At 74.0% G+C, this 55,844-nt stretch carries 52 protein-coding genes and 3 pseudogenes (1 of these 55 running past the window's edge); 32 read left to right on the top strand and 23 right to left on the bottom strand.

Going from position 1 to position 55,844, the window contains the following annotated elements; genetic code table 11:
- The 3 genes in view from A4V12_RS11925 to A4V12_RS11915 are tightly spaced (each overlapping or abutting the next) and all read left to right on the top strand, a layout consistent with a single transcriptional unit that may run on beyond the window.
- Window positions 1–284 carry the 3' end of a glucose 1-dehydrogenase gene (locus A4V12_RS11925; protein WP_064069304.1) on the top strand. The gene continues 574 nt to the left of window position 1, outside the view, so 284 of the gene's 858 nt are visible here — the last part of the coding sequence; its start codon lies off the left edge, out of view; it ends in the stop codon at window positions 282–284.
- Window positions 281–3,133, top strand: a complete 2,853-nt coding sequence (locus tag A4V12_RS11920; RefSeq protein ID WP_079136990.1) for an amino acid adenylation domain-containing protein — start codon at window positions 281–283, stop codon at window positions 3,131–3,133. The genes A4V12_RS11925 and A4V12_RS11920 overlap by 4 nt, the downstream gene beginning before the upstream one ends.
- A complete protein-coding gene (locus tag A4V12_RS11915; RefSeq protein WP_064069274.1) occupies window positions 3,130–4,347 on the top strand; it encodes an ATP-grasp domain-containing protein in 1,218 nt (405 codons plus the stop codon). Before A4V12_RS11920 ends, A4V12_RS11915 begins: the two co-directional genes overlap by 4 nt.
- Before the next feature lie 76 nt (window positions 4,348–4,423).
- Here A4V12_RS11915 and A4V12_RS39475 read toward each other — a convergent pair whose 3' ends face one another.
- Window positions 4,424–4,969, bottom strand: a complete 546-nt coding sequence (locus A4V12_RS39475; RefSeq protein ID WP_064069273.1) for a hypothetical protein — start codon at window positions 4,967–4,969, stop codon at window positions 4,424–4,426.
- 130 nt (window positions 4,970–5,099) lie between these two features.
- Between A4V12_RS39475 and A4V12_RS36445 the strand changes: the two genes are divergently transcribed.
- Entirely contained in the window at window positions 5,100–5,432 is a 333-nt protein-coding gene (locus tag A4V12_RS36445) for a hypothetical protein (RefSeq protein ID WP_064069272.1), read from the top strand.
- A 129-nt stretch (window positions 5,433–5,561) separates the two neighbouring features.
- On the opposite strand, the gene A4V12_RS11900 is transcribed toward A4V12_RS36445, so the two are convergent.
- Both A4V12_RS11900 and A4V12_RS11895 read right to left on the bottom strand, forming a co-directional pair.
- A complete protein-coding gene (locus A4V12_RS11900) occupies window positions 5,562–6,923 on the bottom strand; it encodes a carbohydrate-binding protein (RefSeq protein WP_064069271.1) in 1,362 nt (453 codons plus the stop codon).
- Between the two features lie 228 nt (window positions 6,924–7,151).
- Entirely contained in the window at window positions 7,152–8,132 is a 981-nt protein-coding gene (locus tag A4V12_RS11895) for a LysR family transcriptional regulator (protein WP_064069270.1), read from the bottom strand.
- Between the two features lie 256 nt (window positions 8,133–8,388).
- Between A4V12_RS11895 and A4V12_RS11890 the strand changes: the two genes are divergently transcribed.
- The 3 genes from A4V12_RS11890 (at window position 8,389) to A4V12_RS11880 (ending at window position 9,951) form a co-directional block, all read left to right on the top strand.
- Window positions 8,389–8,577 carry a hypothetical protein gene (locus A4V12_RS11890; protein ID WP_064069269.1) on the top strand — a complete coding sequence of 63 codons (189 nt, stop codon included), beginning with the start codon at window positions 8,389–8,391 and terminating at the stop codon, window positions 8,575–8,577.
- Window positions 8,578–8,640: 63 nt separating this feature from the next.
- Window positions 8,641–9,522: an MEDS domain-containing protein gene (locus A4V12_RS11885; RefSeq protein ID WP_159028860.1), complete on the top strand. Its 882-nt coding sequence runs from the start codon at window positions 8,641–8,643 to the stop codon at window positions 9,520–9,522.
- Window positions 9,523–9,525: 3 nt separating this feature from the next.
- Window positions 9,526–9,951 carry an ATP-binding protein gene (locus A4V12_RS11880; RefSeq protein WP_064069267.1) on the top strand — a complete coding sequence of 142 codons (426 nt, stop codon included), beginning with the start codon at window positions 9,526–9,528 and terminating at the stop codon, window positions 9,949–9,951.
- A gap of 72 nt (window positions 9,952–10,023) precedes the next feature.
- Here the strand turns inward: A4V12_RS11880 and A4V12_RS11875 are convergent, their stop codons facing one another.
- Window positions 10,024–10,602, bottom strand: coding sequence for a DUF6328 family protein (locus A4V12_RS11875; protein ID WP_064069266.1), 579 nt, complete (start codon window positions 10,600–10,602; stop codon window positions 10,024–10,026).
- A gap of 112 nt (window positions 10,603–10,714) precedes the next feature.
- On the opposite strand from A4V12_RS11875, the gene A4V12_RS11870 reads away from it, so the two are divergent.
- On the top strand, window positions 10,715–11,320 hold the full coding sequence (locus A4V12_RS11870) for a flavodoxin family protein (protein ID WP_064069265.1): 606 nt from the start codon (window positions 10,715–10,717) through the stop codon (window positions 11,318–11,320).
- Between the two features lie 255 nt (window positions 11,321–11,575).
- Window positions 11,576–13,771, top strand: a complete 2,196-nt coding sequence (locus A4V12_RS11865; RefSeq protein WP_234372149.1) for a DUF1996 domain-containing protein — start codon at window positions 11,576–11,578, stop codon at window positions 13,769–13,771.
- A gap of 298 nt (window positions 13,772–14,069) precedes the next feature.
- Here A4V12_RS11865 and A4V12_RS11860 read toward each other — a convergent pair whose 3' ends face one another.
- From A4V12_RS11860 to A4V12_RS11845, 5 genes and pseudogenes are all read right to left on the bottom strand, one after another.
- On the bottom strand, window positions 14,070–14,486 hold the full coding sequence (locus A4V12_RS11860) for a CBS domain-containing protein (protein ID WP_064069264.1): 417 nt from the start codon (window positions 14,484–14,486) through the stop codon (window positions 14,070–14,072).
- 134 nt (window positions 14,487–14,620) lie between these two features.
- Window positions 14,621–15,415, bottom strand: coding sequence for a universal stress protein (locus tag A4V12_RS39470; protein WP_159028859.1), 795 nt, complete (start codon window positions 15,413–15,415; stop codon window positions 14,621–14,623).
- A 20-nt stretch (window positions 15,416–15,435) separates the two neighbouring features.
- Window positions 15,436–15,513, bottom strand: a pseudogene (locus A4V12_RS39465) (hypothetical protein); the annotation flags it as partial.
- The gene (locus A4V12_RS11850; RefSeq protein WP_064069263.1) at window positions 15,510–16,166 is read right to left on the bottom strand and encodes a DUF4389 domain-containing protein; all 657 of its coding nucleotides are present in this window, start codon (window positions 16,164–16,166) and stop codon (window positions 15,510–15,512) included. The pseudogene A4V12_RS39465 and the gene A4V12_RS11850, both read right to left, overlap by 4 nt.
- A gap of 12 nt (window positions 16,167–16,178) precedes the next feature.
- Window positions 16,179–17,528, bottom strand: coding sequence for a nicotinate phosphoribosyltransferase (locus tag A4V12_RS11845; protein ID WP_064069262.1), 1,350 nt, complete (start codon window positions 17,526–17,528; stop codon window positions 16,179–16,181).
- A gap of 281 nt (window positions 17,529–17,809) precedes the next feature.
- Between A4V12_RS11845 and A4V12_RS34775 the strand changes: the two are divergent.
- Window positions 17,810–17,992 (top strand): annotated as a pseudogene (locus A4V12_RS34775) (alcohol dehydrogenase); the annotation flags it as partial.
- 141 nt (window positions 17,993–18,133) lie between these two features.
- Window positions 18,134–18,481 (top strand): hypothetical protein, encoded by a 348-nt coding sequence (locus A4V12_RS11840; protein WP_064069261.1) that lies wholly within the window; start codon window positions 18,134–18,136, stop codon window positions 18,479–18,481.
- Window positions 18,482–18,741: 260 nt separating this feature from the next.
- On the opposite strand, the gene A4V12_RS11835 is transcribed toward A4V12_RS11840, so the two are convergent.
- Window positions 18,742–20,778 carry a SpoIIE family protein phosphatase gene (locus A4V12_RS11835; protein WP_234372148.1) on the bottom strand — a complete coding sequence of 679 codons (2,037 nt, stop codon included), beginning with the start codon at window positions 20,776–20,778 and terminating at the stop codon, window positions 18,742–18,744.
- A gap of 1,157 nt (window positions 20,779–21,935) precedes the next feature.
- Here A4V12_RS11835 and A4V12_RS11830 point away from each other — a divergent pair.
- From A4V12_RS11830 to A4V12_RS11820, 3 genes and pseudogenes are all read left to right on the top strand, one after another.
- The gene (locus A4V12_RS11830) at window positions 21,936–22,784 is read left to right on the top strand and encodes a hypothetical protein (protein WP_079136985.1); all 849 of its coding nucleotides are present in this window, start codon (window positions 21,936–21,938) and stop codon (window positions 22,782–22,784) included.
- Between the two features lie 239 nt (window positions 22,785–23,023).
- Window positions 23,024–23,230: pseudogene (locus A4V12_RS36435) on the top strand (IS1380 family transposase); the annotation flags it as partial.
- Window positions 23,231–23,422: 192 nt separating this feature from the next.
- Window positions 23,423–23,827: a type II toxin-antitoxin system PemK/MazF family toxin gene (locus tag A4V12_RS11820; RefSeq protein ID WP_064069259.1), complete on the top strand. Its 405-nt coding sequence runs from the start codon at window positions 23,423–23,425 to the stop codon at window positions 23,825–23,827.
- 551 nt (window positions 23,828–24,378) lie between these two features.
- Here A4V12_RS11820 and A4V12_RS36420 read toward each other — a convergent pair.
- Window positions 24,379–24,627 carry a hypothetical protein gene (locus tag A4V12_RS36420; RefSeq protein WP_064069258.1) on the bottom strand — a complete coding sequence of 83 codons (249 nt, stop codon included), beginning with the start codon at window positions 24,625–24,627 and terminating at the stop codon, window positions 24,379–24,381.
- Window positions 24,628–25,315: 688 nt separating this feature from the next.
- On the opposite strand from A4V12_RS36420, the gene panD reads away from it, so the two are divergent.
- Both panD and A4V12_RS11805 read left to right on the top strand, forming a co-directional pair.
- Window positions 25,316–25,744: an aspartate 1-decarboxylase gene (gene panD / locus A4V12_RS11810; RefSeq protein WP_064069257.1), complete on the top strand. Its 429-nt coding sequence runs from the start codon at window positions 25,316–25,318 to the stop codon at window positions 25,742–25,744.
- 87 nt (window positions 25,745–25,831) lie between these two features.
- Complete coding sequence (locus A4V12_RS11805) at window positions 25,832–26,680, top strand: YwqG family protein (protein ID WP_064069300.1); 849 nt, start codon at window positions 25,832–25,834, stop codon at window positions 26,678–26,680.
- A gap of 395 nt (window positions 26,681–27,075) precedes the next feature.
- Here A4V12_RS11805 and gndA read toward each other — a convergent pair whose 3' ends face one another.
- Window positions 27,076–28,515, bottom strand: coding sequence for an NADP-dependent phosphogluconate dehydrogenase (gene gndA / locus A4V12_RS11795; RefSeq protein ID WP_064069255.1), 1,440 nt, complete (start codon window positions 28,513–28,515; stop codon window positions 27,076–27,078).
- A 206-nt stretch (window positions 28,516–28,721) separates the two neighbouring features.
- Here gndA and A4V12_RS11790 point away from each other — a divergent pair, with 206 nt between their 5' ends.
- The 3 genes from A4V12_RS11790 (at window position 28,722) to A4V12_RS37990 (ending at window position 32,328) form a co-directional block, all read left to right on the top strand.
- Window positions 28,722–29,978: a transglycosylase family protein gene (locus A4V12_RS11790; RefSeq protein ID WP_064069254.1), complete on the top strand. Its 1,257-nt coding sequence runs from the start codon at window positions 28,722–28,724 to the stop codon at window positions 29,976–29,978.
- A 439-nt stretch (window positions 29,979–30,417) separates the two neighbouring features.
- Window positions 30,418–31,884, top strand: a complete 1,467-nt coding sequence (locus tag A4V12_RS11785) for an SDR family NAD(P)-dependent oxidoreductase (RefSeq protein ID WP_064069253.1) — start codon at window positions 30,418–30,420, stop codon at window positions 31,882–31,884.
- Between the two features lie 273 nt (window positions 31,885–32,157).
- Window positions 32,158–32,328: a hypothetical protein gene (locus A4V12_RS37990; RefSeq protein ID WP_199831266.1), complete on the top strand. Its 171-nt coding sequence runs from the start codon at window positions 32,158–32,160 to the stop codon at window positions 32,326–32,328.
- A 156-nt stretch (window positions 32,329–32,484) separates the two neighbouring features.
- Here A4V12_RS37990 and A4V12_RS11780 read toward each other — a convergent pair whose 3' ends face one another.
- From A4V12_RS11780 to A4V12_RS39930, 3 genes are all read right to left on the bottom strand, one after another.
- Complete coding sequence (locus A4V12_RS11780) at window positions 32,485–33,897, bottom strand: lipase maturation factor family protein (RefSeq protein ID WP_064069252.1); 1,413 nt, start codon at window positions 33,895–33,897, stop codon at window positions 32,485–32,487.
- A gap of 22 nt (window positions 33,898–33,919) precedes the next feature.
- The gene (locus A4V12_RS11775) at window positions 33,920–34,465 is read right to left on the bottom strand and encodes a DUF1990 family protein (RefSeq protein WP_064069251.1); all 546 of its coding nucleotides are present in this window, start codon (window positions 34,463–34,465) and stop codon (window positions 33,920–33,922) included.
- 73 nt (window positions 34,466–34,538) lie between these two features.
- Window positions 34,539–34,862, bottom strand: coding sequence for a YndJ family transporter (locus A4V12_RS39930; RefSeq protein WP_423563876.1), 324 nt, complete (start codon window positions 34,860–34,862; stop codon window positions 34,539–34,541).
- Window positions 34,863–35,009: 147 nt separating this feature from the next.
- Between A4V12_RS39930 and A4V12_RS11765 the strand changes: the two genes are divergently transcribed.
- The 4 genes from A4V12_RS11765 (at window position 35,010) to A4V12_RS11750 (ending at window position 41,080) form a co-directional block, all read left to right on the top strand.
- Complete coding sequence (locus A4V12_RS11765; protein WP_064069249.1) at window positions 35,010–36,428, top strand: DUF6777 domain-containing protein; 1,419 nt, start codon at window positions 35,010–35,012, stop codon at window positions 36,426–36,428.
- Between the two features lie 50 nt (window positions 36,429–36,478).
- Window positions 36,479–38,578, top strand: coding sequence for a SpoIIE family protein phosphatase (locus A4V12_RS11760; RefSeq protein ID WP_064069248.1), 2,100 nt, complete (start codon window positions 36,479–36,481; stop codon window positions 38,576–38,578).
- 86 nt (window positions 38,579–38,664) lie between these two features.
- The gene (locus A4V12_RS11755; RefSeq protein ID WP_064069247.1) at window positions 38,665–40,101 is read left to right on the top strand and encodes a wax ester/triacylglycerol synthase domain-containing protein; all 1,437 of its coding nucleotides are present in this window, start codon (window positions 38,665–38,667) and stop codon (window positions 40,099–40,101) included.
- A 118-nt stretch (window positions 40,102–40,219) separates the two neighbouring features.
- Window positions 40,220–41,080 (top strand): Fpg/Nei family DNA glycosylase, encoded by an 861-nt coding sequence (locus A4V12_RS11750; RefSeq protein WP_064069246.1) that lies wholly within the window; start codon window positions 40,220–40,222, stop codon window positions 41,078–41,080.
- Window positions 41,081–41,089: 9 nt separating this feature from the next.
- Here A4V12_RS11750 and A4V12_RS11745 read toward each other — a convergent pair whose 3' ends face one another.
- The gene (locus A4V12_RS11745) at window positions 41,090–41,752 is read right to left on the bottom strand and encodes a zf-HC2 domain-containing protein (RefSeq protein ID WP_064069245.1); all 663 of its coding nucleotides are present in this window, start codon (window positions 41,750–41,752) and stop codon (window positions 41,090–41,092) included.
- Between the two features lie 119 nt (window positions 41,753–41,871).
- Between A4V12_RS11745 and A4V12_RS11740 the strand changes: the two genes are divergently transcribed.
- From A4V12_RS11740 to A4V12_RS11715, 6 genes are all read left to right on the top strand, one after another.
- Window positions 41,872–42,615 (top strand): LytR/AlgR family response regulator transcription factor, encoded by a 744-nt coding sequence (locus A4V12_RS11740; RefSeq protein ID WP_064069244.1) that lies wholly within the window; start codon window positions 41,872–41,874, stop codon window positions 42,613–42,615.
- Between the two features lie 129 nt (window positions 42,616–42,744).
- Window positions 42,745–43,023 (top strand): hypothetical protein, encoded by a 279-nt coding sequence (locus A4V12_RS11735; protein ID WP_064069243.1) that lies wholly within the window; start codon window positions 42,745–42,747, stop codon window positions 43,021–43,023.
- 213 nt (window positions 43,024–43,236) lie between these two features.
- Window positions 43,237–43,623, top strand: coding sequence for a hypothetical protein (locus A4V12_RS11730; RefSeq protein WP_064069242.1), 387 nt, complete (start codon window positions 43,237–43,239; stop codon window positions 43,621–43,623).
- Between the two features lie 17 nt (window positions 43,624–43,640).
- The gene (locus A4V12_RS11725; RefSeq protein ID WP_064069241.1) at window positions 43,641–45,410 is read left to right on the top strand and encodes a cation acetate symporter; all 1,770 of its coding nucleotides are present in this window, start codon (window positions 43,641–43,643) and stop codon (window positions 45,408–45,410) included.
- Window positions 45,407–46,636: a histidine kinase gene (locus A4V12_RS11720; RefSeq protein WP_064069240.1), complete on the top strand. Its 1,230-nt coding sequence runs from the start codon at window positions 45,407–45,409 to the stop codon at window positions 46,634–46,636. Before A4V12_RS11725 ends, A4V12_RS11720 begins: the two co-directional genes overlap by 4 nt.
- Window positions 46,637–46,692: 56 nt before the next feature.
- Window positions 46,693–46,914 carry a DUF6296 family protein gene (locus tag A4V12_RS11715; protein WP_064069239.1) on the top strand — a complete coding sequence of 74 codons (222 nt, stop codon included), beginning with the start codon at window positions 46,693–46,695 and terminating at the stop codon, window positions 46,912–46,914.
- 75 nt (window positions 46,915–46,989) lie between these two features.
- Here A4V12_RS11715 and A4V12_RS11710 read toward each other — a convergent pair whose 3' ends face one another.
- Together A4V12_RS11710 and A4V12_RS11705 are read right to left on the bottom strand one after the other, a co-directional pair.
- Window positions 46,990–47,496: a hypothetical protein gene (locus A4V12_RS11710; protein ID WP_064069238.1), complete on the bottom strand. Its 507-nt coding sequence runs from the start codon at window positions 47,494–47,496 to the stop codon at window positions 46,990–46,992.
- Between the two features lie 183 nt (window positions 47,497–47,679).
- On the bottom strand, window positions 47,680–48,219 hold the full coding sequence (locus A4V12_RS11705) for a sigma-70 family RNA polymerase sigma factor (protein ID WP_064069237.1): 540 nt from the start codon (window positions 48,217–48,219) through the stop codon (window positions 47,680–47,682).
- Window positions 48,220–48,488: 269 nt separating this feature from the next.
- Here A4V12_RS11705 and A4V12_RS11700 point away from each other — a divergent pair, with 269 nt between their 5' ends.
- Window positions 48,489–49,703 carry a CapA family protein gene (locus A4V12_RS11700; protein WP_064069236.1) on the top strand — a complete coding sequence of 405 codons (1,215 nt, stop codon included), beginning with the start codon at window positions 48,489–48,491 and terminating at the stop codon, window positions 49,701–49,703.
- Window positions 49,704–49,791: 88 nt separating this feature from the next.
- On the opposite strand, the gene A4V12_RS11695 is transcribed toward A4V12_RS11700, so the two are convergent.
- Window positions 49,792–51,237, bottom strand: coding sequence for an amino acid permease (locus tag A4V12_RS11695; RefSeq protein WP_064069235.1), 1,446 nt, complete (start codon window positions 51,235–51,237; stop codon window positions 49,792–49,794).
- 196 nt (window positions 51,238–51,433) lie between these two features.
- Here A4V12_RS11695 and A4V12_RS11690 point away from each other — a divergent pair, with 196 nt between their 5' ends.
- Window positions 51,434–52,306 carry a polysaccharide deacetylase family protein gene (locus A4V12_RS11690; RefSeq protein WP_064069234.1) on the top strand — a complete coding sequence of 291 codons (873 nt, stop codon included), beginning with the start codon at window positions 51,434–51,436 and terminating at the stop codon, window positions 52,304–52,306.
- Window positions 52,307–52,361: 55 nt separating this feature from the next.
- Here the strand turns inward: A4V12_RS11690 and A4V12_RS11685 are convergent, their stop codons facing one another.
- Window positions 52,362–53,024 carry a class F sortase gene (locus tag A4V12_RS11685; protein ID WP_064069233.1) on the bottom strand — a complete coding sequence of 221 codons (663 nt, stop codon included), beginning with the start codon at window positions 53,022–53,024 and terminating at the stop codon, window positions 52,362–52,364.
- A 324-nt stretch (window positions 53,025–53,348) separates the two neighbouring features.
- Between A4V12_RS11685 and A4V12_RS11680 the strand changes: the two genes are divergently transcribed.
- Window positions 53,349–53,834 carry a hypothetical protein gene (locus A4V12_RS11680; RefSeq protein ID WP_064069232.1) on the top strand — a complete coding sequence of 162 codons (486 nt, stop codon included), beginning with the start codon at window positions 53,349–53,351 and terminating at the stop codon, window positions 53,832–53,834.
- Between the two features lie 110 nt (window positions 53,835–53,944).
- Here the strand turns inward: A4V12_RS11680 and A4V12_RS11675 are convergent, their stop codons facing one another.
- The 3 genes from A4V12_RS11675 to A4V12_RS39460 all read right to left on the bottom strand — a co-directional run bounded on the left by A4V12_RS11675 (window position 53,945) and on the right by A4V12_RS39460 (window position 55,658).
- Entirely contained in the window at window positions 53,945–54,502 is a 558-nt protein-coding gene (locus A4V12_RS11675) for a hypothetical protein (RefSeq protein ID WP_064069231.1), read from the bottom strand.
- 168 nt (window positions 54,503–54,670) lie between these two features.
- The gene (locus tag A4V12_RS11670; protein ID WP_064069230.1) at window positions 54,671–55,444 is read right to left on the bottom strand and encodes a DUF4239 domain-containing protein; all 774 of its coding nucleotides are present in this window, start codon (window positions 55,442–55,444) and stop codon (window positions 54,671–54,673) included.
- Window positions 55,445–55,523: 79 nt separating this feature from the next.
- Window positions 55,524–55,658, bottom strand: a complete 135-nt coding sequence (locus tag A4V12_RS39460; RefSeq protein WP_267893188.1) for a hypothetical protein — start codon at window positions 55,656–55,658, stop codon at window positions 55,524–55,526.
- Window positions 55,659–55,844: the final 186 nt, after the last annotated feature.

The following is a 55,844-nucleotide window of genomic DNA, read 5'->3' as shown; positions in this document are numbered from 1 at the left end:
CCGCCGCCCTGGACCTCGCGCCGTTCGGGGTCCGCGTGAACGCCCTGTGCCCCGGCTCGGTGCGCGACGACGAGGCGGCCGAGGGCCGCATGCTCAGCGAGATCGCCCGCTCCCTCGACGTCCCCGTCGAGGAGCACGAGCAGACCTTCGTGGCCGCCCAGCCGATGAACCGGCTCATCGAGCCGGACGACGTGGCGGGAGCCGCGCTCTGGCTCGCGTCCGACGAGTCCCGACAGGTGACCGGTTCGACGGTCACCGTGGACGGAGGGTTCACCAGCCGATGACCGACGACCACCTCCACGACCCCTCCGCCGCCGGGCGGCTGTGCCGCGCCGTCGCCCTGCGCGTCCACACCGGCGCCGACCCCGAACGGCTGGGCCGCGACCTCGCGCTGCTCACCGGCACCGCAGGCGCCCGCCTGTGGGTCGAGGACGTGCCCGACGGGGCGGAGTCCCCCGCCGCGGCCCACGCCCGGGAACGCGAGCTGACCCGCCCCACCGACCCGGCCACGGGACCCGGCCTGCGGGCGGTCCTGCTGCGGTACGCCGACGGGGGCGCCGACCTCGTCGTCGTCGCCCACCGGGCGGTGCCGGCGGACCCGTACGAACTGGCCCGCGCCCTGCTGGACCCGGCCGCCCGGCCCACCGCCCCGGTCACCGCGCCGCACGACGCCGCCGGGCGGCTCGGCGAGCAGGTGGCCCGGCTCGACCGGTCGCCCGCCCCCGACTGGGGCCTCGGCGAACCCGGCACGGCCGGCGCGGGCGGCCGCCCCTTCACCCTCCCGGTCCACGGCGAGGCCCCGGCGGCCGTCACCGCCGCGGCGGCGCTCGGCCTGGTCCTGGCGCGCTGCACCGGCGGCCCCGACGTCGAACTGGGCACCGGCCCCGGCCACAGCCTCACGTTCACCGCCGACGCCACCCTCACGGTGGGGGAGTACCTGGAGCGCGTCCGGCGCGCCGAACCGGTGCCCTCCCGCGCCCCCGCGGCCGGCCTGTACGTCACCGAGCCCGCCGAGGTGCTCACCGGCGAGGGCCTCAAGGCCGAGGTCATCGAGGACCGGCCGTTCCTCGCCCCGCTCCACCCGCTGTCGGTGCACGTGACGGACGACGGCTCCACCGTCCTGTCCGGGGTGTGCCACCACCGGCGCTCCGCCTTCGGCGACTCCGCCGTCGAATGGCTCACCGGCATGCTGGTCACCGCCCACCGGGCGCTGGTCACCGCACGGCCGGACACGCCGCTGGCCGACGTCCCGCTCCTCGACGACGACCAGCGGCGCCGCCTGGCCGTCCTGGGCGGCCTGGGACGCACGCCCGCCGCGCCCGAGGCGGCCGGCGAACGCATCGAACAGACCGTGCGGTCCTGGGCCGAACGGACCCCGGACGCCACGGCCCTCACCTTCGAGGGCACGGAGCTGACGTACCGTCAGCTCGATGAGCGGGCCGAGCGGATCGCCGGCGCGCTGCGGGCGCTCGGCGTCGCACCGGCGGACCGGGTGGGCGTCTGCCTGGACCGCACGGCCGACCTCGTGGTGATCCTGCTCGGGGTGCTCAAGACGGGCGCGGCGTACGTCCCGATGGACCCCGCCTACCCGGCCGACCGGCTGGCGTACATGACCGAGGACGCGGAACTGTCCCTGGTCGTCACCGAGTCCGACGCCTTCCCCGCCGCGGAGGGCGTGCGGACGGTCCACCCCGGCTCCCTCGCCGCGGCGGACCCGGACCGGGAGGCACCGGAGCCCGGACCCCTGTCCGCCGACGCCGCCGCCTACGTGATCTACACCTCCGGCTCCACCGGCCGCCCCAAGGGCGTCGTCGTCCCGCACCGCAACGTGGCGGCCCTCATGGACGCCACCCGCGCGGACTTCGGGCTCGGCGGCCGGGACGTGTGGACGCTCTTCCACTCCAGCGCCTTCGACTTCTCCGTCTGGGAGATCTGGGGCTGCCTGACGACCGGCGGCCGGCTCGTCGTCGTGCCCTACTGGGCGTCCCGGGACCCCGAGCGGTTCGCCCGGCTGCTGGGCGAGGAGCGGGTGACCGTCCTCAGCCAGACCCCGAGCGCGTTCGCCCAGCTGATGGAGGCCGACCGGGCCGAACCGGTGACCGACTCGGTGCGCCTGGTCGTCTTCGGCGGCGAGCCGCTGGACACCCGCCCGCTGCTGTCCTGGCTGGACCGGCACCCGGCGTCGCGGTGCCGGCTGGTCAACATGTTCGGCATCACCGAGACCACCGTGCACGTCACCGCCCAGACCGTCACCCGCAGCGAGGCGCTGACCGGTTCGCGGTCCGTCGGGCACCCGCTGCCCGGCTGGCACCTCTACGTCCTCGACCCCGAGGGCCGCGAGCTGCCCCCGGGCGTCGCCGGCGAGATCCACGTCGGCGGGGCCGGAGTGGCCGGCCAGTACCTGAACCGGCCCGAACTCACCGCGCAGCGCTTCGTCCCCGACCCGCACGCCCCCGGCCCCATGTACCGCAGCGGCGACCGGGGCCGGCTCCTGCCCGACGGCAGGCTGGAACACCTGGGGCGCCTCGACAACCAGGTGAAGCTGCGCGGCTTCCGCATCGAGCTGGACGAGATCCGCGCCCGGCTGCTGGACGCGCCCGGTGTCGCGGCGGCCGCCGTGGTGCTGCGGCAGAAGCCGGGCGACGCGGCCGGCGCGCGGCTGGACGCCTATGTGGTGCTCCGCGGCGGGGACGGGGCCCCAGGCCCCGACGGCACCGCGCCCGCGGCCGGCACCGAGGAGGTGCGGCGCCACGCGGCACGGTTCCTGCCCGAGCACATGGTGCCGTCGACGGTCACCGCGCTGCCCGCCCTCCCGCTCACCCCCAACGGCAAGATCGACACGTCCCGGCTGCCGGAGCCCCTCGCCGGCGTGCGCACCACACCGGCCGCGGCGGACGAGGAGGCCGGCGACCTGGAGACCCGGCTGCGCGGCGTGTGGGAGAAGGTCTTCGGGTTCCGCGTCGGACCGGACGACGACTTCTTCACCCTCGGCGGCAACTCCCTGCTCGCCGTACGGCTGCTGGCCGCGCTCCGCGAGGCCGCGATGCCCGTCTTCCCCCTGCCGCAGCTCTACCTGCACCGCACGGTACGCACCCTGGCCGCCCACCTCGCCGGGGCGGAGGCACGCGCATGAGGAGAACACTCGCCCTCGTCGGCGCCGGCTCGCAGATCTACCGCGAGTACCTGCTGCGCTCGGTGGCCGGGGAGTACGACGTCCACCTGCTCGCCGACCGGGCGCCCACCTGGGAGGCGCCGTACCTCACCGGGCACACCGTCCTCGACACCGCCGACCCGGCCGCGCTGGCGGCCGCCGCCCGCGGCCTGGCCTGCGCCGGGGTCGTCACCTGGGACGACACCCGGGTCGTGCAGACCGCCGGACTGGCCCGGCTGCTCGGCCTGCCGGGCAGCCCGCCCGAGGCCGTGCTGCGGTGCCGCGACAAACGGGCCACCCGCGAGGCGCTCCACGCCGCCGGGGTGCCGCAGGCCGAGTCGGTGCCCGTCACCTCGCTCCCGCAGGCCCGCGCCGCCGCCGCGCGGGTGGGCTACCCGCTGGTGCTCAAACCCCGGGCGCTGAACGCCAGTACGGGCGTGGTGAAGGTGGAGTCCGCCCACCTGCTGGCCGGCCGGTTCCGGCTGGCCCGCGCGGCGACCGCGCCCGGCGCCGTGGAGGTGGCCCCCGGGGACGTCCTGGTGGAGGAGTACCTCGACGGCCCCGAGATCAGCGTCGACGCGGCCTGGCACGAGGGCCGGATGTCGCTGGCCTTCGTGGCCCGCAAGGACTGCGGCTACCCGCCGTACTTCGAGGAGGTCGGCCACCTCGTCGACGGCCGCGACCCGCTGATGGACGACCCGCGCGTCCGGGACGTGGTGACCGGTGCGCACCGGGCCGTCGGCTTCACCACCGGCTGGACCCACACCGAACTGCGGCTCACCGCCGCCGGCCCCAAGGTCGTGGAGATCAACGCCCGGATCGGCGGCGACCGCATCCCGGACATCGGCCGGCTCGCCCTCGGGGTCGACGCCGCGCTCGTCGCCGCCCGCGTGGCCTGCGGCGACGAACCGGACATCCGGCCCGACCGGCACCGCGTGGCGGCCGTCCGCTTCCACTACCCGGAGGCGGACTGCATCGCCCGGCACGTGTCGATCGACCGCGCGGCGCTGCCCGCCGGGGTGGACTCCGCCCTGGCGGTCGCCCTCCCCGGCCAGGAGCTGCGGCTGCCGCCGCACGGCCATGTCGCCGGCCGCTACGCCCTGGTGACGGTCGTCGGCGACACCCGCGAAGGGTGCCTGGCCGACCTCGACAAGGCCGCGCCCGCGATCGGTCTGGAGGTGCTGCGCCCACTGTGACGCGCGGCGGCCGCCCGCGGTGCGCGGGTGGCCGCCCGGGATGTGCGGGTGGCCGCCCGGCCCGCGGGTGGCCGCCTCAGCCGCGCATGGGGCCGAGGAAGAAGTCGGCGCCCAGTTCTTCCACGTACACCCGGTGGGCCGAGCGGTAGGTGATCCGGCAGCCTGCCGCCCGGCCCGCGGCGGACTTCGACCGGGGCTCGGCGCGCACCAGGTACGTGACGGTGCTGAGCTCGCCGGGCCCGATGCGCACCGGCCGCCCGGAGTGGTCCTCCCGCATCACCGGCGTGGTGGCGAAGTCCTCGTCGTACGCCCCCATCCCCACCGACTCGCCCCCCCAGTCGACCGCCCGGACCTCTCCGGTCCGCCACTGGGCCGGCGGGCCCGCCAGCTCGGCCCCGAGCACCTCGACGGGCTCGGAGGAACGGTTGGTCAGCCGTGGGCAGGTGAACCAGTAGCCCTTGCCCGCCGCGAACGTCTCGAACCCCATGGTGTACAGCGGCCCTTCGCCGCCGCCCTCCAGCGCCCTGCCCCCGGCGGCCGCGCCGGACGCCGTGCTGCCCGCCCCCAGCAGTACGGCCGCGGCACCCGCCGCCACCAGCCGGGACCTCACCCGTGCCGTCATCGCACCCCCCGCTCCGTGATCTCTGCCCGCATCGCACCACACCGGCCGGCCCGGGGCGAGAGCACTTGAGCGAATCCAGAGCTTGATACGCGTTACCGGAAGGACGGCCCACCCCGCACACTGGATCACTGTGAGCGAAGGACCGAGCGACCACCCGGACCGGGACCCGTGGCACCAGGACGGTGACGGGCATCCCGAGGACGACGACGCGCAGCCCCGCCGGGGCCGCGTCGTGCTCGTCGCGGTGCTGGTCCCCGTCGTGGGAGCGGCCGGGGGCGCGGCGGGGCCGCTGTTCCGGGGCGCCACGTCCTCCTTCCTGCCACTCCTCCTCCTGTCGGCGGTCGTGGCGTTCTTCCTCTGCTTCGCGCTCTTCTCGCTGAGCGCCGTCTGGCTCCTCGACAAGGCATCGGCGGTCGTCGCGTACATGAGGGCGGTACGCGAGCGCCGCGACCGGGGGCGCTGACACCGCCCGGTGCCGCGCTCCCGGCCGCGGACGCACGGGTACGGCCGCGGGTACGCGCGTGCCGTGACCGTCGCCGGTCACGGCACGCGCCCCCACGGCCCGGCGCCCCGACGGGCGCGGCGCGCACCCTCAGCCGCGCTGCCAGAGCGCCGGGACGTTCGGCGGTTCCCACCCGGCCTGCGCCTGGTGGCCCTGCAGACAGCGGTACGTCGCACCGCCGTACGTGACCTGGTCGCCCGCCCGGTAGACGGTGCCGGCGGCCCACGTGCCGCCCGGCTCACCCGGGTCGCCCGGGTCGTCGGGGTCGGTGGTCGTCCTCAGCGTCAGCCCGTACGCCTGAAGCAGCGGGTTGATCGGCTGGTGGTACGTCGTCCCTCCGCTGCGGCAGTCGCCGGACCCGCCCGAGGTGACGCCCTGCGCCTGGGTGCCGGAGATGTACGAGCCGCCGGAGTCCCCGGGCTCGGCGCACACCGAGGTGCGGGTCACCCCGCTGATGGTGCCCTCCGGGTAGGTCACGCTGGTGTTGTGCTGCTGGATGGTGCCGCAGTGCCAGCCCGTGGTGGAGCCCGAGCGGCAGACCGAGGCGCCGACGGGCTGCTGGACGGAGCCGGTGACCTGGACGTTCGCGCCACCCGCGCCCTTCACGTACGGGGTCGCCGTCCAGTTGGTGCTGGTCGCCACCCAGGCCGTGTCCCGGCCCGGGAACGTCGAGGCCTGGAACGAGCCCTGCGCCACCTGGTTGTAGCCGGTGGTGGTGGTGCCGGCCCGGCCGCAGTGCCCGGCCGTCGCGAAGCCGGCTTGCGTCCCGCGGGTGATCGCGAAGCCGACCGAGCAGCGGCCCGAGCCCCCCATGTAGTACGCGTCACCACCCCTGATGTCGTAGAGCGGGCGCGGTCGTTCCCGCGTCGGGACGACCCGTATCCGCGACCGGTCGGCCTCGCCCACCCGGGCCACCAGCGCGGCGGCGGCCGCCCGGTCGGCGGCGCCCACCACCACGGAGTTGGTGCGGACGTCGACGTACCAGACCGGCACGCCGGTGGTGGCGGTGGTACGGGCCGCCCGGTCCAACGCGGCCTTCGTACGGTCGAGTTGCGCCAGGCCATGCGTGACGACGTCGGCCTCGGCGCCGCTCGCCCTGATCGCCGCCGCGTCGGCGGCACGGGTGGTGGCGACGGTCAGGACGGACGACACGTCCCCCTCGACCCAGGCGCCCGCGAACGAGCCGCCCAGCCGCTGCCGGAGAAGGGCTGCGGTCGCGCCCGCCTCCGCCTCGTTGGCCAGGCGGACGCGCGCCTCGGCCCCGGTCAGCCCCAGGTCCCGCTGCATGGCGCGCAGTACGTCCGGCTGCACGGCGGACACGGCGAGCGTGGTGGCCGCCGAACGCGCCGCCGGGGCGGGCGTCGCGGCCGAGGCCCCTTGCAGGGCGGTCAGGACCAGCGCGCCCACGGTCACGGCGCCCACGCACGCGGCTCTGGCGTGTCGGTGGAACATGGAGTGGCTCCTCGGTCTCGGAGGTGGGGGGTGGGGAGTTGCTCCGAAACGGTAGGGACGGCGACCCGCCCCGGGGGAGATCCCGGCCGGCCCCCTGCACCGCGTTATGGCCCGCACCCGCACCCGCACCCGCACCCGCATCCGCACCCCCAGCCCCGGCGCGCCCCCGCGCCGCTCCGCCCGCCACGCCCCTCCCGCCCCTCCCGCTTCACCCGTCCCCGTCCGGCGTCACCCGCCCGCGTCACCGTCCTCCGATGGCGGGCGGGCCGCCAGCCAGCGGGTGTAGCTCCCGCTGCGGGCCACCGCCGCGCGGTGGGCCGCGCGCAGGTGGCCCGTCATGCGCGGCGCGTCCACCGCGGCGGCCGCGTGCGGGTGCCGGCCGAGCAGGTGCCGCCACACCAGGGGCGTGCCCGCCAGCGGCCGGGTCACCATGCCGGGGGTGTCCGGGAACGTCGCCCGGCACAGGCCCACGGCCCGGCCCACCTGCACCAGGTGGACGCAGGACGCGATGTCCGTCTCGTACACGGAGACCGGCGCGAACCCGGCACGGGCGCACTCGGCGGCGAAGCAGTCCGCGAAGCACCCGTCGCCCGGCACGTCCGTCCACGCCTCCCCGGCCAGCTCGCCCAGCTCGACGCGGGGCCGGGCGGCGAGCGGATGCCCGGCGGCCAGCATCACGAACACCGGGTCGCGCGCCACCTCCGTCCACACCAGCCGGCCGGGTTCGGGCGGCGGGCTCTCCCCGCACGTGCCGATCAACGCGTAGTCCAGCCTGCCCTCCAGGGTCGAGGCGGCGATCTCGCGCTCGGACCACGAGGTGTGGGTGACCACCTCCACACCGGGGTCGCGCGACGCGATCCGGTCGACGAGCCCGCCCAGCAGCGGCCCGTGCGTCCCCCCGATGCGCAGGGAACGCCTCCCCGCACCGGCCGGCGCCCCGGACCGGGCGAACCGTACGGCCTCCTCCTGCAGTTCGAGCACGGCCGGCAGGACGAGCCGGGCACGGTCCAGCACCAGCGCCCCGAGTGCCGTGGCCCGCACCCCCTGCCGTCCGCGCTCGAAGAGTTCACCGCCCAGCGAGCGCTCGATCCGCTTCAGCTGGGCGCTGAGCGCCGGCTGCGCGAGGCCCAGGGCCGTCGCGGCCTTGGTGAGACTGCCGGCGTCCGCGATGGCCCTGATCGTCCTGAGGTGCCGCAACTCCAGTTCCATACCCGCAGCTTGACGCCCGGGCGAACCACGCGGCAATACAAAGGTCCGGACCAATACGGGCGGGCTTCCCGGGCCGCCCGCCGCCGTTCCCGCTCCCCGCCGGGGGCGGCGGGGCCCGGCCCCGCCGCCCCGCCTCCCCGCGCGGTGCCCCGGTCCGCGGGCGGCGGATCCGCCGCATGCGGGCGGCGCGGGTCTGTGTGACGCTGACGGCGGAAGCGGGACGTCCGGATCCCGCCCTGACGAGACGGAGAGGGACGTGAACCAGCTCGGAGACAAGCCCGAAGAGGTCCGCAAGCGGCTCGAGGACGAGAAGCGCAAGTCCCGGCGGCAGCACGAGGACGACCCCGCCGAGCGGGCGGAAGGGCCCGCGCCGGCCGCGCCCAAGGGTCCGATTCCCGGCGACGCCCTGCGCGAGAGGCACCCGGACGCCGAGGAGCGGCAGTGAGAGCCCGCGAAGATTGGTAACGTAGCGCCACACGGCGGTTACACGGGGGTGGGTGAGATGGGCGTGCTCGCCGACGATGAGCACCATCCCGGGACGCTTCCCGTGCAGCGCATGGGCCCCGGACACCACGCCTTCCTGTGCTACGACGACGATGCACCCGGCTGGGACGTGCTGGCCGCGTTCGTCTGGTCCGGCCTGGCCCGCGGCGAGAAGGTCATCGTCTTCGGACCGCCGCGTCTGACCGAGACGCAGGTCCGGTCGCGACTGCAAGGCGCCCACGCGCTGCTGGCCGCGTCCGGGTACGAGAGGGCGCAACTGGAGCTGAGCAGCATGCGGGAACTGATCCTGCCGGACCGGCGGTTCACCGCCGACCGGCAGTGGCAGCGCATCGTCGAGGAGTCCGGGGCCGCCCGTGCCGAGGGGTACACCGGACTGCGGACGTACATCGACATGGGCTGGGTCGCCGACCTGGGCGCCGATCTCGACATGATGATGGACCGCGAGCGCCGGGCCGGGCACCTCTTCGCGGACGGCTTCTACAGCGAGGTCTGCGCCTACGACCGGCGGTCCTTCCCCGAGCCGGTCCTGCGGGCCATGGGCCGGGCGCACCCCGAGAACCTGCTGCCCCGCCTCGGACACCTGCGGTGCCGGCACGGCGCGGGCACGCTCCACGTCATCGGCGAGGCGGACCTGGCGACGCACGGACAGTTCACCCGTGCCCTCGCCGCCCTGCTCCGCGGCCCCGAACCGCCGGCCGGCCCCCGCACGGTCGACCTGCTGCGCACGGGTTTCCTCGGTGCCGAGTCCGCCACGGAGCTCGTCCTCCTGCTCGGCCGGGCACCGGCCCACCGGCCCGTACGGATCCGCTGCTCCGAACGGCACGCACACCTGCTGTGTCGTCTCGGCGCGGACCCCGCCGCCCTCGACGTGACGGTGGCGGGGTAGGGCATGACCGTGGAATCCGCCGGGGGTCCGCCCGGCATCGGCGAGGAACTGCTGCTGCGCCGCCGCTTCGGCGGCGCGGACATCCCGCGACTGCGCGTCCTGGTGGAGAGCTGCGCGGCGCTGTCCGGACTCCCGGAGCCCCGGCGCGGGGAGTTCGTCGTGGCCATGGACGCCGTGGCCGGCAATGTCGTCCAGCACGCGGGCGGTCACGGGCTGCTGGAACTGACCCGGACCGGCAAGGAGTTGGAGTGCCGCATCACGGACCGGGGGCCGGGCTTCTCCGAGGACGTCATCCCCGACCTCGCCCCCGGCCTGGACGGCGCCTCCCGGGGCCGGGGCCTGTGGCTCACGCGCCTGATCACCGACCGGTTCGCCGTGGTCTCGGGGCCGGCGGGGAGCACCGTCACGTTCGCCATGAGCCTGCGCTGAGGGCGCGGCCCGGGGAAGTGGGCCGCGCCCTCGGCACGGGGAGATCCGGGCGCTATCGGCGGCCCGGGCGCGTCAGTCCCGGTCGCCGTCCGGGCGTCCGCCGCCCCGGCGGCGCAGCCACAGCGGCAGCGCGTACCAGCACAGGCCGAACCACAGCATGACGCCGGCGACGAGCACCTCCGCGAGCAGACCCGGCACCACCACGTGGAGGATGAGCAGGAGCGTGCACCCGATGGTCAGCGCCAGCAGCACCATCCCGCACATCATCAGCCGGCTCGCGGCCTCCACCACCTCGTCCTTCATGCGCTGCCCCGACAGGAAGCGGTGGATCGAGACGGGTGCTATCAGCGAACCGGTGGCCGCCGCCCCGAGGACCACCGTCAGTACGTAGACCACCCGGTCGAAGGTGCCGAGGTCGCGGAAGAGCGGGGTGAAGGCCACGCTGAGCAGGAAACCGAAGAGGATCTGCACACCCGTCTGGGCGACCCGGGTCTCCTGAAGGATCTCGTTCCACCGCCGGTTGACCCGTTCCCGCGCCGTCTCCGGCGGCTCCACGGCGGGCCCGTTCGCGGCACCGCCCGCACACGCGCACTGCGCGCAGGGTCTGGCATCCGCCCCCTGCGTCCCGGCCGACTGCTCCGTCATGGTCATGGCACCCTCCACCTCTCAGGGGGACCGGTTGCCCCGTCCGGGCGCTTTCATGCTCACTCGATCGGGGTCCGGGAGCGGTCTCGACCTGCGGGTACGGGGTACGCGGCACGACATGAAAGCACTGGTGATCAACTGCACGCTCAAGCCGTCGCCCGAGCCGTCCAACACCCACGCGCTGGCACACGTCGTGGCCCGCCAACTCGTCGACCAGGGCGTGGAGGTGCGCTTCGTCCGCGCGGTCGACCTGAACATCAAACCCGGAGTGACCGGCGACGAGGGCGAGGGCGACCAGTGGCCGGAGGTGCACCGCATGCTCCTCGACGCGCAGATCCTCATCATGGCCTCGCCGACCTGGCTGGGCCGTCCCTCCTCCGTCGCCCAGCGGGTGCTGGAGCGGATGGACGCCATGCTGTCCGAGACGGACGACGCGGGCCGGCCCGTGGCGTACAATCGCGTCGCCGGCGTCGTCGTCACCGGCAACGAGGACGGCGCCCACCACGTGATCAGCGAGATCGCCGGCGCCCTGGGAGACATCGGCTACACCGTCCCCGGCCAGGCGTGGACCTACTGGCACCTCGGCCCGGGCGCCGGCCCCGACTACCTGGACGACGAGCGCGGCCACGACTGGTCGGACCGTACGGGCCGGGCGATGGCAGCCAACCTGTACGGCGTCGCCAAGGCCTTGGAGCGCAACCCCCTCGGGCCGCCGCCCGGTTGAGCCGCCCGGCCGGGCCGCCCGGCCGGGCCGGGACGCCGCGCCGGGACGCCGCGCCGGGACGCCGCTCCGGGCGCCGCCGGGAAAAACTTTCCGCACTCGTTGAACAGATCATGTGCCCCATCCGTATGGAGGGCGGCGCTTCCCCCACGGACAAGTGCGTGGCGAGGGACGACGCCCCGTATGCGGCTAGGAGTTGTGATGACACGTGCGCAGCGAAGACGTTCGAAACGAGGCAGGAGGAGCGCCGTCCTCTCGATGGCGCTGATGCTGGGAGGGGGTGGACTGATCGCGGTCAACTCCTATGCGTCCGCGGGCGAGAGCTGGCTGGGCGGCGATGCGGAGCGGACCCGCAGCACCGGTCCCACCGCGTCCACCCTCGACTGCCCGGAGGTGGCGAACGGGCTGCCGGAGGTTCCCGAGGCCGCCAGGCCCGAGGTCGACCGCGAGCTGGCCACGCTGGACAGCCAGATCACCGAGGCGTACCAGCGGTTCGTGGATGTGAAGGAGCAGATCGACAAGGATCCCGAGTACGCCCGGAACGCGGTTCTCGACCCGCTGAAGAACCAGCGTGCGGCGGGCCTGGACCGGATCGCCGAGGCCATCGGACGGGTGGCGGGCAAGCAGCCGGACGGGCTCGGGGACATGGCGGCGTGCACCCTGAAGGTGGACAGCGCCGACGGCGCCGGGGCCGGCACCGGCGAACAGCAGGACCAGGGGGAGGGCCAGGACCAGGCCCCGGACCAGGGCCAGGGTCAGGGCCGGGGCGCCACCGGGCAGGCGGGCAACGGGCCCGTGGCCGGCGACTTCGCCGACATCCGCAGCGTCCAGCCCGACACCCGCCGGCCGCAGCAGCAGAGCGGCGCCTCGCGAGGCGTCTTCTCCACCGACTGCGGGGTGAACGAGAGCGGCAAGTTCAACCCGGACAACGTGATCGTCGCGCCCGGTGTGCGCAACGGTGCCCACCACATGCACGACTACGTGGGCAACCAGGCCAACGACGCGTTCGCCAGTGACGACGACCTCGCCAAGGGGCGGACGACCTGCCGCAACCAGGGCGACAAGTCGACGTACTACTGGCCCGTCCTGCGCGTGCAGAACGGCCAGGACGAGAACGACGCCGGCGCGGACGGCGGCGGCAAGGACAAGAACGTCGGCGAGATCAGGACACCCTCCGAGGTCACACTGAACTTCGTCGGCAGTCCGGTCTCCAAGGTCACGGCCATGCCCCGCTTCCTGCGCATCATCACCGGCGACGCCAAGGCCTTCGTCAACGGGAACGCGAACGCCAACGCCTCCTGGAGCTGCACGGGCTTCGAGGACCGTCAGCTGAAGGACAAGTACCCGATCTGCCCCGAGGGCAGCAAGGTCGTCCGGTCGTTCAAGTTCCAGAGCTGCTGGGACGGTCAGAACACCGACAGCGCCAACCACCGCACGCATGTCGCGTTCGCCGACGGGAACGGCAACTGCCCGGAGGGCTTCCGGGCCATTCCGCAGCTCGTCCAGCGGATCGTCTACGACGTGCCGCCGCCGGTGTTCGACGGTGACAGGTCCAGCGTCTTCGCGCTCGACTCCTTCCCGGAGCAGCTGCACAAGCCGGTGACCGACCACGGCGACTTCATCAACGTCTTCGACGACGCGCTGATGAAGGACCTCGTCGACTGCATCAACGAAGGACGCACCTGCGCCAACGGCGCCGCCGGCGACGCGCCGCCGCCCGCGGACGGCGGTCAGGAAGCGCCCGGGCCCGGCGACGGGACCGACCCCGGCGCGGGCGAGCCGAGCCCTCCCGCCGACCCGACCGAGCCGCCTGCCGACCCGACCGAGCCGCCGTCCGAGCCTGCCGAGCCTGCCGAGCCTGCCGAGCCTGCCGAGCCGACCGAGCCGACCGAGCCGACCGAGCCGGCCGAACCGCCCGCTGCCGGTGGCGAGCCGAGCGAACCGCCCGCCGCTCCGGCCGAGCCGACCGAGCCGCCCGCGGCCCCGGCGGAACCGGCGGAACCGGCCGAACCGGCCGCACCGCCCGCTGCCGGGGGTGAGCAGCCGGAGGCGCCGCCCGCCGCTCCGGCGCAGGGGGACCGGCCGACCCGTACGCCCGAGGTGCCGAGGCCCAAGGCCGCGGCGAGCGCGTACCCCGGCGCCGCCGGTGACCGGGACGACGCGACGCCCGCAGCGCCCGCGACGCCCGCGGCCGAGGACGCCCAGGGGCAGCCGCAGAACGCCGGGACGTCCCCGGCCGGCTCTCCCGCCGGGCAGGAGCCGCCGGCGAACGAGCCGGTGGCCAACGGGGCCGGTGCCTCGCAGGCCGCGGAGGGCGGACTGGCGTCCACCGGCGCCGAGTTGTGGCCGTCCGCGGCAGGAGCGCTGCTGCTGCTCGGCGGCGCGGCGCTCATGTGGATGGGCAGGCGCCGTGAGGCCGCCGTCGCCGGCGGGGGCTCACGCCGCCGTCGCTGAGCCCGCCGTACACGGCCGTGCCGGGATCCGCGCCGACGGGTCCCGGCACGGCCGTTCGGTGCCCGAGCCGCCGCGGGGGCTCGGGCGCCGGGAGAGACGGCCGGCACTGCCTCGCCGGACGGGCGACCGGGCCCTCAGCGGTCGCCGTCCCGGAACCCGCCGGCCCCGCCACCGGACGAACCGGTCCTGTTGCACCCCCGTCCGCAAGCCGGCGCGCGGGCGGCGGTCGCACCCGGGCATGCACGGCGAGGCCGCGTGCCCCGGCACCGCCCCCGGCGACGCCGCACGACCCGGGCAGTCAGCCGGCGCAGATGACCTCGACCAGGTGTCCCACCTTCTCGTCCGGCAGGCAACGCGCGAGATCCCCCTCACTGATCATCCCGACGAGCCGGTGGTCGTCGGTCACGGGCAGCCGTCGGATCCTGTGTTCCTGCATGGTCTCGAGGACCTGGTCGGCATCGGCACCGGCATCGATCGTGATCGGCTTGCCCTGCTCCAGCTGTCCCGCCGTCATGGTCCGCGGGTCCTTGCCCCTGGCCACGCACTTCAGCACGATGTCGCGGTCCGTGATGATGCCGTGCAGGCGGTCGTCCGGCCCGCAGATGGGCAGGGCCCCGACGTCCAGTTCCTTCATCCGCAGCGCCGCGGCATCCAGCGTCTCGTTCTCCTGGACGCAGGTGGCACCCGCGTGCATGATGTCTCGCGCGGTGGTCATGGCCGACTCCTTCGAGTTGTTCCCTCGAGGGGCGGGCCGTGGAGCCGGCTCGCCCCGGCCGTCACTCCTCCCCACCAGTCTGGAGGCACCGCCCCGGGTACGCATGCCGCGCGACGGCCCGTGCGCACCGGACGTCAGCCGTGGGGGACGACCGCGACGGGAGCGCTCACGTGGTGCAGTACGGCCCCCGTCACCGGACCGACGCGCCCGCCCGGCGGGTGCCCGCGCAGCAGCAGCCCGACGACGAGCAGGCTCGCGCCGGCGGAGGCGTACACCAGCTGGACCGCGGGCGAGCCCATGACGGCCTCGGCCGTGGTCTTGACGGAAGGGAACCGTTCCGTCCAGGGGGCGAGCACCGTCAGCAGTTCCCGTTCCGTGCCGTCGCCGATCTCCTGCACGAGGCCGGGGTCCATGATCTCCGCCTGTCCGAAGCCCACCGGCATGTGCCAGGCGTGCACCACGCGCAGAGCGGAGTGACCCAGGGCCGCCTCACGGAAGGCGAATTCCAGGGCCGGCGGTGCGGGGCGCTCCAGGTCGAGCCCGAGAACCACGTCACCGGCCGCACCCGGCCCGGCCGCCACGGCATCGCCCGCCCCGGCGGGCTCCGCGCTCCGCACGTACACCACCGGGCGACGGACGTCGTGCAGGACGGACAGACCGACGGAGCCCAGCACGAAGCCCGCGAGGGAGCCGAGGCCCCGCGAGCCGAGGACGAGCAGCTGCGTCCGCCCGATGTCGTCGACGGCGCCGGCCAGCTCCGCCGCCGGGCGCCCGGTCCGCTCCTCCACCGTCACCACGAGGCCCTCGTGGTCCCGCTCGGCCTCTTTCGCCGCCTGCCGGAGCAGGGCGGCGGTCGATGCGCTCGACGGCCCCGGACGGTGCAGGGGACCTCGGGAGTGGCGGGCGACCGGGCGACGTGGAGGAGGCACAGCGGTGCGCCTCGCAGACGTGCCTCCCGGGCGGCCCAGCGGGTGGCGGCGACGCTCTCCGGGGAGCCGTCGAAGCCCACGGTGACGTTTCCGGTCATGGCCATACGTCCTCACCGGGCTCCCGAGCGCCCTGGTCGAGCCGGAACGGGGGATAGGTGTCCGTCATCAGAGCCGCGTAGGCGGCGACCCGCAGCACCCACCTGTTGAGTCCCATGATCAGATCGAAGATGTCCCGCGGGTAGTGGTCACGCACGGCGAGGACCACGGCGGCGATCAGGACCAGGACCGCGATGAGACCGCCCGACCACAGTCCGAGACGGACGCCTCCCAGGAAGAAGCCGATCACGAGGTAGTGCGGCAGGGCGAGCAGCCACCACTTCACCAGGACGAGACCGCGGGACAGCCGGTCGGGGTGGGTGATCGTGAGCCTCGCCGGGTAGTCGGGGTCGTCCGCCAGGGTGAACGGCGGATAGCGGTCGGTCGCGAGAGCCCCGTACGCGTAGTACGACACCCGCCATGTCCAGCGCAGGACACCCACGTTGAAGTCGAACAAGGGCCGCGGATAGCGCTCCGTGAACAGGATCGCGAAGAACGCGACGACGGAGGTCAGGCAGAACGCGATCCACAGGAAGAACAGCACGACGTAGTGCGGGATCGCCAGGATCCACTTCACCAGCCACAGCCATCGCGACAGCGGCCGGTCGAGCCGGGCTTCCACCCGGACCGGTGCGAACAGGGGAACGGTCGTCATGTCGGTCACTCCTCAGGAGGCGTCCGCCGTGGCCGCGCCGGTGACCCGCGCGCGCAGGCGGCGCCTGGTGTCGTCGGTCAGCTCCGCGAGCCGGGGCGACACCACCGGCCGGGGCGACCATGGTTCACGGATGCGGCGCGCCGGGCCCGGAAGTGCCGCCACGTCGCCGGCGAAGCGTGCGTGGGCGGCGGCGAGGGTGTCCGGCGGACCGGTTCTGCACCCGTCGCGCATGACCGTGCGCAGCAGCGGTTCGGCGCCGGGCGGGGCCGGCTCGTCCCACAGCGCGACGCAGTCCGGCTCTCCCGCGGTGCGGTACACCTGCTTGCGGCCGGGAAGCGTCACCTTGGCGGACGACAGCTTCATCACGGGCCGGCCGTCGTACTCCACAAGCTTGTACGCGGAGTCCAGGTACGGGGCGTCGGCCGAGGTACCGACGCGGGTGCCGACGGCGTACACGTCGATGGGTGCGCCGGCGCGGACCAGGGCGTCGACCCCGTACTCGTCCAGGCCGCCGCTCGCGATGACCGCCACGTCGTCCAGCCCGGCGTCGTCCAGCGCCGCGCGGGCAGCGCGCGCCAGCTCGCCGAGGTCGCCGCTGTCGAGCCGGATCGCGCAACCGGCACCGCGGCGCAGGTCCTTCAGGACGCGGGCCGCCACCTGCACGCCCCGCTCGGTGTCGTACGTGTCGACGAGGAAGGTGACGGGACCGGGATGGGTGCGGGCGAAGGCCCGGAAAGCGGCCTCCTCGTCGTCGAAGGCCTCGACATACGAGTGCGCCATGGTCCCCGACGCCCGGAGGCCGTAGCGGCCGGCCGCCGCGACGTTGCTGGTTCCCGCGAACCCGGCGATGCCCGCCACCCGGGCGGCCTGCATGCCCGCCTCGGGCCCGTGGGCGCGCCGCAGGGAGAAGTCGACCACCGGGTGGCCCGCGGCGGCCAGCACACAGCGGGCCGCCTTGGAGGCGATGGCCGTCTGGTGGCTGACGAGGCTCAGCAGGTACGTCTCGACGAGCTGCGCCTGCGGCAGGGGGGCGGTCACCTCCAGGAGCGGCTCGTCCGGGTGCACCACCCGGCCCTCGGGGACGGCCCGCACCTCACCGCGGAAGGTGAGGCCGAGCAGCGGCTCCAGATCGTCGGGCGGCCGCCCCAGCGCGGCGGCGAAGTCCCGCACGTCGGCGGGCGTCACGCGGAAGCCGGAGAGGTGGTCGAGCGCGGGCTCCAGTCCCGCGCTGACGAGGAAGCCGCGCCCGGGCGGCAGGTCCCGTGCGAAGAGGCTGAACGTCGCGGGCCGGTCCATGCCCTCCCGCAGGTAGGACAGGGCCATGGTCACCTCGTACAGGTCCGTCGTCGTCACGTGGGACATGCGTACTCACCGCTTCGGTGGATCGACGCCCGTGGCGTCCCGGAGTCTCGCCGACCTCTCCAGCGTCCCGCGGGTGACCGGCGGGCGACAGGGCCGACCGGTGCACACCCGGAACACCTGCGGCGCGCGCCGCGCGGGACCTTCGGCCTCGGCCGGGACCTGCGTGGCCCTGCTCGCCGGCCCCCGCCGGTGACAGCGTTGAGGTGCGACACACCTCGTCCTGTCCGAGGGAGGAATCATGAGCAGCGACACCCTCTCCGTTCGGCAGCCCGGGACGGTCGTCGCCCGGCCAGGTGGACACGTCCTCCATCCCCTGGCTGCTGGAGCTGGTACGCGTCGGATACCTCGCGGTCCCCCTCCTGGTCACCCACACCTTCGGCCTCGACCGCATGCAGCACGCCTACGACGTCTTCGCGCACGGCACCACGACGGGCGCCCTCAAGGTCGTGCTGCACCGCGACTGAGGACGACGAGGGCCCGGCTCACCGATCCGCGGACGCACCGGCAGCAACGAACCGGGGCGCACCGAGCGAGAGTCGACCTGCTGACGCATACCGTGCCGAAATCCCGTCGAGATCCGCTCGAGCCGTACCTACCATGCCGACATGGCCCACGCGAAGACCTCCTACGTCTGCCTGCCCTGCCGGGCCTCGTACAAGCAGCCCTACGACAGGGACAGGGAGCGGATCTGCCCCCGTTGCGCACAGCCGCTGATCCACGTGGGCTCAGCCTTCGCCGCACCCCGCCGCCGGGACACCCACGCCTGGCGGACGTTGTCCGTGCTTCTGCACGCCGGTATCCGCTTCCACAAGAGCTGTTGCGGCGGGCCCGGTTACCGTCCCCGCACCCTGAGCGAGGTCCGCGAGCGGATGACGTACGCCCGGCGCAGTGGCGAGCCTTTCGCCAGGGCGCTCGTACGGTACGAGGTCCCCGCGTCCCCGCCGCGCGGTTGAGGCGAGCCGTCGCGGACGCGTACCGATCCGGCCCGGCGGGGAGCAGATTCTTCGGGAAGCCCCCCGCTGCCCGCCCCCGTACACGATTCGCTCCAGGGACGCGCTCGGCGAGCAGCGCGCGCACGTACCGCCACCCCTTGTCCACCCCCGCCCATGGATGCGGAACTGGCGGAGCTGCCGGCGGACGCCCGTGTCGCAGCGGCCGCTGACCGGCACGCCCGGGACGGTCGGCGCCCTCCGGCGCAGCTACCCGCCCGGAGTCACGCGCCGTCGTCCGTCGGTGTCGAGGCCGACGGACGACGACGCTCAGTGACCTGGGCGAGGAGGAGCACGGTGTCGTCGGCCGGGCCGGACGGCAGCAGGTGCGTGAGGATGCCGTCCGCCGTCTCTTCCAACCTGCCGGACACATCTGCCAGTTGGGCGCGGAGGGCTCCGATGCCCTGGTCGATGTCCTTGCCGCGCACCTCGATCAGGCCATCGGTGTAGAGGGCCAGGATGTCTCCTTCCTGGAGCGCGATTTCGAGCGTGCCGAAGGGAAGGCCGCCGACACCGAGGGGAACCCCCGGCACGTCGTCGATGATCCTCACCGAGCCGTTCTGTTCGCGTACGAGGGGCGGGGGATGGCCGGCATTCGCGATGTGGGCGCGGCCCGTCGCGGGGTCGTAGCGGATGTAGAGGCAGGTCGCCAGTTCGATGCCCGCTTCCTGGACGCACGCGTCGAGTTCCATGAGGAGGTCGCCGGGTTCCAGGTTCTGGCGAGCCAACGCCTTGGCGGTGATCCGTAGCCGGCCCATCGCTGCGGCCGCCGGTACGCCGTGCCCCATGACGTCGCCGACCACGAGGGCCACCCGGCCGCCCGGCAGGTCGATCACGTCGTACCAGTCGCCCCCGACCTCCGTCAGGTGGCTGCCGGGGAGGTAGCGGTGAGCGATGCGCAGGGACGGGCTGGTCGCCAGGTTGGTGGGGAGCAGCGCGCGCTGGAGGGTGAGCGCTATCTCCTGGACCTGGCTGTAGAGGCGGGCGTTGTCCAGGCACAGGGCGGCGCGCGAGGCGAGTTCGCCGGCCAGGCTGAGGTCCTGCTCGGTGAAGACCGGGCGGGCGGCGGAGCGGCCGAACATGGTGATTCCCTGGACCGTGCCCCGGGCGATCAGAGGAGCGATGAGGAGACAGGTCAGGCCGCTGTCCATCAGCAACTGGCCGCGGTCCTGGTGGATCACGGTCCGTGTCATGAACTCCTCGTTCACGGGGACGCAGACGGGCAGGCCCGTGCGAAGTATCTCGTGGACCGTGGAGCCCGGGGGATATGTCACGCGTTCCAGTCCGCCGACGAGTTCGGGCGCCGGAGGCGGCAGGCTGGTGCCGGATGCGATCCGTCGCGTGACCAGGGGGAGGTCCGGGTCGAACTCCTCGGATTCGTCCATCCACTCCACGACTTCCACGACGGAGGCGTCGGCGAACTCCGGAACGGCCGCTTGCACCAGCTCACGGGCGGTGATGTCCACATCCAGTGTCGTGCCGATCCGGGCCGCGGCCCGGTCCAGCAGAGCCAGCCGCTGCCGTCCGGCCGCCGCTTCCACGATGGCCTGCTCACGGTCGGTGACGTCCACGAGGAGGCCGCCCAGTCCCGGGCGCGTATCGCCTGCCTGACTCAAGGGGAAGAAGCTCACCGACCGCACCTGGTCCCGGTCGGGACGGCCCGGTGTGCGAAGGACGACCAGCGCGCTCACGAGGGGCCGCCCCCCGTCGGCGACGGCGTGCAGCATCCGCTGGTACTCGCCGCCGTCGGATGTGATCATGAAGTCCTCCATGGCGCGCCCGATGTGGTCCTCGATCGGGATTCCGTCCATGTCGGCGAGGGCCTGGTTGAGGTGGACGTAGCGCAGGTCCTGGTCGAGCATGACGAGGCCGATCGGGCACGTCTCGAAGAGGGCGTCGAGGAAGGTGAGGTTGGTCTTCACCCGGTCGAGTTCGTCGCCCCTGCTGGCGAGGCCGACGATCACGGTACGGCCTTGGTGGCCGGTCACCGGGAAGACCCGGAAGCCGCAGTCGAAGACCGTTCCGTCGTGGTGCAGAGCGGGCATTCTTACCCGCCAGTAGCCCAGGGTGCGGCCGCGTTCCGCGAGCCGCTCCGCCGCGCTGGCCCCGTCCACGGGGGCGGCGGGAAAGAGGGTCGCGGCGGGCTTGGCGAGCACGTCCTCGGCCTCGTATCCGAAGAGCCTCTGCGCGCCGGGTCCCCAGTAGCAGATCCGGTCGTCGTCATCCATCCCGAGCACGGCCACGGCCACGTGCTCCAGCAAGGTCCCCGGCTCCGACCAGAGCGGCCCGGGACCCTGCACCCGCGTTGGTTTCGATGACACCAGGCGCCCTTTCTGCCGCACCCGCGGAACCCGAGTGCGCCTCTCGTCGGCGGACGGGGACCTCACGTCAATTCTGCTCGCCGTCCGAGGTTCGGACACTACGGCGACAGCAGGGGGGTGTGCCGGTGTGCGAGGTGGACACGGGCTGCGAAAGCCGAGGCCCGATACGGCCCTGCGGCCGACCGAGTCGGACCAGTTCGGAAGCGGCCACTGCCGTCGTGCTACCAGATCCTTCACCGAGCCGGATGAGGGCGAAGGCCGGGGGTGATGAGGTCGACCGAGCGGATTGAGGGGATCTGCGTCCCGGGAGGAACGTGACAGGGAGGAACGTGACACGAGGTCCGGCCTCACGGGCTCGACCGGACTCGTGCCGCGACGCGACCACCAGCAACCCGCTGCTGCGCGGACCCACCCGGCCCGTATCCGCGCGGCGACTGTAGGTGACGGCTGCCGATGCCGGGTTGGTGCCCGAGCCCCGATACGCACCGGGCCTCCGTCGTCGGGTGCGAAACGATCGCACCCGCCAGGTCGGCCAGGGACTGGAACCGGGTGAGGATCCGGTGCCAGGTGCCGTTCCGCTGCCCTCGACGGAACAGGTCGTGGACCCGGCCTCAGGGACCGTACTCGTCGGGTAGGTCCCGCCTGGGCACACCGGCCGCCCGGGTGCCGGGGTGGGTGACTTGGGTGAGGGCTGTGGCGAAGGCATCGGCGGCCTGGCCGACGGTGTGGGACTCGGCGAGGTTCAGGGCGGCGGCAGAGGCGTTGTTTTAACGCCCGAGTGCGTCACCTGCCTCACCTTCTCGCAGGTCACGCCGTGCGGCTGTCCATGTCGTCCAGGGTGGCGACGCCCACGCGGGAACAGGTGCCGCTGATGACCGGTGACGAAGCCGGCGGCCGTTTCCATGGGGAGGCAGGAACCGGCATGCGTGTCGACCCCTCGAAGGTGGGACAGCGCTTCCAGCCGAATCATTCCAGGGTGGAAGACAGTTTGTCTTCGGGTTCGCGCCGTCTCAGTCGGCGGCCGGGAACAGGGGTGGCGTCGGCAGCCCCTCCGGCGTGTGCCACGATCTCCCCCAACCTGTGGGGGGTGTTGCTGAATGGCGCAGGACATTGCGCTGCGGCCGGTGGTGGATCCGGCCCTCGAGGACGCGGAGCGCGCGCTGCTGGAGAAGTCCGCCGACGGACTCTTCCCAGCCACGCTGCCGCTGCCCGAGGAGCCGGGGCTTGGCGGCCGTACCAAGGCGGACACGTGCACCGTGCTGGTCGGCGGCAAGGTGGTCCAGCAGGCGCACAGCACACCGGACTCCTCGTCCGCCACCTGTGCGGGCAGCACCGCGGACGCCCCGCAGCGGGGCATCCCCGTGCCCACTCTCACCCCCGGCGCCTCCCCGCTGCCCGAGGAGCGGCGGCTCACCGGGACCGTCAAGGTGCCGGACTACCCGGGCGCGGGCTCGCCGGTCATCGGCACCGTCGCGGACTCCTCCTTGGAGTACGCGGAGCTGGGCGGCAAATGGGACCGGAGCAAGACGCTGGATCCGGTCTTCGATGGCTTCACCCGCAAGCAGGAGGGGCGCCAGCGCGCACTCGTGAAGTCCACGCAGGTCGACGAGGACATCATGGCCGCGGCCGGCGGCACCGGGGAGCTGCGGGACGTGGCGGGCGCGGTGATGGACGAGCGGCGGCGCTACGAGTACCCCCGCGACCAGGCGATCCTGGTCGACGTCGCCTCGCAGCCGCTGAAGGTCGACGGACATGACGCCTGGCTGCTGGTCAGCGAGATCCACTTCCACAAACGCGGGGTGCCGTCCACGATGGACCTGAACGCGGTCCTCGTGGTCGACACCGGGCGGGTCCGCCCCTCGGTGCTGTGGGTCGTACTGCCGGAGACGAACAAGAAGCTCTGGCCGGACCTGAACACTCTGGTCGCATCCGTCCAGGTCCGCTGAGCTGCACCGATACGGGACGGGCCCGGGCGCGCGACGCGTTCCGGGCCCGTCCGGTAGAGCGCGACGCTGGCCGGGCCCGGCATCGATTCGACGACGACCAGGTCGACGAGCGTGCCCGACGCACGGGTGCGGTGCCAGACGATCGTGCAGCAGCGCGAGCGGAGCCAATGCTCCACGTGCTCGTACGTGGTGGCGGTGGCTGGCCATCCGTAGAGGCGTGCGACGTTCAGGCGCAGCACCTCGCGGTCGCGCTGGGCGGGGACCGCCTCGCGGATGTCGGGACGCTGCGGGCCGAGCCCGGCGTGTTCGGGCCGGTGGCCACCGACCCCACGGTCTCCCGGCTCGTCGGCGCCCTCGCCGCAGCCGGGCCGAAGGCCCTGTCCGCGATCAGGACGTCCGACAGCAGGCCCCGGACCAACTTCCCAGGCCGGCGCGGGGATTCGTCCCGCGTGAAGCGTCCCGCTACCCGGCTCATCAGGCCCTCGAACGCCTCCTGCCAGTGGGCAGGGTTTACGCTGTGACCTGCGCCTACCGCCTGATCTTCAGTCTTCACACCGATGATCGACGGTGGCCGCACCCGTCTCCACAGGGCGTCAGGCTCGCGCAGCGTCTGGCTGCCGTTTGTGTCCGGAGGACTTGTGCAACGTGGCGAAGTCTGGTGGGTCCAGTTCGACGAGCGGAGGTTGGTCGTACTGCTGTCGGGAGACGACGCGTCCGGGATCCGGGTGATGCAGGTCGTCGCTCCGGCGGGCGTCGACGTCAGCGGTCTGGGCATCGAAGTGATGGTGGGCGCCGGTGAAGGAGTGCCGTTCGAAGGCGTGTTGCGGCTCGCGTTCCGGCGTCCAGGCTTCACCCCTTGCACGTGGCTGACCACCGTGTCGCGGGAGGACCTGATAGAGCGGGTGGCCGTCCTGTCCTCGGCGAAGCTCAGCGAGATTGACGATGCCCTCCGACTCGCTGAACAAGCGCAGGAGCAGACCCCGGCGACGACCGCGACGCTCAGCGAGATGAGGGACGCCCTCCGTCTCGGTGAACTGGGGTAGAGGGAGAAGGAGCCGACGGCGTCGGCTGTCTCGGCCAGATGGTCGACGCTGTCCGACCGCCGCCTCTGCGCCCTCACCATCAAGATCACGATTTACGGCTGGAGTACCGGGCCGCAGGTGATGCAGGTGCCGGTGACCTGGTAGAGGGTCAGGCCAGCGTGCGGGCCATCAAGTGGAGCCGCCGCAAGGAGAGCAAAGCCTGGGCGGTGGTGACCAGGGTGATGTGGCGGTGCCAGCCGCGCCAGGCGCGGCCCTCGAAATGGGTCAGGCGCAGCCGTGCTTGAGCTTGCGGTAGTCGTGTTCGATGCCCCAGCAGATCGCCAGACCAGCCCCCAGCGCAGCATCGGGGCGTCGTGGAGGTGCAGATAGGTGATGTCGGGGCGGACGTCGGGACGGGTGACCTGGGCGGCCAGAGGCATGCCGTGTGACTGCTGCTCAGGGACCGAGTGCCACTGCCCGGACGTGGTGCGAGTGAGGACTGCAGTGCGTCGCGCATCGCGCAAGCAGTTCGGCGGAGCCGTCAATCGGCGTCGGCGTGAGGCAGATGGTGGTCAGGTCAGGGACACCTGCCGGTGGACGACCAGGCAGCAGGCGTGGCGGGGCAGGGGCAGACCTGGATGAGGGGGCAGGTGGCAGGCGGTCAGTCCGCGTGCCTGCTCCGGGCCCGCTGCGAGCACCTGGTTGAGCCACGTGGTGTTCTTCGCATGCTCGGCCGGGTCGGGCGGTGGCAGGATGCTGATCGCGGCGAACAGGGCGGCGTGCGCGGCGGTGGAGAAGGAGCCGGCGGAGAGCCCGGTCACGTCGCGACGAGGTCGCCGGCCGGTCGGTCGAGGCGCAGGGTGGCGGTGCCGCGGGTGGAGCAGCCGTGCGCGCGCCGGTCGTGGCGGACGACGCGCATTCCTTCACGGAGCAGGAACGGTACGTGCGAAAGCCCGTGGACCGGGACCGCCGTCACGGGTGCTTGTGCAGGATCGCCGACAGGTGGCGAGCCGGGCACCATCCGGGAGCCGTATCGATCTCATGCCGGGGTCCCGAAGCCGGTCTGGCGCGGTGTGTGCCTGGCCATCGCCCGCTTGGTGATGCCGTCGGCGGGCCGCCTCGGCGCTCGGATTCCTTGAGCCATGGGAGCCTCCTCCTTTCAGGCGGAATGGTGGGCCTGGGCCGGCTGACTCGCGGCGGCGCGCGGCCCGCTCCCGGTCGGCCGCCTTCGCTCCTGACCGCCGCCCGGACCGCCGGAGTGACGGTGGTCACTGACGCCCATGGAGGGATGCTGCGTAGGCTTGTGCCGTCGTCGCGGTGGGCTCCGGGAGAGCGGGCGATGCCCTCCTCAGTCGCCGATGACGCGTCGGGAAGGTCAGCAAGTGGTCAGCAGGGAGTCCCGCGAAATGCTGGGGAACACTGCCCGGGCACGGGACTCGTTGTAGGGTAGGGAAACCGCACTTGACCTGCAAAAACGCAGGCAGGGAGCCTATGTCCAGGAGTACCTCGATGCTTCGTACCATGTTCAAGTCCAAGATCCACCGGGCCACTGTGACCCAGGCGGACCTCCACTACGTCGGTTCGGTCACCGTGGACGCCGAGCTGATGGAGGCGGCCGACCTGCTGCCGGGCGAGCTCGTGCACATCGTCGACATCGACAACGGCGCCCGTCTGGAGACGTACGTCATCGAGGGCGAGCGCGGCTCCGGCGTGATCGGGATCAATGGGGCGGCCGCGCACCTGGTGCACCCCGGTGACCTGGTGATCCTCATCAGTTACGCCCAGGTCGACGACGCCGAGGCCCGTGCGCTGGTGCCGCGGGTCGTCCACGTCGACGCGGCCAACCGGATCGTGGAGCTCGGCTCCGACGCGTCGGCGCCCGTGCCCGGCAGCGACACCGCGCGCAGCCCGCAGGCCGTCCCCGCCGCGCGCGGCTGAGGCCCGCGCACAGGGCGGGGCCGCCGGGCGGGGCCCGGGAGGGCCGGGGCGGGTCCGTTGTCAGTGGCGGGGTGCATGATCCTCCCCATGACATCGAGCGCCCCCGACGTGCTGCGCACGCTCGCCCGTGACCACCTGCCCGAAGGGATCGCGGAGCGGTGGACCCGCCTGCTCCGGCCGAGCTTCCGCCTGGAGAAGGCCACCGGGCACGCCCCGGTGGCCGGCAGGCTCGGCGGAGCGCCCGAGCTGCCGGAGGACTGGGCCTGGCCCCTCTGGGAGGACCACGGCCCGCTCGCCTTCGTGGCGTCCCTCGACTGCGCGGCCCTGCCCGCCGGCGCCCTCGACATCGCCCTGCCGGCCGACGGCACCCTGTCGTTCTTCTACTTCGACGGGCAGCTGGACGACGGCTGCGCGGTGGTCCACCCCGGCGAACCCGCCAGCTGGGCGGGTGCGCGCGTGCTGTACGTACCGGCCGGCACCCCCGTCGCGGAGCGGCCCGCGCCCGAGGGGATACGCCCCTATCCGGAGGTGCCGCTCACGGCGCGCGCGGAGACGACGGCGCCCTACCCGTGGCATCCCGTGGTGTACCGGGAGTTCGCGCCGATGGGCGACGACCACCCGGTGTGGGGCGAGGACTTCCGCGCGGCCCTGTGGGAGCACGCCAGGGGGACGGAGCACCGCATCGGCGGCCACGCGAACCCCGTGCAGGACGAGGTGGAGACGGAGGTGGCGCACGGCGTGCTGGGCGGCCCGCCCTGGGACGACCCGCGCATCCGCGAGGAGGCCCTCCGCTGGGTGCTGCTCGCCCAGATCGACACCGACGACGACGCCGGCATGATGTGGGGCGACTGCGGCGCCCTCTACTGGCTGATACGGCCCGAGGACCTCGCCGCCCGCCGCTTCGACCGCGCCATGTTCACCTGGCAGTGCGGCTGACCGCCGCCTCCTCCCGTGTGCCGCGCCCGTGACCCCGATGCGTGATCCCACCGCGCGCGGGAAGGCGCAGCGCGAGAGCCTGGAAGGCACACGTCGCACAGCCGAGGGAGCGCGCCATGACCAGCCCGAACCCGTACCCGCCCGACCCCGTGCCCCCCGCGCCGACCCCGACGCCCGGCCCGCCGGACCCGGTCCCGCCGACGCCCGTGCCGCAGCCGGGCCCGCCGGGCCCCGAGCCCGGCCCCGCCCCGGGCCCGGTGCCGACCCCGGCACCCCCGCCCCACCCCGGCCCCCCGCCCCCCGGACCGGCCCCCGACCCGGTGCCCAAGCCGCCCGGCCCCGACCCGGTGCCGGGACCGGAGCCCGAACCCGGCCCGGCGAGCTGACGTCGGACGTCAGCCGGCCACCTCCGAGCGGTCACCGCCCCAGAGCGTGTGGAAGGACCCCTCCCGGTCCGTCCGCCGGTAGGTGTGCGCCCCGAAGAAGTCCCGCTGCGCCTGGGTGAGCGCGGCGGGCAGCCGGGGCGCCCGCAGCGCGTCGTAGTACGCGAGCGCGGCCGCGAAGCCCGGCGCCGGCACGCCCCGCCGGGCCGCGGCCGCCACCACCGCGCGCCAGTCGTCCTGGGCCTCGCCGATCTCCGCCGCGAACCCCGCGTCGGCCAGCAGGCCCACCAGCCCCGGCCGCGCCTCGTACGCGGCCCGGATGCGGTCCAGGAACGCCGCCCGGACGATGCAGCCCGCCCGCCACAAGGACGCGACCGCCCCCGGGTCCACGTCCCAGCCGTACGCCTCGCTGCCCGCCCGGATCTGGTGGAAGCCCTGCGTGTACGAGACGATCTTCGACGCGTACAGCGCCTGTTCCACCGCCTCGGCGAACCGCACCGCCTCGGCCTCCTCCATCGGCTTCACGTCCGGGCCCGGCAGGCCCTCCGACGCCTCGCGCAGCGCCGCGTGGCCCGACAGCGACCGGGCGAACACGGCCTCCGCGATGCCCGGCACCGGCACCCCGAGGTCCAGCGCGATCTGCGCCGTCCAGCGTCCCGTGCCCTTCTGCTCCGCCCGGTCGGCCACCACGTCGACGAACGGCTCGCCCGTCGCCGCGTCCCGGTGCGCCAGCACCTCCGCCGTGATCTCGATCAGGTACGAGTCCAGCCGCCCGGCGTTCCACCCGCGGAAGGTCTCGGCGATCCGCGCGGGAGTGAAGCCCGCCACCTCGCGCAGCAGGTGGTACGCCTCGGCGATCAGCTGCATGTCCGCGTACTCGATGCCGTTGTGCACCATCTTGACGAAGTGGCCCGCGCCGTCCGGCCCGACGTGGGACACGCACGGCGTCCCGTCCGGGGCCCTGGCGGCGATCCGTTCCAGCAGCGGGCCCAGCGCCTCGTACGACGCGGCCGAGCCGCCCGGCATGATGCTCGGCCCGTGCAGCGCCCCCTCCTCGCCGCCCGAGATGCCCGCCCCCACGAAGTGGAGCCCGCGCTCGCGCAGTTCGCGTTCGCGGCGCCGCGTGTCGGCGAAGTGCGCGTTGCCGCCGTCGACGACGATGTCGCCCGGCTCCAGCAGCGGCGCGAACCGCGCGATCACCGCGTCCGTCGGTTCGCCCGCCTTCACCATGACGACCAGGCGGCGCGGCCGTTCCAGGGCCGCGACGAACTCCTCGGCGTCCAGGGCGGCGACGAACGCGCCCTCGTGCCCGAACTCCTCGACCAGGGCCGTCGTCCTGCCGGGCGTCCGGTTGTGCACGGCGACCGTGAGACCGCTGCGGGCCATGTTGCGGGCCAGGTTGCGGCCCATGACCGCGAGCCCCGTGACGCCGATCTGGGCAGTGCCACTCATGTGTGTGCTCCTGGTTTCCGGTGGGTTCCGCGCGTGCCGATGCACGTGTACGCGTCCATACGGGCCGCACGAGCAGGACGTTCACCGGCGCGCCCCCAACGTGCGCCCCCATAGGGCGATTTGACGACCGCGTGCCCCCCTTGTCACAGCCTGTCGAATACCTCTAGCTTGGGCGGCTGCTGACGTGTGCAAGGGGGGACCGACCCATGGCCGTACGCGGACGACACCGCCGGTATCAGCCCAGCCGTATCAACCGGGCATCGCTCACCGTCACGGCGAGCGGCGCCGGCATGGCGCTGCCGCTGATAGGAGCGGGAACGGCCCAGGCCGCGTCGGTCGACGTCTGGGAGAAGGTCGCGGCCTGCGAGTCGACCAACAACTGGCAGATCAACACCGGCAACGGCTATTACGGCGGACTGCAGTTCACCCAGTCCACCTGGGAGGCCTACGGCGGGACGCGCTACGCGCCGCGCGCCGACCTCGCCACCAAGGACCAGCAGATCGCCATCGCCGAGAAGGTGCTCAAGGGCCAGGGACCGCGCGCCTGGCCCAGCTGCTCGGTCAAGGCGGGCCTCACCCGTGGCGGGGACGCGCCCGACATCTCCCCGCAGTCGGCGTCGCGGGCCGCACCCGCACCGAGCCGGCAGGCACAGCCGAAGAGCGAGTCACGGCCCGCGTCGCCGCCCGCGACCCCCACCACCGTCCCCGGCAAGCGCGAGAGCTACACGGTCGCCCGGGGCGACTCGCTGTCGGGCATCGCCGCGACGGAGAAGGTCAGAGGCGGCTGGCAGCGGCTGTACGAGGACAACCGCACGGTCATCGGCAGCGACCCCGACCTCATCATGCCGGGCCAGAGACTCGCGCTGCGGACGACGGCACCCAGACCGGCGCCCGCCAAGCCCCCGACGGCCGCCCCCGAGCGGCCCGCGGCCCCCCGTGAGGCCGCGCCGCCCAAGAAGGCGGCACCTCCGGCGAAACCCGCCACCGCCAAGCCCGCGCCCGCCAGGCCCGCACCCGCGAAGCCGGCCGCGGCCAGGCCCGCACCCCAGCAGCGGACCGCCGGCTTCAGCGCACCCGTCGACGCAGGACCCAGCACCGCCTACCGCAAGGCGGGCTCCTCCTGGTCCAGCGGCTACCACACCGGGGTCGACTTCCCGGTCCCGACCGGCACCTCCGTCAAGGCCGTGGCATCCGGCCGGGTGGTCTCCGCCGGCTGGGGCGGGGCGTACGGGTACCAGGTCGTCATCCGCCACGAGGACGGCAAGTACAGCCAGTACGCCCACCTCTCGGCGCTCACCGTGCGCGAGGGGCAGCGGGTCAGCAGCGGGCAGCGGATCGCCCGTTCCGGGTCGACCGGCAACAGCACCGGACCGCACCTCCACTTCGAGGTGCGCACCGGACCGGGATACGGCTCCGACATCGACCCCCTCGCCTACCTGAGGTCGGGCGGCGTCCGGCTGTGACGGCGGCGGCGCGGCGGTGAGCAGGACGGTCCCGCCCGCCGCCACCACCCCGCCGGCGACGGCCACGTCGATACGGGGCGCCGCCGGCCCGGCGCCCCGCCGGGCCCAACGACCGGGCACCCCCGCCGCCTGACGGCCGCACCGCTCGTATGCCCTGCTCGTACACGCTGCTCGCACGCCCCGGCCGCACCCTCCGGCCGTACGGAGGCGCTCGCCGTCGCGCCGAGCGGCCCCGCCGGGCGGCATCCCGGCGCGCCACCGCACGGCACCCCCACGCGGCCCCGCCGCGCATCCGCACGCCCCGCCGCGCCTCGCACCGCGCCGCCGCCGGGGGCCGTCCGGTCCGGACATCGTTTGGCGGCAGTGCCCCCCACTGACGTAAAGTGCGGCTTTTGAAAAGTAAACGTGGCAAACGAGTGATCGAGGAACGGCAGCGGCCATGACGGTGACTGAAGAGAACCAGGCGTACGGGCCGGGTATCGACCCCGAGCGCCTGGCCGTCTGCCTGAGCGTCCTCGAGGAGCTCGACACGATCGACGTCGACCACCCGGACGCCATCGCCGTCCGCCGTGCCACCGCCGGCGTCTACCGCACCGTGAAGCAGCGCCGCCGCCAGGAGCGCCGGGCCGCGAAGACCGCCCACGACAAGGCGGTCACCGAGGCCACCGCGACCGGCTCCGCCGAGCGGATCGACGACGAGACGCAGGGCCTGCTGCCGTCGTCCTCCGTCGCCGGCGAGATCGCGGGCGTGCTCCAGCGCCCCCGCTCCTGCTACATCTGCAAGACCCGGTACGTCGAGGTCGACGCCTTCTACCACCAGCTGTGCCAGAAGTGCGCCGCCGAGAACCGGGCCCGGCGCGACGCCCGCACCGACCTCACGGGCCGGCGCGCCCTGCTCACCGGCGGCCGCGCCAAGATCGGCATGTACATCGCGCTGCGGCTGCTGCGTGACGGTGCCCACACCACCATCACCACCCGCTTCCCCAACGACGCGATCCGCCGCTTCAAGGCCATGCCGGACAGCGACGAGTGGATCCACCGCCTGAAGATCGTCGGCATCGACCTCCGCGACCCCGGTCAGGTCGTCGCCCTCGCCGACTCGGTCGCCGCCCAGGGGCCGCTGGACATCTTGATCAACAACGCCGCTCAGACCGTACGCCGCTCCCCGCGGGCGTACAGCGAGCTGATCGCCGCCGAGTCGGCCCCGCTGCCGGCGGGCGAGCTGCCGCCCGCCGAGGTCATCGGCACCTTCGGCAGCGGTGCCGTGGAGACCATGGCCGCGCTGCCCTCGCCCCGCGGCGGTGACGCCCTGACGGCCCAGGACGTCACCGAGCTCGCCCTGGTGAGCGGTTCGGCGTCGCTGGAGCGCATCGCCGCCGGCACCGCGATCGACGCGGGCGGCCTGGTACCGGACCTGCACGACACCAACAGCTGGATCCAGACCGTTTCCGAGGTCGATCCGGTCGAACTTCTCGAAGTCCAGCTCTGCAACTCCACCGCGCCGTTCATCCTCATCAGCAAGCTCCGCGCCGCGATGGCCGCCTCCCCGGCACGCCGGACGTACGTGGTCAACGTGTCCGCCATGGAGGGCGTCTTCAGCCGCGGCTACAAGGGCGCCGGACACCCGCACACCAACATGGCCAAGGCCGCGCTCAACATGCTGACGCGCACCAGCGCCCAGGAGATGTTCGAGTCCGACCGCATCCTGATGACGGCCGTCGACACCGGCTGGATCACCGACGAGCGCCCGCACCCCGACAAGGTGCGACTCGCCGAGGCGGGCTTCCACGCCCCCCTCGACCTGGTCGACGGCGCGGCCCGCGTCTACGACCCGATCGTGCGCGGCGAGATGGGCGAGGACCTGTACGGCTGCTTCCTGAAGGACTACGCCCCCGCCAAGTGGTGAGCGTCATGGCTGACGGACAGGACGCGCGCCCGTCCTGTCCGGAAGCGGGCAACGTGTCCGGATCCTGACTGTGTGACGCGTTCCATCGAGCGGAAGCGTGCTCATTTGGTTAACCTGAGGCGAACGGCCCGCCGCCAGGGATCCACGAAACCCCCTCAGGCGGGCCTCGGGGACAGGCCTGCCACCAAGGCTGCGTTTCCGCCCGAGTACCGGCGCCACCGCGACCGACGGCAGTACATGTCCTCATAGGTTCGCGACACGAAGGAGTGCGCGGTGACACCAGAACTCATGCAGCAGGAGCAGCGGCCGGCGGATCACGGCGAACGGTCCGCCAAGCCCGAAACCCTCGGCAGCCTCGAAGTGTGGGCCCGTTCGGCCCCGATCCGGCTGGCCGGTTACGAGGACGACCTCGCCGAGCCGCACATCCTGCCCGGCATCGACTGACGGGCCGGGCCTTCGGGCCCGTACCACGCGGCCGGTCCGCACCGTGCGCCCCGTGCCCCCCGCCGCCCCGGCGGGGGGCACGCGCGTGCGCGCGGACGCCACCCGTGGGCCCGTACGCGTCGGAAAACCGCGCGGGGCGGCCCGCACACCGGCCGGTCAGGACAGCCGGGTGGGGGGCAGGAATTCCCGGACGTGCGTCCGGTGCCACCAGGCGCCCGTCTCCCGCAGTTCCCGCCAGGTCGTGAACCGGTAGCGGTAGAGCCTGGCGCGGATCCGTACGGGCGGGGCGTCCGGGAAGGGGTTGTGCCGCAGCAGCCTCAGCGTGTCGCGGTCACCTTCGAGCAGCCGCTCCACGAACGGGGCGAACCAGCCGTGCGCGTACGCGGGGGAGAGCGCGGCGAACCACATCATCCAGTCGAGCCGCAGGTGGTACGGGGCGAACTGGCGCGGCAGCCGCCGTAGGCCGCCGGGCTTGCCCTTGAACTCGTACTCCCGCCACACGGTGCCGGGGTGGACGGTCGGCTCGTCGGTGCCCTCGATCACGATCTCGTGCCGGACGCGCCCGACCGAGCCGAACGCCCCGTACGTGTTGACCAGGTGCAGCGGGTCGAAGGAGCGGTTCATGGCCTGGCGGCGCGAGAGCAGGTTGCGGGCCGGCCGCCGGCTGAGGAACACCACCAGGGCGGTGACGGCGATGACCATGATCCCGTACCAGAGCGGCGGGCTCGGCATCGCGGGCGCGTCGGCCACGAGGGAGCCGTCGACCGCCGACAGGGCGAGCACGATCGTGATCCAGTTCAGCCAGGCGAAGTTGCCCGACAGCACCAGCCACAGCTGCGTCAGGACGATGAGCGCCGCCGCGGCGCTCGCCACGGGCTGAGGGGTGAAGAGCAGCACGGGCACCACGAGTTGCGTCACGTGGTTCGCCCCGGCCTCCACCCGGTGCAGGGGCCTGGGGAGGTGGTGGAAGAACCAGCTCAGCGGCCCGGGCATCGGCTGGGTCTCATGGTGGTAGTACAGGCAGGTCAGGTCGCGCCAGCAGGCGTCGCCGCGCAGTTTGATCAGCCCCGCCCCGAACTCGACCCGGAACAGCAGCCACCGCAGCAGGAACAGGATCAGGACGGGTGGGGCCGTATCCTCGTTGCCGAGGAAGATCGCGAGGAAACCCGTCTCCAGCAGCAGGGACTCCCAGCCGAAGCCGTACCAGGTCTGGCCGACGTTGACGATGGACAGGTACAGGGCCCACAGCACCGCCCACATCAGCATCGAGACGGCCAGCGGCACCGCGTCGCCCGCCCCGGCGGCCAGCGCGAGCGCCAGCGCCGCCCCGGCCCACGCGCAGAGGGCGAAGAACCGGTCCGAGTAGTGCAGGTGGAACACGCTGGGCGCGACACGCGGCGGGACCCTGCGCAGGTACGCCGGTACCGGCAGCATGCCCCGCTCGCCGATCAGCGCCCGGAACTGGAGGGCGGCGCCGAGGAACGCGACCAGATAGACCCCGGCGAGGGCCCGCTGGAAGACCAGCCGGCTCAGCCAGTAGTCGGACGAGGTGAACCAGAACCACTCCATCGGTCCCAGTATCGGCCGACTCTCACCGCGTGGCGATCTTTGCCAGCGTGCGCCCCAGGTGCCGCGCGTACGCACGCTGGAACAGGGGTACGAGCGGCCCTGCGGCCCGGGTGTACCAGCGCGAGGGCCGGCTGAACGCCGTCACCGTGAACCAGACGGAGCCGTCGGCCCGGCGCTCCACCACGAACGACTCCTCCCCGCACTCCGGGTGGCCGGCCAGGGTCCCGTACGCGAAGCCGATGCGGTCCTCGTCGTGCACCGCCCACACCACCTCGCACGGCGCCGCGACCCGGAGCGGTCCCGCGCCGAGCGAGATCTCCACCGCCGTGCCGGGTTCGGCACGCGCCGCACCGGCCCGCACCCGGACGCGGGACCGGCGGTGCAGCGCCCATGTGGTCACGGCCGCCCCCGCGGTCTCGAAGACCTCCCGGCCGTGGCCCACCGGGTTCTCGTGGCGCAGGTGGTTGTAGCCGGCCGGGAGGGGGCGGGTCCGGGTCGCGCCGACGTCCGGATAGGTGAACCCCGGCGGCGTGGCGGGGGTGCTGAGGCTGCGGATCAGGCGCGTCATGCGGGGTTCTCCCTGGGTCTGCGCGGTTCGGCGGGTTCGGTGGGTTCGGCCGGCTGGGCGGCTCGGCGGAGTCTCAGGTTTCGCAGATCTCGCGGGTCCCGGGGGCACGGAGGCTCCGCCGGGGGCGCCCGGTCCGTCCGGCGAGCCCGGCCCGTCCGGCTCCGTCGGCTGGATCGCTCCGGCGGAGCCGGTGCCAGGCCGCCATCGCGCAGAGGGCGAAGCCGAGCGCGGCGGCCGGGGCGCCGCGCGGCAGCCACAGGCACACGGCCCCCGGTACGGCGAACAGCGGCCACGCCCGCCGGATCGCCGCCGGCTCCGGAGCGCCCACCAGGCGCAGTCCCACGGGGACGATCACCAGCATGCCGAGGGTCACGATCAGGCCCACCAGGACGGACACGGGTACCCCACCCCCCTTCTTGAACGCGTTCAGCCCCTTGAGCGTAGAGGGGCTCTTGAACATGTTCAAGCCCGCCGCGTCCACCGGGCCCCGGGTTGCGGGCCGCCCCGGGATCCGGCAGACAGGAACCACCAGAAGGAGGTTCGCGTGCGCTCACCGATACGTCGCCGCCGGTACGCCGCCCCCGCCCGGCCGGCCGCACTGCTGCTGGCCGCCGGGCTGCTGGCCGCGGGCTGCGGCGGCGCGGACGACAGCGGCGGTGGTACGACGGAGGCGGCCGGGGTGGCCCTCGTGGACCAGCACGGTGTGCGCCTCCAGCCGACCGGAGCCCGTGGGCCCCACCCGTTCACCGCATCCACGGTCCGTCCCTCGCCGCAGAGGCCCGCCGCGCCCGCGCAGCGGGTGTCCGAAGGGCCGGGCCCGGTCGCCGTGCCGGGGTCCACGCCCGGCCTCTACGGCGGTACGCCCTCCGTCGCCGACTGCGACGTGGAGCGGCAGGCCGACCTCCTGACCGTCGACGACGCCAAGGCGGAGGCCTTCGCGCGGGCCGCCGGGATCGGCCCCGCGGGCATCGGCTCCTGGCTGCGCGACCTGACCCCCGTCCTGCTGCGCGCCGACACCCGCGTCACCGGCCACGGTTACCGCGACGGCTCTCCCGTGCCGTACCAGACGGTCCTCCAGGCCGGCACGGCCGTCCTGGTCGACCAGTACGGCGCGCCGCGGGTGCGGTGCGCCTGCGGCGGCCCGCTGCGGTCGCCGGTCCTCGACGGGGGCGGGGCGGGCCGGAGCGGTACGGGCCGGAGCGGTACGGAGCCGAGCGGTGCCCAGCCGGGCGGTACGCCCGGGGTCGCGGCCGTCGCCGCCGGGCCCCCGCAGCCGGGCGGGGCGGCCGAGGGCAGAGCCACGCCGTGGGCCGGCTACCGCCCCGGGCGCGTCGTGATCGTCACGCCGACGCAGCAGGTGGTGCACAGCCTCCTCATCGTGAACCTCCGGAACAACACCTGGCTGGAGCGCCTCACCGGCACCGGCGGCGCCCGCGACCGGCGTCCCGAGGCCCCGCCGCCGTACGCCCCGGGCGAGCGCGACCTCGCGGCCTCGGCGGGCACGGCGCCGCCCCAGGACCCCGGGGCCGTGGCGCCCACCGACTGCCCGACCTCGATCGGCGGTACCCGCACGGTGCCGCCCGGCTGCCCCACCCCGCCCCCGCCCCCGTCGCCCCCGGTCCTGCCCGCGCCGGACGGTGCGGGAGGCGTCCCCGACACCGGACAGGTGCCGGACGCCCCGGCCGTCCCGGAGACCCCGGCCGCCCCGGACGTCCAGCAGGTCCCAGGGGCCCCGCCGGACGGCGGCGGCGCACCGGACGGTGGCCTGCCGGACAGTGGCGGCGCACCGGAGGGCGGACCGGACGGCGGCGTCCCGGACGGGCCCGATGGCCCCTCAGGGAGCGGCGCACCCGACGCCCCCGGCGCGCCCGACGACCTCGGCCCGCTCGCTGATTCCGAAGTTCCGGATACAGCGGGCGAGCCGGAGGGTATGCCATTCCAGCCGGATCCCTACGAGGGCTGATGGCAAAGCGAACAGTCGAAAAACCCGACAAATGATGGCAGAGTGGCTCCATGGTTGATCCGGCAGCGGATGCCCTGTCGCTCCCCGAGGACTGGCCCGCCCACCCGGATCTGAGCATGGCCCTCAACCACATGGGCAGCTTCGACTGGGACCTCGACACAGGGCTCATGCACATGGACGAGGCCGCCCTCGACGTCTTCCAGACGGACGTCACCGAGTACGACGGGCGGCCCGAGAGCCTCGCGCCCCGGGTGCCGCCCAGTGAGTCCATCCGGCTCGACGGCATGGTGGCGCAGGCCCTCAAGAGCGGCGGCACGCACTACGGCACCTACTTCCGTATCCGCACCCGTGACGGCGGCCTGCGCTGGACGCACACCCAGGGATTCATCCGGCGGGACGAGACCGGCCGCCCGCGCCGCATCATCGGCATCGTCAGGGACGCCACCCAGGAACTCGCCGAGTCCACCGCCCGCCGCGAGGTGGACGTGGAGCGGCGGCGCCAGACCAGCGTGGTGGAGTCCACCACGGCGGCCCTGGCCCACGCCCGGACCGTCCAGGACGTCATCGACGTACTGAAGGACTCGCACGGCCTGGAGCACCTCGGCGCGACCAGTCTGGTGATGGGGCTGCTGGAGTCGGGCCGTATCCATCTGGTCGCCGACGGACCCCGGGGTTCCTTCGTGCCCGGCACCCGGTACACCCGGGTGGACGAGGAGTACCCGATGAGCGAGGTCGTCCGCACCCTCGCCCCCCGGTTCATCGAGTCGCCCGAGGACTTCGCCACCTCCTACCCCATCCTCTGGCCGCACATCAGCGGGCTCGGGATCACCTCCGCCGCCTACCTGCCCCTCATCGCCCAGGCCCGGCCCATCGGCGCGCTCGGCCTGCTCTACAGCGACAAGAACGGGTTCTCCCCGGAGGACCGCAACGTCCTGGTCGCCCTCGGCAGCAGCATCGCGCAGAGCATCCAGCGCGCCATGCTCTTCGAACAGGAACACGACCTCGCGGAGGGGCTCCAGCAGGCCATGCTGCCGCGCCGGATCCCGCAGATCCCCGGCGCCCAGATCGCCGTCCGCTACCGCGCGGCCCGGCTCGGCCGGGACATCGGCGGCGACTGGTACGACATCATCCCGCTGCCCGGCGGCCGGGTCGGCGCCGTCATCGGGGACGTCCAGGGGCACGACACGCACGCCGCGGCCGTCATGGGCCAGCTCCGCATCGTGCTGCGCGCGTACGCCGCCGAGGGGCACACGCCCGCCACCGTGATGGCCCGCGCCTCGTCCTTCCTGCACGAGCTGGACACCGACCGCTTCGCCACCTGCACCTACCTGGAGGCCGACCTGGCGACGGGCGTGGTCCAGGTGGTGCGGGCCGGCCACGTCGACCCGCTGCTGCGGGACACCGACGGAAGCTGCCGCCGGGTGCCGGTGCAGGGCGGGATGCCGCTGGGCCTGTCGGCCGAGTTCGGGCGGCTCGACTACCCCGTCGGCATCCTCGAACTGGACCCCGGACAGGCCCTGCTGCTCTACACCGACGGGCTCGTCGAACAGCCCGGCAGCGACCTGGACGAGGGCATGCAGTGGCTCACCGCCCTGGTCCGCAACGGGCCGCACGACCTCCAGGAGCTCGCCGACCACATGTGCGAAGTGGTCGACGAACGCGGCGGTGAGGACGACGTCGCCGTCCTGCTGCTGCGCCGCAGGGGCGGGTACACCCCGCAGGCGGGCGGGCGCCTCCAGCAGCACGTGGCGCAGAGCGACCCGGAGGCCCTGAGCGCCGCCCGGCACATGATCCGGGCGGCGGTACGGGCCTGGGGCGCGGGCGAGCGGGCCGACGAGATCGAGCTGGTCGCCGACGAGCTGATCACCAACGCGCTGCTCCACACCGACGGCGGCGCGATCGTCACCCTGCGCATGCTGGCCGGGCACGAACGCAGGCTCCGGGTCGAGGTCGAGGACCGCTCCAGTGCCCTGCCCCGCCGACGGGAGGCCGGGCTCTCGGGCGTCTCCGGCCGTGGGCTGCTGCTCGTGGACCGGCTCACCGACGTGTGGGGCGTCGACTCGCGCGGCACCGGCAAGTGCGTCTGGTGCGAATTCACCCTCTTCGGCCGCGCCGACATCCCCTGGACATCAACTGTTGACGCAACGTGAGCGTTCACTGCTTGACCGTGACCGATCGTGGGCGTTTGACTGCCTGCACACAGCCTCCTACGGCCCACCCACGACATGGGGATCCCTTGAGCAGTGAGCTGCTGGCACCTCTCGACCTGGCCTTCTGGCACCTCGAAACGGCCGACCACCCCATGCACCTGGGCGCCCTCGCCCGCTTCGACCCCGGCCCCGGCGACCCCGGCGACGTCCTGGCGCTGCTCGCCGAGCGCGCCGCCGCCATCCCCCGGCTGAGGATGCGGGTGCGTGACGTGCTGCTGCCGGTCGGCGGTGCCGCCTGGAGCGTCGACACGTCCTTCGACGTGCACCGCCACGTCCGCCACCTGCGCCACGAACCGCACGCCCCCGTCGACCCGCCTGCCCGTACTGCCCCGCACGGACGGCCTGCCGGCGGCGGGGGTGACGACGGGTTCACCGCCTGGGCCACCCGGCTCGCCGGGGAACTGATGGAGCGCCCCCTCGAAAGAGGACTGCCGCCCTGGGAGATGTACCTGCTGACCGGGGAGCCCGGCGGGCCCTTCGCGGTGCTCGTCAAGCTCCACCACGCCCTCGCCGACGGGATGCGCGCGGTCGCCATCGGCGCCGGGATCTTCGACGAGATCGCGGGCGCCCGCCCGGCGCGCCGCCACCGCCCGCACCCCGTACCGCCCCGCTCCTGGCTGCCCGGCCCGCTGAACGTCGCGGACGCCGCCCGGGGACGCATCGAGGAGCTCGGCCGCGCCCTGGGCGTCGGCGCCTCCGTCGTGCGGGCCAGCCGCCTCGACCTGCGCGGCGCTCCCTCGCTCACCGCGGGCTCCAGCGGGACGCGGCGCCTGGCCACCGTCGACCTGGACCTGGAGGAGGTGCGGCGGGTCCGCCGGGTCACGGGCGGCACCGCCAACGACGTCCTGCTCGCGGTCGTCGCCGGGGGACTGCGCCAGTGGATGCTGGACCGCGGGGAGCCGCTGCCCGCCGACGACCCGCGCGCCCTGGTGCCGGTCTCCCGGCGCAGGCCCGGCGGGGCGCCGGGTCCCGGCAACACCTTCTCCGCGTACCTGCTGGACCTGCCGCTGTCCGACCCCGACCCCCTGGGCCGGCTCGGTGCCGTACGCCGCCGCATGGACCGCAACAAGGCCGCCGGGCCCGGTCGCGGGGCCGGGGCGGTCGCGCTCCTCGCCGACCAGCTGCCGCCGCTGGCCCACCGGTTCGGCGCCCCGCTCGCCCAGGGAGCGGCACGGATGCTGTTCGACGTCCTGGTGACCAACGTGCCGCTGCCCCGCTCCCGCCTCTCCCTGGGCGGCTCCCCGCTGCGGGCCCTGCATCCCATGGCCCCGCTCGCCCGCGGTCAGGCCTTGGCCGTGGCCATGTCCCCGTACGACGGACGCGTCCACGTCGGGCTCGTGGCCGACGGCAAGGCAGTGCCGGACGCGGACCGGCTCGCCGCGGCCATGGCCGGCGAACTCGCCGACCTCGTCAAGCTCACCGACCACCCGGACCGACCCGCCGGGACCGGCCGCCTCGACTGACCCCGCGGCCCGCGGCCCGCGGCCCCGTCCCCGGCCCCGTCCCCCGCCCCGGCCCCCCGGCCGCGGCGGAAGCGGCCTCCGGGCGGCGCGGCCGGCGGCGCTGCGGCAGGCTGGAACCATGCCCGAACTGCCCGAGGTCGAAGCCCTGCGAGAGTTCCTCGACGAGAACCTCGTGGGCAAGGAGATCGCCCGCGCCCTGCCCGTCGCGATCAGTGTCCTCAAGACGTACGACCCGCCGCTGTCCGCGCTCGACGGCACCACCGTCACCGCCGTCGGCCGGCACGGCAAGTTCCTCGACATCGAGGCGGGCGGGCTCCACCTGCTGGTCCACCTCGCCCGGGCCGGCTGGCTCCAGTGGCGGGACGTCCTGCCCTCCGGGCCGCCCCGGCCCGGCAAGGGCCCGCTCGCCCTGCGCGTGGCGCTCACCGGCGGCGACGGCTTCGACCTCACCGAGGCGGGCACCACCAAGCGCCTCGCCGTGCACCTCGTCCACGACCCCGCCGACGTGCCGGGCGTCGCGCGCCTGGGCCCGGACCCGCTCGCCGACGGCTTCGACCGGGAGGCGTTCGCCGCCCTCCTCGCGGGGGAACGGCGCCAGGTCAAGGGCGCCCTGCGCGACCAGAGCCTCATCGCGGGCATCGGCAACGCCTACAGCGACGAGATCCTGCACGCCGCCCGCATGTCCCCCTTCAAACCGGTGCGCAACCTCGGCGACGACGAGGTGACCACGCTGTACGAAGCCATGCGCGGCACCCTCGCCGAGGCCGTGGAGCGCTCGCACGGTCTGGCGGCCGGCCGCCTGAAGGCCGAGAAGAAGAGCGGGCTGCGCGTCCACGGCCGTACCGGGGAACCGTGCCCCGTCTGCGGCGACACCATCCGGGAGGTGTCGTTCAGCGACTCGTCGCTCCAGTACTGCCCCACCTGCCAGACCGGCGGCAAGCCCCTCGCCGACCGGCGCCTGTCCCGCCTGCTGAAGTAGCCCGGCGCCTCAGGGCCGCACCGACACCAGCCGCTCGCCCTCCACGGTCCGCACCTCCAGCCGCTCGATCTCACCGATCGGCATCGCGATGCCGCCCTCCATGAAGGGCTCGTCGCCCGGATCCGTCGCCCACGTCATGACCGGCCACGACCGGCCGTCCGTACCGACCACGAACAGCTCGCACACGTGCGGCCCCTTCACCCCGGCCACCCGCAGCGCCACCTCCGTGCCCCACTCCCGCTCCCGCAGTGACACCGACGCCGACGCCCCGGTCGCCGTGTCCGTCGCCGCGACCCGCCGCACCCCCGGGTCCCCGGCGTCCGCGCCCTGTCCGGTCAGCAGGACGGCGCCCGGCACCGCGACGGCCAGCGCCGCGGCCACCCCGACGACCCCGGACCGCCACCGCCGCGCCGGCAGCCGCCGCGGCCGGCGCGCCCTGCGGCGTCCCGACGTGCCCCCCGCGGCCGCCTGGCCCCGTGACGCCCCCGTGGGCCGCAGCGGTTCGCGGCCCGCCAGCTGGGCGAGCGCCGAGGCGGTGAACGCGAAGTCCACGAGCCCGGCCGTGCAGACCGCGCACCGTGCGAGGTGCTCCTCGCACGCGAGGGCGTCCGCCGGTTCCAGCACGCCCAGCGCATAGGCGGCGACATCGTGATGCCGCTCCCGCAGACTCATGGGGGTGCCTCATTCCCGCGTACGCGTCCGTGTGCCGTGTGCTTCACTGAAGCCTTGCGCCAAGGAGTACGCATCCGAGCCGTTCCTCGCTCAATCGCCCCACGCCTACACTCCGCACCATGGTGCGCGTACTGGCCGTCGACGACGAGAAGCCCGCTCTGGAGGAGCTGCTGTACCTCCTGCGCTCCGATCCGCGGGTGCGCAGCGCGGAGGGCGCCACCGACGCCACGGAGGCGCTGCGCCGCATCGGGCGGGCCCTGGAGGCCGGACCCGACGGCGAGGACGCCATCGACGTCGTCTTCCTCGACATCCACATGGCCGGTCTCACCGGGCTCGACATCGCGCGCCTGATAGCCGGGTTCGCCAGGCCGCCGCTGATCGTGTTCGTCACCGCGCACGAGGGGTTCGCGCTCCAGGCGTTCGACCTCAAGGCCGTCGACTACGTCCTGAAGCCGGTCCGCAGGGAGCGGCTGGCCGAGGCGGTGCGCCGCGTCCGCGAACTCGCCGAACCGGCGATCGTGCCCCAGGTGCCGGAGCAGATCCCGGTCGAACTGGGCGGCGTGACCCGGTTCGTGAGCGTCGACGACATCGCGTACGTCGAGGCCCAGGGCGACTACGCGCGGCTGCACACCGACACCGGCAGCCACCTGGTGCGCATCCCGCTGTCCACGCTGGAGGAGCGGTGGGCGGCGCGCGGCTTCGTGCGCATCCACCGCAGTCACCTCGTCGCGCTGCGCCGCATCGACGAACTGCGCCTGGACGCCGGGACGACGACCGTCCGGGTGGGCAGCGCCGAGCTCGCCGTCAGCCGCCGGCACGCGCGCCAGTTGCGCGACCTGCTGATGCGGCAGGCACGCGGCTGACCGCCGTTCGACGCGCGGCGGGGCCCGCTCGGCGACGGGTGCGCCGGTTCCCGGCGGTGGCGGCCGCGCGGCGCCTACCCTTGATCACCGGACGGAGTACCGCAGACCGGGTACGGGGAGGGGCGGGGCGTGACCGCGGAGATCGAGGCGCTGCTGGCCGAGCTGCGCGCGCTGCCGGACCTCCGGCCGGCCGGGCCGCAGGAGGCGCGGGCCCTGCTCGCCCGCGTCCGGAGCGCCGCCGGCCGCTGGGCGGACGTGCTGTACGAGGTCCAGGAGTCCACGCACGGCCTGGTCGGCCCCCGCACGGCCACCGCCCTGGAAACGGCGTTCCGCCGGGCGGAGGAGTCCTACGTCGAGCTGGAGATCGCCCTCGCCGACACCACCCCCCGGACCAGGCCCGGCGCCTGACGTCCCGCCGGGCCCTGCGCCACCGCCCGCACCGCCCTGCCCGTCCCGCACCGCCCGTCCCGCACCGCCCCGCCTCGCCCCACCCCGTGCCGCGGGCCGCCCAGCGGCGTCCGGGCAGCCCGCCGGAACAGGGGTCTACCTTCGGTTATGGCTTCTGCGTAGACTCCACCAACCGGACCAGCCCGCCCCCGCCAGAACCACCCACGGACGCCGATGCCCGCAGAGCACACGCCCGCGCGCCGCCCCCGCCGCGAGACGGTCACCGGGGTGCCGCGCTCCGCCCGCCGCCCGCCCGGTCACGCGCCCGCCCGCTCCGAGATCAGCGAGCAGACCACCCTCGGCCACACCTACGTACGCTCCCTGATGCGCAGCCAGCTGCGCGCCGCGCTCTACGCGCTCGCCGGCCTCGCGCTGCTCGTCGGCTCGCTGCCGCTGCTGTTCGCGCTGCCCACCGCGCTGGGCCACGGCACCGCCCGGCCCTTCGTGTGGGCCGCCCTCGGAGTCGGCGCGTACCCCGTCATCTGGCTGATCGCCCGCTGGTACGTGCGCCGCGCCGAGCGCAACGAGAGCGACTTCACCGGCCTGGTGGAAGGCCGCTGAGCCGGGATGGACCGGACGTGAACCAGACCTACGCGGTGGCCGCCGTCACCGCCGTCGTCCTGGCGACCGTGCTCATCGGCGCGCTCGGGCTGCGCATCTCCCGTACCACCTCCGACTTCTACGTCGCGTCCCGCACCGTGGGCCCCGGGCTCAACGCCGCCGCCATCAGCGGCGAGTACCTGTCCGCCGCCTCCTTCCTGGGCATCGCCGGACTCGTCCTCCTCCAGGGGCCCGACATGCTCTGGTACCCGGTCGGCTACACCGCCGGGTACCTCGTCCTGCTGGTCCTGGTCGCCGCCCCGCTGCGCCGCTCCGGCGCGTACACGCTCTCCGACTTCGCCGAGGCCCGCCTGGAGTCGCCGCAGGCACGCAGGCTGGCCAGCCTGTTCGTCGTCGGCGTCGGCTGGCTGTACCTGCTGCCGCAGCTCCAGGGCGCGGGCCTGACGCTGGAGATCCTCACCGGCGCGCCCGGCTGGGTCGGCGGGCTGGTCGTCGCCGTGGTGGTGACGGGCGCGGTCGCCGCCGGCGGGATGCGCAGCATCACCTTCGTCCAGGCCTTCCAGTACTGGCTGAAGCTCACCGCCCTGCTGGTGCCCGTCCTGTTCCTGGTCACCGCGTGGTGGGGGGACGACGCGCCGCGCGCCCGGTTCGACGCGCCCGCCGTCTTCCGGGAGCACACCGCCGTGACGATCGACGACACCGTGCGCGTCGACGTCGACGCGCCGCTGACCGTGACCGTGTCGGGGCGCGTCGACTCCACCGCGTACGACGGGGACCGCGTCACCCTCACCGAGGGCGGCCACCTGGTCGAGGCCGGGACGACGCTGGGCTTCCCCGCCGGAGCGCACGTCCCCGAGCGGGCCGCCACCGGCGGCGACCCCTCCCCGGCGGCCGGCCGGGGGGACCCCCGGAGCTGGTCGCAGCCGCTGGCGGACGGCCGGGACGGCCATCGGCTGTACGCCACCTACGGGCTGATCCTCGCCACGTTCCTCGGCACCATGGGGCTGCCGCACGTCGCCGTCCGCTTCTACACCAGCCCCGACGGCCGCACCGCACGCCGCACCACGCTGGTCGTCCTCGGCCTGGTGGGCGCCTTCTACCTGCTGCCGCCGGTGTACGGCGCGCTGGGCCGGATCTACGCGCCCGAGCTGACCCTGACCGGTGCGGCCGACGCCGCCGTGCTCGTCCTGCCCGACCGGGTGGTGGGCGGTACGGCCGGTGAGCTGCTGGGCGCGCTGCTCGCGGGCGGGGCGTTCGCCGCGTTCCTGTCGACGGCGTCGGGGCTGACCATGTCGGTCGCGGGGGTGCTCAGCCAGGACGTGCTGCCCTCCCGGGGGGTGCGGCACTTCCGGCTGGCGACCGTGCTCGCCGTGGCGGTGCCGCTGGCCGTCAGCCTGGTGGCCACGAACGTGCCGGTGGCCGACGCCGTGGGCCTGGCGTTCGCCGTGTCGGCGTCGTCGTTCTGCCCGCTGCTGGTGCTGGGCATATGGTGGCGCCGGCTCACCCCGCCCGGCGCGATGGCCGGCCTGGTGGCGGGCGGCGGGGCGGCGCTCACCGCCGTGATGGCGACCCGTGCGGGCCTCGCACCGGAGGGGTGGCCGCACACCCTGATGGCGTGGCCCGCCGTCTGGTCCGTGCCGCTCGGCTTCCTCACCATGGTGGCGGTGTCGCTGGCCACGCCCCGCCGCGTACCGGCGGGCACCCCGGCGATCCTGGCCCGGCTGCACCTGCCCGAGGGCCTGGTCGGCCGCCCCCGGCCGGGGCAGCCGGAAGGCGCCGGCCGGTGAGCGGCGCGAGCGGTGTCCTCCTCGCCGCCCTGGCCGCGGCGGCGGCGGTGCTCCTCGCCGCCGGGTTCGCGCTCGGCCGGCTCACCGCACGGCGGGCCGGCAAGGACGTCCTGGACCTGGGCACCCCCGTCGAGCGCGCCACCTTCCACACCCTGCACACCGCGTCCCTCGCCGCTCCGCCGCTGCGCGCCGGGCTGACCGAGGACACCGCCCGCAAGGCGGCCCGCCGGCTGCGGTCCCTGCTCGGGACGGAGGCGCTGTGCCTGACCGACCGGACGGCCGTCCTCGCCTGGGACGGTCCCGGCGGCGACCACCACCGGGGCCAGGTGATGGAGCGGGTCGCCGAGGTGCTCGGCTCCGGGCGGGGCCAGAGCGTGCGCGCCGCGTGCGACGAGCCGGACTGCCCGCTGCGCTGGGCGGTGGTCGCGCCGCTGACCGGCGAGGAGGGCGTGCTGGGCGCCCTCGTCGCGTACGGCTCGCGCGAGTCGGCGGTGCTGGCGCGGGCGGCGACGGAGGTGGCCCGCTGGGTGTCGGTGCAGCTGGAGCTGGCGGAGCTGGACAGGTCGCGCACCCGGCTGATCGAGGCCGAGATCCGGGCCCTGCGCGCGCAGATCTCCCCGCACTTCATCTTCAACTCCCTCGCGGCCATCGCCTCCTTCGTCCGCACGGATCCGGAGCGGGCCCGCGAACTGCTGCTGGAGTTCGCCGACTTCACCCGGTACTCCTTCCGGCGGCACGGCGAGTTCACCCAGCTCGCCGACGAGCTGCGCTCCATCGAGCAGTACCTGGCGCTGGCGGGCGCGCGCTTCGGGGACCGCCTGCGGGTCAGGCTCCAGGTCGCGCCCGAGGTGCTGCCGGTGACGCTGCCGTTCCTCTGCCTCCAGCCGCTGGTCGAGAACGCGGTCAAGCACGGTCTGGAGGACTCCCGCACCACCTGCCGGGTGACGATCGCGGCGGAGGACGCGGGCGCCGAGGCGGTCGTCACCATCGAGGACGACGGGGTCGGCATGGACCCGGACGTCCTGCGCGCCGTGCTGTCGGGGGAGCGCGCCCCGGGGTCCGGCATCGGCCTGTCCAACGTCGACGAACGGCTGCGCCAGGTGTACGGGGACGACTACGGCCTCGTCGCCGAGACGGGTGCCGGCGCGGGGATGAAGGTCACGGTGCGTATCCCCAAGTATCACGCGGGTGTCCACCGCGATCCACCGACGTCCGTTCGTGAATGAATTGTCCCGGTATGGGGACGCGGGTGCGTGGCGGCGAACGCTCACGGGAGGCAGTCATGCGCATCCACGATCACTACGAGCTGGACTTCGGGCAGGAGGACGTCGTGCTGGTGCACCGCACCGAGCGCAGCGGAGCCGGGGGCCACCCGGTGTACTCCGACGACACCGGCATCGTGCTGGCGGAGATCAGTGACCGGGGCGAGGTGCGGATGCTGGCCAGCAGCGGCCACCAGGACCTTCCGGTCCGGGTGCGGGCGCGCCCTGTCCAGCCGCACTGAGCCGGCCGCCCGACCGCCGCCCGGCGGCGTCCTCCGGCCGGGCCGTCCCGTTGCGCCGCGCCGCGCGCGGGAGGCTCAGAACAGCCGGAGGGCCAGGTGCCCGAGCGGGAGGCCGAGGCGCCAGGACGGCAGCCACACCGCCTCCGACTCGTCGACCGTGAACCCGGTGGCGGCCGGCCCGGCCGACAGGGCGCCCAGGTCGGTGGCGAGCAGGTGGGTGCCCTCCAGCCGCCGCCAGGTCTCCCGCGCCAGGGCGAGGCCCTCGTCCTCGTCGCCGTCGCGCTCCCGGCGGGCGGCCAGCCGTTCGCGTACCCACTCCTCCCAGGGGTGGCCGTACTCGGTGCGGGTCAGCCACTCGTCCAGCCGCTCCTGGCCGCCCGGGCCGTTGGCGGGGTCGGTGCCGTCGCCCAGGTAGACGGTGAGCGCCAGTGTCCGGCGGCCCGCCTGGTACTCCAGCGAGCCGGGTTCGACCAGGCCGCCGGCTCTCAGCAGTTCGTCGGCGATGTACTCGGCACACAGCCAGGCCATCGGGACGGCCAGCCCCCCGCCCCCGCCGGTGCCGTTCGTGCTCTCGGGCCGCAACGTTCCCACCTTCTCCCGGACGTCCTGCGCGTGCGTGTGGTCCTCGACGACGAGCCTCTACCGTGAGGCACGGCCCGCGGCCGCTCTTTGCTCAACTCGGCGGTGTGGTTTCGCCTACATTCCGGCCGGGGCCGTGACACGCGTGCGGCGAGGTGCCCGGAGTGGGTGGTGGGGTGGGAGGGGTCAGCCCGGCAGCGAGCCGGAGAGCGACCTGCTGTACCCCGGCAGGCCCCTGCCGAGCGCCCGCAGTGCGTAGTGCGACCGCGACTTGACCGTCCCGGCCGGTATGCCCAGCTCCGCCGCGGCCTCCTTCACGGAGAGTCCGTCGAAGTAGATCCGCACCAGCACGGCCCGGTGCTCGGGGCTCAGCTCCCGCACCGCGGCCCGTACGTCCAGGGCGGCGACGGCGGTCTCGGTGACGTCCGAGGGGTCGGGGGTGCCGGCCAGCACGCAGTCGCCGATCTCGGCGGGGCGGGCCATCCGGGAGCGGCGCGCGTCGATAGCCAGCCGCCTGCCGACCGTGAAGAGCCACGGGCGCATCGACTCGTAGGGGGCCTCGAACGCCTCGGGGTGCTGCCAGGCGCGTACCAGCGTCTCCTGCAGCAGGTCCTCGGCACGCTGTCTGTCGCCGTACGTCAGGCCGAGCAGGAAGCCCAGCAGCGCCGGGCCGTGTTCCCGCTGGAGCTCCTCCAGGGCCCGCTCGTCCGTGGTGGCCGCCGTCATCGTTCACACCCTTCCGCGCCGTACTCGCACCTCGACGCGTATACGAACGCATCCCGGCCCGCGGGGACAGGCGCCGCACCGCGGTGTGCGACGAGCGGTCACACCGAGCGGCGAATGGTGCGGCGAACGGTCGGCCGGGACGGGAGGCCCGATATCAATGCGTTTGTATGATTTTGCGTATTTAAGGATTGGCTGATCCTCATTTCCCGTAGGGATCCAGGCGAGCACCCGCCTCTCCCCAGCACCCCGAGCCCTACGGAGCACGGCTGATGACCACCACACCCATGCGACGGACGACGGTGGCGGCGGCCACCGTGCTCCTCGCCGCGACGGCGGGCTGCGCCGGCCCGCGCACCGGGACGCCCACCACCGCCGCCGCCACGGCCGACCGCCCGCTCGGGGCCGCCCGCACCGCGCCCTCGTCGGCGGGCGGGCCGGCCGCCGCCCCCGACCGCGGGTTCACCCTCGTGGCCAGCGGCGACGTCCTGCCGCACGCCTCGATCATCCGGCAGGCCCAGGCGGACGCGGGCGGCACCGGGTACGACTTCCGCCCCATGCTCGCGGGCGTCAAGCCCGTCGTCTCCCGGGCCGACCTCGCCATCTGCCACATGGAGACGGTGTACGGCAAGGACGGCGGGCCCTACACCGGCTACCCGTCCTTCAAGTCGCCGCCCGAGGTCGCCACCGCGCTGGCCGCCACCGGCTACGACGCCTGCTCCACCGCCTCCAACCACACCCTGGACGACGGCGCCGCCGGCCTCGGCCGCACTTTGGACGCCCTCGACAAGGCGGGCATCCGCCACGCCGGCTCCGCCCGCACGGCCGAGGAGGCGGCCCGCCCCACGCTGCTCCCGGTGGGCGGCGCCAAGGTGGCTCACCTGGCGTACACCTACGGCACCAACGGCATCCCGCTGCCCGAGGGGCGGCCGTGGGCCGTCAACCTCATCGACGAGAACCGGATCCTCACCGACGCGCGGGCGGCCCGTACGGCCGGCGCCGACGTCGTGGTGGTGAGCCTGCACTGGGGCACCGAGTGGCAGACCGCCCCGGACAAGCAGCAGCTGGACCTCGGCCGGAGCCTCACCGCCGCCGCCACCGGCGGCCGCCCCGACATCGACCTGATCATCGGCACCCACGCCCATGTGCCGCAGGCGTACGAGAAGGTCAACGGGACCTGGATCGTCTACGGCATGGGCGACCAGATCGCCGGCGACATGATCAACCACAGCGGCGCCTTCGACCCGCGCGGCAACCAGGGCACGATCGGCCGCTTCACCTTCGCCCCGCCCGCCGGACCCGGCGCCCGGTGGAAGGTGGCGAAGGCGGAGTTCCTGCCGCAGTGGTTCAACACCGGCACGGGCCGGGTGACCAACCTCAACGCCGCGATCCGGTCGGGCGAGAACCTCACCGCCGTGCGCGACCGCATCCGGCAGGTGGCCCTCAGCCGAGGCGCCGCCAAGGACGGCCTGGTGATGGGGGAGTAGCGGGCCCCGCCCCGTGAGGGCGAAGCGCGGGGAGGGGCGCCGGAACACCTCCGGCGCCCCTCCGGCGGGACGTACGCCGCCGCGGGACCTACGGCGCGGGCGGGCCTTCCGCGCGCCGGCCCTCGGCCTCGGCCCTGGCCAGGTTGGAGTGGCGGAACGAGTAGGCGAAGTAGACCACCAGGCCCAGGGCGAACCAGACGGCGAAGCGGGCCCACGTCTGCCACTGAAGGAACGTGATGAGCCAGATGGAGAAGACCACGCCGATCGCCGGCACGAACGGCATCCCCGGCGTGCGGAACGTGCGCGGCAGCTCCGGCCGCTTGTAGCGGAGCACGATCACCGCGACGCACACCACGACGAACGCCAGCAGGATGCCGATGTTGGTCAGCTCGGCCGCCTCGCCGATCGGCAGGAACCCCGCGATGAGCGCCGACGCCACACCGACGATCCAGGTCACCCGGGTCGGGACGTGCCGGGTGGCGTGCGTCTTGGCGAACCAGTGCGGCAGCAGCCCGTCCCTGGACATGGAGAACCACACCCGGGTCACGCCCAGCATGAACGTGAACATCACGGTGAGGATGCCGATGATCGCGCCCACCGCGATGACGTCCGCCAGCCCGTCGAGGCCCACCGACTTGAAGGCGGTCGAGAAGCCGCTCTCCGGGTCGATCTCGGTGTAGTTCTGCATACCCGTCAGGACCAGGCAGGCCAGCACGTACAGCACCATCGAGATGGCCAGGGAGTAGAGGATCGCCTTCGGCATGTGGCGCTGCGCGTCCTTGGACTCCTCGGCCGCCGTCGACATGGCGTCGTAGCCGAAGACCGCGAAGAACACGGTGGCCGCACCGGTGAACGCGCCGCCCACCCCGTACGGGAAGAAGGGGGTGTAGTTGTCGGTCGTGATGTGGAAGAAGCCGACCACGATCACCAGCAGCACGACCAGCACCTTCAGGACCACCACGACCGTCTCGAAGCGCGCCGCGTTCTTGATGCCCAGGGTGAGCAGGTACGCGATCAGCAGGCAGAGCACCGCGGCGAACAGGTCCACCTGGTGGCCCTCGCCGGTCCCCGGGGCCCCCAGCATCCAGGCGGGCAGCTCGGCACCGAACTCGCCGAGCAGGAAGTTGAAGTAGCCGGAGATGCCGATGGCGACGACCGCCACGATCGCGGTGTACTCCAGCAGCAGGTCCCAGCCGATCAGCCAGCCGACCAGCTCGCCGAGGACCGCGTACCCGTACGTGTAGGCCGACCCCGCCTTGGGGATCAGCCCGGCGAACTCGGCGTAGCTGAACGCGGCGGCGGCGCTGGCGACGCCCGCGATGAGGAACGAGACGAGCACGGCGGGACCGGCGGTCCCGTTGGCGACCGTACCGGCGAGGGTGAAGATGCCCGCGCCGATGATGCCGCCGACACCGATGGCCGTCAGCTGCCACAGCCCCAGCGTCCGGGTGAGCCGTTCCTCCTCGACGCCCTCCTCGATCAGTTCGATGGGTTTGCGGCGCAGAATTCCCTGCCCCGCACGGATTCGGGCCATGAGCGTCACCTCTTTGCAGACGGCATCGGCTGACGGCGGATCATGATGGCCCAGGCGGGGACCCGGGGGAAGACGACACACACCGCGCGGGGCCCCCGCTCGCCGTACGGCGGCCGGCTGGTCCCATCGGGTGCAATCGGCCCCCCGGACGGTGTGGGTCAGGGGCGCGGGGCATCGGCCATGCGAGTTATCAGTCATGAAAACCGATCAAATGCCCACCGGGCGGCGGATGGTGCTGCGCATCGCGGCCGCGCTGGGGGCCACCACGACGTTCGGCCTGTTCGCACTGGAACGCACCGGCAGCCCTCCCGGCGGCCCCGCCGCCCCGTCCCACCCCCCTGCCCCCGTCCCCTCCGGCGCCGCCGGTCCCCACGCCGGCGCTCCGGCGGGCCCCCCGCACGCACCGTCCGCCTACCGGCTCCAGCCGATGACCGCGTACGCGCCACCCCGCCACCGGCGCGCCCTGCCGCCCGTGCGGCAGCGGCCCTTCCTCAGGATGTCCGGCGCCGGCCGGTCGATGGTCCTCTCCTTCGACGACGGGCCCGACCCCCGCTACACGCCCGCCATCCTGAGCACCCTGCGCCAGTACGGCGTGCGGGCCATGTTCTTCGTCTGCGGCGAGATGGCGGCGGTCAACCAGGACCTCCTGCGCGAGATGGCCGACGACGGGCACGTCGTCGGCAACCACTCCTGGTCCCACCCGCTGATCCCCCGGCTCCGGCCCTCCCGCATCCGCGACGAGCTGGGCAGCACCAGCGACCTCATCGAGCGCACCCTCGGCTCCCCGCCGCTGTGGTACCGCGCCCCCTACGGCGCCTGGAACCGGCACTCGTTCGAGATCGGCGCCGAGCTCGGCATGGAGCCGCTGGCCTGGACGGTCGACACGCTCGACTGGCAGGAGCCCGGCACGGGACCGATCGTACGCAGGGTCCTGGACGGTGCCGGGCCGGGCGTCGTCGTCCTCTCGCACGACGCGGGCGGCGACCGCTCCCAGAGCGTGGCCGCCCTGCGCACCTACCTCCCGGAACTGCTGGCGGCGGGCTACCACCTCACCGTGCCGCGCCGGTGAGGCACCGCACGGCGCCCGCCGGGCGGGCCGCCCCCGGTCCGGGCGGCCGGCCCGCTCAGCGGGTCGCCACCAGCCGCGCGAAGGCGACGACGTTGCCGTCGTATCCGTGGGCCTTGGAGTAGCCGCCGCCGCAGGTGATCACGCGGAGCTCCGGGTGCCCGGTGTCGCCGTAGACGCGCACGCCGGGGAAGTCCTCCTTGGAGAAGACCTCGATGCCGTACACCTCGAACACGGCCACCCGCCCGTCGAAGCGGGTCACCTCCACGTGGGCCCCCCTCTTGAGCGAGCCGAGCCCGTAGAAGACCGCCGGACCGGCCTCGTTGTCGACGTGCCCGACGACCACCGAGGTACCGCGCTGCCCCGGTGAGATGCCGTTCTGGTACCAGCCGGCCATGTTGGGGTCCTGGGCGGGCGGCGCCTCGATCCAGCCCGCCTGGTCCAGCCCGACGTCCATGATCGGGGCGTCGACGTCGATCGACTCGATACGGATCCGCGAGGCGGGCGCGTACGCGAGCGGCCGCAGCCCCACCGGCGCGACCGGCGCGGCGCCCACGCGGCGGTTCTCCGAGACGGCGGCGGGGGCCGGCTGGGGCGGGCCGGGCTCCTCGTCGACGCCGTTCCGCATCAGCGCGAGACCGGTGAGCATGACGAGAGCCAGCGCTCCCCACGGTGAGCGTCTCCTCGTCTCGAAGCCACTGTGGTCCAGGCCCCTGCCCATGGTTCTCCCTTCGCGGCGTAGTACGCACGCTAAGTGCGCCGCACGGCACCGGCGATCAGGAGAGGGGCGAACGGGTGGCGGGCGCCAGAGGGGATGACCCATCCGTGTCATCGTCGTACGGAGCCCGCCCCGGCCGCCCTGACGGTCCGTGACCTGCGGCTCCGTCAGATACGTGGGGGGCGTGGGCGGCGTGTCGGCTCACCGGGGTGGACGAGTGCCGAAATGCGGTAATCACACCGGCTTGTGAAGGTTCGTCGTGGAAGACGTACTCGTCGAATCCTCCCGGAGCGCCGCTTCGGGGCGTCTTCCACTGGAGGTTCAACGATGCGTGCTTCACGCGCTCTCGCGGTGGCCGCCACCGCCGGCGCGGCCATCGGGCTCTGCGCCCCCGTGGCCTTCGCCAACAACGGTCCCACCAACGTCACGGTCTCCCCGACCCGGGTGCACCAGGGAGGCCAGCTCGCGGTCAGCGCCATGGGGTGCGGCCACGGCGGCACGGTCACGTCCAACGCCTTCCCCAAGACGGCGCTCACCGTCAACCCCTCGGGGCACTCGGCCGCCACGCCCCGCATCTACGACCACGCCACGCCGGGACAGTACAACCTGGCCGTCAAGTGCAGTGACCACTCCATGGTGGTCACCAGGACCTTCACGGTCGTCCGCGGCCGCGGCTCCCAGGGCGGCATCGGCGGCTCGATGGCGCCGAGCTCCACCGAGATGGCCATCGGCGGCGCCCTGGTCGCCACGGCCGCCGTCGGCGGCGGGCTGTTCATCACCCGCCGTCGCCGCCTCAGCGGCGGAAAGGCCTGACCGGCCGAACCTCCCGGTCGGCCGAACACGCCCGTCGCCCCGAGTCCTGGTCGGTCAGGACTCGGGGCGACGGGCGTGCGGGGCGGGGGCCGCTCCCCGCGGGGCGCCGCTCAGTGGCGGCGGTTGTCGGCACGGCGGCGCAGCATGAAGACGACACCGGTGGCGGCCGCCACCACCAGGCCGGTACCGGCCGCGAGCTGGCCGGCGTTCAGGCCGCCGATGCTGCCGCCCACGCCGCCCCGTACGCCCTGGCTCGGCGCCGTGGTCGTCACCGTCCGCGTCGTGGTCACCGTCGGCACGGCGGTCGAGCTGGTGGTCGGAGTGCTGGTGGCCGGGGCGATGCTGAGGTCGACCGTGCCCGGCGTACCGCCGGCGCACGTGAAGGACACCGTGTAGACCGCGCCCCGCCGGGCGTCCCAGTCGACGGTGGCCGTCGCCGACCGGCCGGCCGGGATGGTGACCGTGTCGAAGACGCCCGAGGAGGCCATGGCGGTGCCGGAGCAGCCGGGGGCCGTGAGCACCACCCTGCCCCCCGGCTGGACGGTCGAGGGGCTGATGGCGAAGTCACCGGGGGCGTACTTGCCGGAAGCCACCGCCGGGGCGGGGGCGGTCAGGGCGAGAGCGGCCGCTCCGAGGAGAGCGGCGGAGGCGGCACCTATCGCGCGCATCGTCAATCCTCCGGGTCCCGAGGGGCAGCTGCGGAACGGATATCCACAAAGCGTCTGATATGCACCTCGATGCCGGAAACGCTAAGAGCGCCTTACCACAACCGCGATCCCAGACGGGCGAATGGGGCACCGAGGTCCCCCGTACGGCCGACGGAACGGCGCCGCCGGTCAGTCCCCGAGCCCCTCGATGTGCGGGAAGAGGTTGAGGAAGGGGTCCGGGGTCGCCGAGATCCCGCGCCCGAACGGCGCGTCGAAGGCCCAGATCAGGAACAGCAGGAAGGCGATCAGCGCGCTGAAGAGCCCCGCCAGCAGCAGCTCCCGGAACGTCCGCCGGATCTGGAGCGTGAAGATCAGCCCGACCGTGATCAGCGCCCCCGTGATGAGGCCGAACCACACCACTCCCGGCATGGTGGCGCCCGCGTTCTCGGCGCGGGCGCTGCGCGCGTCGTCGGCGACCGCCACCTGGTCCACCATCGGCTGGTAGGCGTCGCCCTCGTGGGCGTCGGCCGGCCGGTAGTCGGAGACGCTGCGGCGCACCCGCTCCAGCAGCGCGGTGCCCTCCTCGGTCAGCTCGCCCCGGTCGGCCATGGTGCGCCACTCGGTGTCGACGACGTGCGAGACGTACGCGTCCACGTCGGCGCGGATGCGGGCGCGCACGTCCGCGGGCCAGACCTCGGCCCTGGCGGACACCTCGTGCAGCGCCTGGGCCTCCTGGCGGACGCTCTCCTGGGCGGCGCTGCGGCCCTCCCACACGCCGGCGATCGCCAGGCCCAGCACGATGGCGTACACCACGCCGATCATCATCGTCATGTACTCGATGACGTCGGGGGTCTCGGAGGGATCGTCGTCGTCGCCGATCCGGCGGTTGTTGATGACGACGATGGTCAGGACGACCGCGCAGGCGGCGGCCATCGCGATGGACAGGACGAGCCATTCCGACAAGGTGTTCTCCGGGCGGGCGGTTCCGGCGGATGTCCGGCGGATGTCTGGTGGGTCTGAGGACGTGCGGGAGTTCCGGGGGCTAGCGGGAGGAGCGGGGCCGCAGGATCGCGGCGCCGAACACCGCGGGAGCCATGATCAGGAGCATCACGGTCACGGTGCTCGGGCCTCCCGCCGGTTCGGCGCGCTGCGCCCGCCGGTAGGCGGGCAACGGCACGGGCGGCGGCGGGAAGGGGCGGGGGCGGAGCGACGGGCCGGGCGCCGGGGGCGGTGCCCCGGGCGCGGGCGGCGCACCCGGTCCGGGCCCCGCCGCCGGCGCGGCCGGGGGAGGCGGGGGCGGGGCGGGGGCCCCGGGGGCCGCGGGTGGTGGCGGGGGGCCCGGGGCGGCAGGGTGGGGGGGGGG

Origin of the sequence: Streptomyces noursei (genome assembly GCF_001646665.1) — a bacterium.
In the GTDB taxonomy this organism is placed as follows: Bacteria; Actinomycetota; Actinomycetes; order Streptomycetales; family Streptomycetaceae; genus Streptomyces; species Streptomyces lavendulocolor.
Note: the sequence above shows the minus strand (reverse complement) of the source record. Positions and strands in the feature narration are given on the sequence as shown.

Bases quoted from the DNA above. Each gene is read 5' to 3' on its own strand.
- A4V12_RS11920 (WP_079136990.1), top strand. From the start codon at position 281: ATGACCGACGACCACCTCCACGACCCCTCCGCCGCCGGGCGGCTGTGC.
- A4V12_RS11915 (WP_064069274.1), top strand. From the start codon at position 3,130: ATGAGGAGAACACTCGCCCTCGTCGGCGCCGGCTCGCAGATCTACCGC.
- A4V12_RS39475 (WP_064069273.1), bottom strand. From the start codon at position 4,969: ATGACGGCACGGGTGAGGTCCCGGCTGGTGGCGGCGGGTGCCGCGGCC.
- A4V12_RS11900 (WP_064069271.1), bottom strand. From the start codon at position 6,923: ATGTTCCACCGACACGCCAGAGCCGCGTGCGTGGGCGCCGTGACCGTG.
- A4V12_RS11895 (WP_064069270.1), bottom strand. From the start codon at position 8,132: ATGGAACTGGAGTTGCGGCACCTCAGGACGATCAGGGCCATCGCGGAC.
- A4V12_RS11880 (WP_064069267.1), top strand. From the start codon at position 9,526: ATGACCGTGGAATCCGCCGGGGGTCCGCCCGGCATCGGCGAGGAACTG.
- A4V12_RS11875 (WP_064069266.1), bottom strand. From the start codon at position 10,602: ATGACCATGACGGAGCAGTCGGCCGGGACGCAGGGGGCGGATGCCAGA.
- A4V12_RS11870 (WP_064069265.1), top strand. From the start codon at position 10,715: ATGAAAGCACTGGTGATCAACTGCACGCTCAAGCCGTCGCCCGAGCCG.
- A4V12_RS11865 (WP_234372149.1), top strand. From the start codon at position 11,576: ATGGCGCTGATGCTGGGAGGGGGTGGACTGATCGCGGTCAACTCCTAT.
- A4V12_RS11860 (WP_064069264.1), bottom strand. From the start codon at position 14,486: ATGACCACCGCGCGAGACATCATGCACGCGGGTGCCACCTGCGTCCAG.
- A4V12_RS11850 (WP_064069263.1), bottom strand. From the start codon at position 16,166: ATGACGACCGTTCCCCTGTTCGCACCGGTCCGGGTGGAAGCCCGGCTC.
- A4V12_RS11845 (WP_064069262.1), bottom strand. From the start codon at position 17,528: ATGTCCCACGTGACGACGACGGACCTGTACGAGGTGACCATGGCCCTG.
- A4V12_RS11840 (WP_064069261.1), top strand. From the start codon at position 18,134: ATGGCCCACGCGAAGACCTCCTACGTCTGCCTGCCCTGCCGGGCCTCG.
- A4V12_RS11830 (WP_079136985.1), top strand. From the start codon at position 21,936: ATGGCGCAGGACATTGCGCTGCGGCCGGTGGTGGATCCGGCCCTCGAG.
- panD (WP_064069257.1), top strand. From the start codon at position 25,316: ATGCTTCGTACCATGTTCAAGTCCAAGATCCACCGGGCCACTGTGACC.
- A4V12_RS11805 (WP_064069300.1), top strand. From the start codon at position 25,832: ATGACATCGAGCGCCCCCGACGTGCTGCGCACGCTCGCCCGTGACCAC.
- gndA (WP_064069255.1), bottom strand. From the start codon at position 28,515: ATGAGTGGCACTGCCCAGATCGGCGTCACGGGGCTCGCGGTCATGGGC.
- A4V12_RS11790 (WP_064069254.1), top strand. From the start codon at position 28,722: ATGGCCGTACGCGGACGACACCGCCGGTATCAGCCCAGCCGTATCAAC.
- A4V12_RS11785 (WP_064069253.1), top strand. From the start codon at position 30,418: ATGACGGTGACTGAAGAGAACCAGGCGTACGGGCCGGGTATCGACCCC.
- A4V12_RS11780 (WP_064069252.1), bottom strand. From the start codon at position 33,897: ATGGAGTGGTTCTGGTTCACCTCGTCCGACTACTGGCTGAGCCGGCTG.
- A4V12_RS11775 (WP_064069251.1), bottom strand. From the start codon at position 34,465: ATGACGCGCCTGATCCGCAGCCTCAGCACCCCCGCCACGCCGCCGGGG.
- A4V12_RS11760 (WP_064069248.1), top strand. From the start codon at position 36,479: ATGGTTGATCCGGCAGCGGATGCCCTGTCGCTCCCCGAGGACTGGCCC.
- A4V12_RS11750 (WP_064069246.1), top strand. From the start codon at position 40,220: ATGCCCGAACTGCCCGAGGTCGAAGCCCTGCGAGAGTTCCTCGACGAG.
- A4V12_RS11745 (WP_064069245.1), bottom strand. From the start codon at position 41,752: ATGAGTCTGCGGGAGCGGCATCACGATGTCGCCGCCTATGCGCTGGGC.
- A4V12_RS11740 (WP_064069244.1), top strand. From the start codon at position 41,872: ATGGTGCGCGTACTGGCCGTCGACGACGAGAAGCCCGCTCTGGAGGAG.
- A4V12_RS11730 (WP_064069242.1), top strand. From the start codon at position 43,237: ATGCCCGCAGAGCACACGCCCGCGCGCCGCCCCCGCCGCGAGACGGTC.
- A4V12_RS11715 (WP_064069239.1), top strand. From the start codon at position 46,693: ATGCGCATCCACGATCACTACGAGCTGGACTTCGGGCAGGAGGACGTC.
- A4V12_RS11705 (WP_064069237.1), bottom strand. From the start codon at position 48,219: ATGACGGCGGCCACCACGGACGAGCGGGCCCTGGAGGAGCTCCAGCGG.
- A4V12_RS11700 (WP_064069236.1), top strand. From the start codon at position 48,489: ATGACCACCACACCCATGCGACGGACGACGGTGGCGGCGGCCACCGTG.
- A4V12_RS11695 (WP_064069235.1), bottom strand. From the start codon at position 51,237: ATGGCCCGAATCCGTGCGGGGCAGGGAATTCTGCGCCGCAAACCCATC.
- A4V12_RS11690 (WP_064069234.1), top strand. From the start codon at position 51,434: ATGAAAACCGATCAAATGCCCACCGGGCGGCGGATGGTGCTGCGCATC.
- A4V12_RS11685 (WP_064069233.1), bottom strand. From the start codon at position 53,024: ATGGGCAGGGGCCTGGACCACAGTGGCTTCGAGACGAGGAGACGCTCA.
- A4V12_RS11680 (WP_064069232.1), top strand. From the start codon at position 53,349: ATGCGTGCTTCACGCGCTCTCGCGGTGGCCGCCACCGCCGGCGCGGCC.
- A4V12_RS11675 (WP_064069231.1), bottom strand. From the start codon at position 54,502: ATGCGCGCGATAGGTGCCGCCTCCGCCGCTCTCCTCGGAGCGGCCGCT.